General features: G+C 74.2%; 54 protein-coding genes, 1 tRNA gene and 1 pseudogene (1 of these 56 only partly in view). 28 read left to right on the top strand and 28 right to left on the bottom strand.

Annotated features, from left to right (window positions below; all coding sequences use genetic code 11):
• The 6 genes from C8D89_RS25970 to C8D89_RS25945 form a co-directional block, all read left to right on the top strand.
• A protein-coding gene (locus tag C8D89_RS25970; RefSeq protein ID WP_116711034.1) for a hypothetical protein crosses the window boundary here: on the top strand, nt 1-66 show its 3' end. 231 nt of this gene lie to the left of the window's left edge; only the last 66 of its 297 coding nucleotides appear in the window; its start codon lies off the left edge, out of view; the stop codon is at nt 64-66.
• A gap of 4 nt (nt 67-70) precedes the next feature.
• A complete protein-coding gene (locus tag C8D89_RS25965) occupies nt 71-2,263 on the top strand; it encodes a transglycosylase SLT domain-containing protein (protein ID WP_116711033.1) in 2,193 nt (730 codons plus the stop codon).
• 59 nt (nt 2,264-2,322) lie between these two features.
• Nucleotides 2,323-2,628 carry a hypothetical protein gene (locus C8D89_RS25960; protein ID WP_116711032.1) on the top strand — a complete coding sequence of 102 codons (306 nt, stop codon included), beginning with the start codon at nt 2,323-2,325 and terminating at the stop codon, nt 2,626-2,628.
• A 2-nt stretch (nt 2,629-2,630) separates the two neighbouring features.
• Complete coding sequence (locus C8D89_RS25955) at nt 2,631-3,662, top strand: transglycosylase SLT domain-containing protein (RefSeq protein ID WP_116711031.1); 1,032 nt, start codon at nt 2,631-2,633, stop codon at nt 3,660-3,662.
• 80 nt (nt 3,663-3,742) lie between these two features.
• A complete protein-coding gene (locus tag C8D89_RS25950) occupies nt 3,743-4,885 on the top strand; it encodes a pyridoxal phosphate-dependent aminotransferase (RefSeq protein ID WP_116711048.1) in 1,143 nt (380 codons plus the stop codon).
• A gap of 9 nt (nt 4,886-4,894) precedes the next feature.
• The gene (locus C8D89_RS25945; RefSeq protein WP_116711030.1) at nt 4,895-5,737 is read left to right on the top strand and encodes a potassium channel family protein; all 843 of its coding nucleotides are present in this window, start codon (nt 4,895-4,897) and stop codon (nt 5,735-5,737) included.
• Nucleotide 5,738: 1 nt separating this feature from the next.
• Here the strand turns inward: C8D89_RS25945 and C8D89_RS25940 are convergent, their stop codons facing one another.
• The 4 genes from C8D89_RS25940 to C8D89_RS25925 are packed head-to-tail and all read right to left on the bottom strand — an operon-like array spanning nt 5,739 to nt 10,096.
• Nucleotides 5,739-6,758 carry a threonine aldolase family protein gene (locus C8D89_RS25940; protein ID WP_116711047.1) on the bottom strand — a complete coding sequence of 340 codons (1,020 nt, stop codon included), beginning with the start codon at nt 6,756-6,758 and terminating at the stop codon, nt 5,739-5,741.
• Between the two features lie 52 nt (nt 6,759-6,810).
• A complete protein-coding gene (locus C8D89_RS25935) occupies nt 6,811-7,248 on the bottom strand; it encodes a response regulator (protein ID WP_116711029.1) in 438 nt (145 codons plus the stop codon).
• On the bottom strand, nt 7,245-8,912 hold the full coding sequence (locus C8D89_RS25930) for a sensor histidine kinase (protein ID WP_165825949.1): 1,668 nt from the start codon (nt 8,910-8,912) through the stop codon (nt 7,245-7,247). Before C8D89_RS25930 ends, C8D89_RS25935 begins: the two co-directional genes overlap by 4 nt.
• On the bottom strand, nt 8,909-10,096 hold the full coding sequence (locus tag C8D89_RS25925) for a PP2C family protein-serine/threonine phosphatase (RefSeq protein WP_116711027.1): 1,188 nt from the start codon (nt 10,094-10,096) through the stop codon (nt 8,909-8,911). Before C8D89_RS25925 ends, C8D89_RS25930 begins: the two co-directional genes overlap by 4 nt.
• A 119-nt stretch (nt 10,097-10,215) precedes the next feature.
• Between C8D89_RS25925 and purB the strand changes: the two genes are divergently transcribed.
• From purB to C8D89_RS25910, 3 genes are all read left to right on the top strand, one after another.
• Complete coding sequence (purB, locus tag C8D89_RS25920) at nt 10,216-11,634, top strand: adenylosuccinate lyase (protein ID WP_116711026.1); 1,419 nt, start codon at nt 10,216-10,218, stop codon at nt 11,632-11,634.
• Nucleotides 11,635-11,645: 11 nt separating this feature from the next.
• The gene (locus tag C8D89_RS25915; protein ID WP_116711025.1) at nt 11,646-12,545 is read left to right on the top strand and encodes a phosphoribosylaminoimidazolesuccinocarboxamide synthase; all 900 of its coding nucleotides are present in this window, start codon (nt 11,646-11,648) and stop codon (nt 12,543-12,545) included.
• A gap of 103 nt (nt 12,546-12,648) precedes the next feature.
• The gene (locus tag C8D89_RS25910; protein WP_116711024.1) at nt 12,649-13,311 is read left to right on the top strand and encodes a polysaccharide deacetylase family protein; all 663 of its coding nucleotides are present in this window, start codon (nt 12,649-12,651) and stop codon (nt 13,309-13,311) included.
• A gap of 33 nt (nt 13,312-13,344) precedes the next feature.
• On the opposite strand, the gene C8D89_RS25905 is transcribed toward C8D89_RS25910, so the two are convergent.
• Nucleotides 13,345-13,977 carry an MBL fold metallo-hydrolase gene (locus C8D89_RS25905; RefSeq protein ID WP_116711023.1) on the bottom strand — a complete coding sequence of 211 codons (633 nt, stop codon included), beginning with the start codon at nt 13,975-13,977 and terminating at the stop codon, nt 13,345-13,347.
• 42 nt (nt 13,978-14,019) lie between these two features.
• On the opposite strand from C8D89_RS25905, the gene purS reads away from it, so the two are divergent.
• Entirely contained in the window at nt 14,020-14,259 is a 240-nt protein-coding gene (purS, locus tag C8D89_RS25900) for a phosphoribosylformylglycinamidine synthase subunit PurS (protein WP_116711022.1), read from the top strand.
• Complete coding sequence (purQ, locus tag C8D89_RS25895) at nt 14,256-14,936, top strand: phosphoribosylformylglycinamidine synthase subunit PurQ (protein ID WP_243418387.1); 681 nt, start codon at nt 14,256-14,258, stop codon at nt 14,934-14,936. The genes purS and purQ overlap by 4 nt, the downstream gene beginning before the upstream one ends.
• 83 nt (nt 14,937-15,019) lie before the next feature.
• Here purQ and C8D89_RS25890 read toward each other — a convergent pair whose 3' ends face one another.
• The gene (locus tag C8D89_RS25890) at nt 15,020-15,517 is read right to left on the bottom strand and encodes a hypothetical protein (RefSeq protein WP_116711021.1); all 498 of its coding nucleotides are present in this window, start codon (nt 15,515-15,517) and stop codon (nt 15,020-15,022) included.
• Between the two features lie 313 nt (nt 15,518-15,830).
• Between C8D89_RS25890 and purL the strand changes: the two genes are divergently transcribed.
• On the top strand, nt 15,831-18,173 hold the full coding sequence (gene purL / locus C8D89_RS25885) for a phosphoribosylformylglycinamidine synthase subunit PurL (protein ID WP_423717280.1): 2,343 nt from the start codon (nt 15,831-15,833) through the stop codon (nt 18,171-18,173).
• A gap of 39 nt (nt 18,174-18,212) precedes the next feature.
• Here the strand turns inward: purL and C8D89_RS25880 are convergent, their stop codons facing one another.
• Nucleotides 18,213-18,935 carry an SGNH/GDSL hydrolase family protein gene (locus C8D89_RS25880; RefSeq protein WP_116711019.1) on the bottom strand — a complete coding sequence of 241 codons (723 nt, stop codon included), beginning with the start codon at nt 18,933-18,935 and terminating at the stop codon, nt 18,213-18,215.
• A 36-nt stretch (nt 18,936-18,971) separates the two neighbouring features.
• Here C8D89_RS25880 and C8D89_RS25875 point away from each other — a divergent pair, with 36 nt between their 5' ends.
• From C8D89_RS25875 to purM, 5 genes are all read left to right on the top strand, one after another.
• Nucleotides 18,972-19,379 carry a sterol carrier family protein gene (locus C8D89_RS25875; RefSeq protein WP_116711018.1) on the top strand — a complete coding sequence of 136 codons (408 nt, stop codon included), beginning with the start codon at nt 18,972-18,974 and terminating at the stop codon, nt 19,377-19,379.
• Nucleotides 19,380-19,451: 72 nt separating this feature from the next.
• Complete coding sequence (locus C8D89_RS25870) at nt 19,452-20,255, top strand: SAM-dependent methyltransferase (RefSeq protein ID WP_243418386.1); 804 nt, start codon at nt 19,452-19,454, stop codon at nt 20,253-20,255.
• Nucleotides 20,248-22,410 carry a putative bifunctional diguanylate cyclase/phosphodiesterase gene (locus C8D89_RS25865; protein WP_243418385.1) on the top strand — a complete coding sequence of 721 codons (2,163 nt, stop codon included), beginning with the start codon at nt 20,248-20,250 and terminating at the stop codon, nt 22,408-22,410. The genes C8D89_RS25870 and C8D89_RS25865 overlap by 8 nt, the downstream gene beginning before the upstream one ends.
• Nucleotides 22,411-22,519: 109 nt before the next feature.
• On the top strand, nt 22,520-24,148 hold the full coding sequence (gene purF, locus C8D89_RS25860) for an amidophosphoribosyltransferase (protein WP_116711017.1): 1,629 nt from the start codon (nt 22,520-22,522) through the stop codon (nt 24,146-24,148).
• 37 nt (nt 24,149-24,185) lie between these two features.
• Nucleotides 24,186-25,298, top strand: coding sequence for a phosphoribosylformylglycinamidine cyclo-ligase (gene purM, locus C8D89_RS25855; protein ID WP_116711016.1), 1,113 nt, complete (start codon nt 24,186-24,188; stop codon nt 25,296-25,298).
• Between the two features lie 186 nt (nt 25,299-25,484).
• Here purM and C8D89_RS25850 read toward each other — a convergent pair whose 3' ends face one another.
• Both C8D89_RS25850 and C8D89_RS25845 read right to left on the bottom strand, forming a co-directional pair.
• Complete coding sequence (locus tag C8D89_RS25850; protein ID WP_116711015.1) at nt 25,485-25,706, bottom strand: hypervirulence associated TUDOR domain-containing protein; 222 nt, start codon at nt 25,704-25,706, stop codon at nt 25,485-25,487.
• A gap of 129 nt (nt 25,707-25,835) precedes the next feature.
• Nucleotides 25,836-26,024 carry a DUF3073 domain-containing protein gene (locus tag C8D89_RS25845; protein WP_116711014.1) on the bottom strand — a complete coding sequence of 63 codons (189 nt, stop codon included), beginning with the start codon at nt 26,022-26,024 and terminating at the stop codon, nt 25,836-25,838.
• 137 nt (nt 26,025-26,161) lie between these two features.
• On the opposite strand from C8D89_RS25845, the gene C8D89_RS25840 reads away from it, so the two are divergent.
• Nucleotides 26,162-27,064 carry a DUF8083 family protein gene (locus C8D89_RS25840; protein ID WP_116711013.1) on the top strand — a complete coding sequence of 301 codons (903 nt, stop codon included), beginning with the start codon at nt 26,162-26,164 and terminating at the stop codon, nt 27,062-27,064.
• Between the two features lie 6 nt (nt 27,065-27,070).
• Here C8D89_RS25840 and C8D89_RS25835 read toward each other — a convergent pair whose 3' ends face one another.
• The 4 genes from C8D89_RS25835 to C8D89_RS25820 form a co-directional block, all read right to left on the bottom strand.
• Nucleotides 27,071-27,631 (bottom strand): RsiG family protein, encoded by a 561-nt coding sequence (locus C8D89_RS25835; protein WP_116711012.1) that lies wholly within the window; start codon nt 27,629-27,631, stop codon nt 27,071-27,073.
• Between the two features lie 106 nt (nt 27,632-27,737).
• On the bottom strand, nt 27,738-28,706 hold the full coding sequence (locus C8D89_RS25830) for a threonine ammonia-lyase (RefSeq protein WP_116711011.1): 969 nt from the start codon (nt 28,704-28,706) through the stop codon (nt 27,738-27,740).
• Entirely contained in the window at nt 28,703-29,854 is a 1,152-nt protein-coding gene (ygfZ, locus tag C8D89_RS25825; protein ID WP_116711010.1) for a CAF17-like 4Fe-4S cluster assembly/insertion protein YgfZ, read from the bottom strand. Before ygfZ ends, C8D89_RS25830 begins: the two co-directional genes overlap by 4 nt.
• On the bottom strand, nt 29,851-30,303 hold the full coding sequence (locus C8D89_RS25820) for a Fur family transcriptional regulator (protein ID WP_243418384.1): 453 nt from the start codon (nt 30,301-30,303) through the stop codon (nt 29,851-29,853). The genes ygfZ and C8D89_RS25820 overlap by 4 nt, the downstream gene beginning before the upstream one ends.
• Nucleotides 30,304-30,483: 180 nt before the next feature.
• Between C8D89_RS25820 and C8D89_RS25815 the strand changes: the two genes are divergently transcribed.
• On the top strand, nt 30,484-31,353 hold the full coding sequence (locus C8D89_RS25815; protein ID WP_116711009.1) for a hypothetical protein: 870 nt from the start codon (nt 30,484-30,486) through the stop codon (nt 31,351-31,353).
• Nucleotides 31,354-31,383: 30 nt separating this feature from the next.
• Here the strand turns inward: C8D89_RS25815 and C8D89_RS25810 are convergent, their stop codons facing one another.
• The 7 genes from C8D89_RS25810 to C8D89_RS29940 all read right to left on the bottom strand — a co-directional run bounded on the left by C8D89_RS25810 (nt 31,384) and on the right by C8D89_RS29940 (nt 36,037).
• On the bottom strand, nt 31,384-32,289 hold the full coding sequence (locus C8D89_RS25810) for a 5-oxoprolinase subunit C family protein (protein WP_116711008.1): 906 nt from the start codon (nt 32,287-32,289) through the stop codon (nt 31,384-31,386).
• Nucleotides 32,286-32,933, bottom strand: a complete 648-nt coding sequence (locus C8D89_RS25805) for a 5-oxoprolinase subunit B family protein (RefSeq protein ID WP_116711007.1) — start codon at nt 32,931-32,933, stop codon at nt 32,286-32,288. The genes C8D89_RS25810 and C8D89_RS25805 overlap by 4 nt, the downstream gene beginning before the upstream one ends.
• A gap of 13 nt (nt 32,934-32,946) precedes the next feature.
• The gene (locus C8D89_RS25800; protein ID WP_116711006.1) at nt 32,947-33,606 is read right to left on the bottom strand and encodes a heme-binding beta-barrel domain-containing protein; all 660 of its coding nucleotides are present in this window, start codon (nt 33,604-33,606) and stop codon (nt 32,947-32,949) included.
• A complete protein-coding gene (locus C8D89_RS29580) occupies nt 33,603-33,761 on the bottom strand; it encodes a hypothetical protein (RefSeq protein ID WP_165825948.1) in 159 nt (52 codons plus the stop codon). Before C8D89_RS29580 ends, C8D89_RS25800 begins: the two co-directional genes overlap by 4 nt.
• Before the next feature lie 120 nt (nt 33,762-33,881).
• Complete coding sequence (locus C8D89_RS25795) at nt 33,882-34,181, bottom strand: DUF1416 domain-containing protein (protein ID WP_116711005.1); 300 nt, start codon at nt 34,179-34,181, stop codon at nt 33,882-33,884.
• Nucleotides 34,181-35,035 (bottom strand): sulfurtransferase, encoded by an 855-nt coding sequence (locus C8D89_RS25790; protein WP_116711004.1) that lies wholly within the window; start codon nt 35,033-35,035, stop codon nt 34,181-34,183. Before C8D89_RS25790 ends, C8D89_RS25795 begins: the two co-directional genes overlap by 1 nt.
• 303 nt (nt 35,036-35,338) lie before the next feature.
• Entirely contained in the window at nt 35,339-36,037 is a 699-nt protein-coding gene (locus C8D89_RS29940; RefSeq protein WP_207787437.1) for a TlpA family protein disulfide reductase, read from the bottom strand.
• 20 nt (nt 36,038-36,057) lie between these two features.
• Here C8D89_RS29940 and C8D89_RS25780 point away from each other — a divergent pair, with 20 nt between their 5' ends.
• The 6 genes from C8D89_RS25780 (at nt 36,058) to pstB (ending at nt 41,956) form a co-directional block, all read left to right on the top strand.
• The gene (locus tag C8D89_RS25780) at nt 36,058-36,888 is read left to right on the top strand and encodes a winged helix-turn-helix transcriptional regulator (RefSeq protein WP_116711003.1); all 831 of its coding nucleotides are present in this window, start codon (nt 36,058-36,060) and stop codon (nt 36,886-36,888) included.
• A gap of 29 nt (nt 36,889-36,917) precedes the next feature.
• On the top strand, nt 36,918-37,865 hold the full coding sequence (gene mshD / locus C8D89_RS25775) for a mycothiol synthase (protein ID WP_165825947.1): 948 nt from the start codon (nt 36,918-36,920) through the stop codon (nt 37,863-37,865).
• A 192-nt stretch (nt 37,866-38,057) separates the two neighbouring features.
• Entirely contained in the window at nt 38,058-39,146 is a 1,089-nt protein-coding gene (gene pstS / locus C8D89_RS25770; RefSeq protein WP_341477336.1) for a phosphate ABC transporter substrate-binding protein PstS, read from the top strand.
• 200 nt (nt 39,147-39,346) lie between these two features.
• Nucleotides 39,347-40,246 (top strand): phosphate ABC transporter permease subunit PstC, encoded by a 900-nt coding sequence (gene pstC / locus C8D89_RS25765; protein WP_423717281.1) that lies wholly within the window; start codon nt 39,347-39,349, stop codon nt 40,244-40,246.
• A complete protein-coding gene (gene pstA, locus C8D89_RS25760) occupies nt 40,246-41,157 on the top strand; it encodes a phosphate ABC transporter permease PstA (RefSeq protein WP_116711000.1) in 912 nt (303 codons plus the stop codon). The genes pstC and pstA overlap by 1 nt, the downstream gene beginning before the upstream one ends.
• Nucleotides 41,158-41,179: 22 nt before the next feature.
• Nucleotides 41,180-41,956, top strand: a complete 777-nt coding sequence (pstB, locus tag C8D89_RS25755; RefSeq protein WP_116710999.1) for a phosphate ABC transporter ATP-binding protein PstB — start codon at nt 41,180-41,182, stop codon at nt 41,954-41,956.
• Between the two features lie 112 nt (nt 41,957-42,068).
• Here pstB and phoU read toward each other — a convergent pair whose 3' ends face one another.
• From phoU to C8D89_RS25730, 5 genes are all read right to left on the bottom strand, one after another.
• Nucleotides 42,069-42,725, bottom strand: coding sequence for a phosphate signaling complex protein PhoU (phoU, locus tag C8D89_RS25750; RefSeq protein ID WP_116710998.1), 657 nt, complete (start codon nt 42,723-42,725; stop codon nt 42,069-42,071).
• A gap of 67 nt (nt 42,726-42,792) precedes the next feature.
• Entirely contained in the window at nt 42,793-44,574 is a 1,782-nt protein-coding gene (locus C8D89_RS25745) for an LCP family protein (RefSeq protein ID WP_165825946.1), read from the bottom strand.
• 776 nt (nt 44,575-45,350) lie between these two features.
• On the bottom strand, nt 45,351-46,313 hold the full coding sequence (locus tag C8D89_RS25740; protein ID WP_243418383.1) for a GGDEF domain-containing protein: 963 nt from the start codon (nt 46,311-46,313) through the stop codon (nt 45,351-45,353).
• A gap of 225 nt (nt 46,314-46,538) precedes the next feature.
• The gene (dusB, locus tag C8D89_RS25735) at nt 46,539-47,657 is read right to left on the bottom strand and encodes a tRNA dihydrouridine synthase DusB (RefSeq protein ID WP_279323406.1); all 1,119 of its coding nucleotides are present in this window, start codon (nt 47,655-47,657) and stop codon (nt 46,539-46,541) included.
• Between the two features lie 18 nt (nt 47,658-47,675).
• Nucleotides 47,676-49,253, bottom strand: a complete 1,578-nt coding sequence (locus C8D89_RS25730; RefSeq protein WP_243418382.1) for a Rieske 2Fe-2S domain-containing protein — start codon at nt 49,251-49,253, stop codon at nt 47,676-47,678.
• Between the two features lie 94 nt (nt 49,254-49,347).
• On the opposite strand from C8D89_RS25730, the gene C8D89_RS25725 reads away from it, so the two are divergent.
• Nucleotides 49,348-50,385, top strand: a complete 1,038-nt coding sequence (locus tag C8D89_RS25725; protein WP_116710995.1) for a PHP domain-containing protein — start codon at nt 49,348-49,350, stop codon at nt 50,383-50,385.
• On the opposite strand, the gene C8D89_RS25720 is transcribed toward C8D89_RS25725, so the two are convergent.
• Together C8D89_RS25720 and C8D89_RS25715 are read right to left on the bottom strand one after the other, a co-directional pair.
• Nucleotides 50,375-51,163, bottom strand: coding sequence for an ArsR/SmtB family transcription factor (locus C8D89_RS25720; RefSeq protein ID WP_116711038.1), 789 nt, complete (start codon nt 51,161-51,163; stop codon nt 50,375-50,377). The genes C8D89_RS25725 and C8D89_RS25720 overlap by 11 nt on opposite strands.
• 379 nt (nt 51,164-51,542) lie before the next feature.
• Nucleotides 51,543-52,028 (bottom strand): hypothetical protein, encoded by a 486-nt coding sequence (locus tag C8D89_RS25715; RefSeq protein ID WP_116710994.1) that lies wholly within the window; start codon nt 52,026-52,028, stop codon nt 51,543-51,545.
• A 594-nt stretch (nt 52,029-52,622) separates the two neighbouring features.
• Here C8D89_RS25715 and C8D89_RS25705 point away from each other — a divergent pair.
• A tRNA-Lys gene (locus C8D89_RS25705) sits at nt 52,623-52,695 on the top strand.
• A 1,784-nt stretch (nt 52,696-54,479) separates the two neighbouring features.
• Nucleotides 54,480-56,186, top strand: coding sequence for an FAD-binding oxidoreductase (locus C8D89_RS25695; protein WP_207787436.1), 1,707 nt, complete (start codon nt 54,480-54,482; stop codon nt 56,184-56,186).
• A gap of 761 nt (nt 56,187-56,947) precedes the next feature.
• On the opposite strand, the pseudogene C8D89_RS25690 reads toward C8D89_RS25695, so the two are convergent.
• Nucleotides 56,948-57,075, bottom strand: a pseudogene (locus tag C8D89_RS25690) (IS630 family transposase); the annotation flags it as partial.

The following is a 57,075-nucleotide window of genomic DNA, read 5'->3' as shown; positions in this document are numbered from 1 at the left end:
GACGCCGCGCTCACCGCGATCCGCGCCGGCGACCGCGACGCCGCCGCGTCGCTGAGCGCGGCCTGACGCCGTGGTGGCCTTCGACGCCGTCGGCGAGCTCGCCGCGCAGCCCGGCGGGCAGGAGCTCAGCGCGCTCGTCGAGCGGGTGCGGCGGATCGACCCCGAGGCCCTGCGCAGCACGGCGCGCCGGCTCGGGGCCATGGCCGAGGGCGTCGACGGGTCCCTGGCCACGCTGGGCCGCTGCGCCGAGGAGGTGCGCGCGGCCTGGCAGGGGCGAGGAGCGGACGCGCTGGGCGACTACCTCGGTGCGTTCGACCGCGCGGGCCGGACCACGCTCGACGCGGCGGGCCGCGTGCAGGTGCGCGTCGACGGCGCGGGGCAGCTGCTCGACGGGATGCGCCGCGAGGTGGACGGGCACGTGGCCCGCGGGCTCGACGCCGCCCGCCGCGTGCGCGCCGAGGCGCTCGCCGATCCCGCCCGCGCCTCGATGGCCGACCACCTCTCGGCGCAGGCCATGGCCGAGCCCACGGCGTCGGCCCGCGTCGCCGTCGAGCGCGCCGAGATCGCCCTCGGTGACGCAGCCACCGCCCTCGAGGAACTGGCACGCGACCTCACCGCCTTCTCCCGCCTGCCCACGCCCGATGCGCGCCCGATCGCCCCGCCCGCCGGACAGGGGCGGGCGGGTTGGACACCCGTGAGCGCCGCTGACGCGTCGATCGCGACCGTCCCCGCCCTCGCCGACACCAGCGGCTCCGACGGGGGCACCCGGGGCATCGACCTGTCCGGAGGGTTGTCCGAGGGCTCGTCCGGTTCGTCGGAGGATCTGCCGGACTCGGGGGGCTCGTCGAGCGCTGCGTCCTCCCTCGGGTCGTCGGACAGCGGCGGATCGGGGTCGCGCTCCGGCAGTGGATCGGCAGACGCCGGGTCGGAGGTGGGTTGCGCCGACGCCGACGGCGCCGGGGCACGCGATGACGGTGCCGGCCGCTCGTCCTCGGACGGGAACGGCGGGGTCGAGGGATCCGGCGCCGAGAGTGCTTCGGTTTCCGAAGGACCGGCGTCGTCCGACGGCGGCGCCGACAGCGATACGGGACGATCCGAGGAGGACGCGTCGGTCTCCGACGGGTCGGCGTCGGCCGAGAGTGCCGGCGATCCGGACGGTGGCACGGTCATCGACGGCGGAGTCGGCTCCGGGTCCGGGTCAGGTGCCGGGGATGCTTCGGATTCCGAAGGGAAACCGTCGTCCGACGGCGGCCCAGGCAGCGATACGGGACGCTCCGAGGAGGACGCGTCGGTCTCCGAAGCTTCGACGTCCGCCGAGAGTGCCGGCGGTCCGGATGGTGGGACGGTCATCGACGACGGAGTCGGCTCCGGGTCCGGGTCGGGTGCCGGGGATGCTTCGGATGCCGAAGGGAAACCGTCGTCCGACAGCGACACCTACAGCGACACCTACAGCGACTCCGACAGCGACTCCGCGACGGACACGAAGAGCGGGCCGCCCGGCGAGCCGGAGACCAGCACCGACAGCGCGACGGACCGCGCGCCGGACGGTCATGCGAGCAGCAGCGGTCCGGAGAGCGGTGCCGCCGCCGAGGACGACGCCACCGACGCCACCGACGCCACCGACGCCACCGACGCCACCGACGCCACCGACGCCACCGACGCCACCGACGCCACCGACGCCACCGACGACGCGGACGACGCGGACGACGCCGACGGAGGGTCGGCTGGTCGCGCCGACGCGGCGGACGGGAGTGCCGACACCGATGCGGAGACGGACGCCGACGCGGACGGCGGGTCGGGCAGTAGCGGTGCGTCGGACACCGACGCGGAGACCGGCGTGCCGGGGGCCGAGACCAGCGCCTCGGCGGACACCGACGCCGGGGCCGTGCCGACGGGCGGGCCGCAGGGTCAGGTCGGGGACTGGATCCGCGAGGCGTTGGCGGTGCTGCAGGCCGAGGGCGTCTCGCTGGACGAGATGGACCCCGACGACATCGCCACGATCATCGACCACGAGTCGGGCGGCGACCCCGAGGCCGTCAACAACTGGGACTCGAACGCCGAGAAGGGCACGCCCTCGCAGGGGCTCATGCAGACCATCGGGCCGACGTTCGACTCGTACAAGCTCGAGGGCCACGGCGAGATCACCGATCCGGTCGACAACATCATCGCGGGTGTCCGTTACGCCATCGACCGGTACGGCTCGGTGTCGCAGGTGCCGGGTGTCGTGGCCCTCGCGCGCGGCGACGCCTACGTCGGCTACTGACGCGACGGATCGTCCGGAACCGCACCCACCGCGACGGCCCGCGCCCTACCGTCGACCCCATGGGCGACATCGTCTACGACACCGACGCCCTCGAGCAGGCGCGCACCGTGCTCGCGGGCGAGGCGGCGCGGACGCCGGGGCTGGGTGACCTCCTCGCGGCGATGCCGGGCCCCGACCTCGGTCGGCTCGACGCGTCCCGTGCGGTGGGGGACGCGATGGCCACGCTGACCCGGGCGCTCGTCGCCGAGCTCGAGGCCGCCGGGCAGCGGCTCCGGGAGGCCGAGAAGGCCCTCGACGTGGCGACGCACCGCGTGCAGGGGACCGACCGGGCGGGGGCGGCGGCGCTCGCGCCCACCGGGAGCTGAGCGTGCCCGCCGACCCGGAGGCCGAGCTGGCGGCGGAGCCCGCGGCCGCCGAGCTCGCGGCCCTCGCGGCCCGGGTCCGGACGGCCGACCCGGGCGCCGTGCACGCGGCGGCGGCGCAGGTCCGCGCGATCGGGGAGGGCCTCGGCGACACCGTGCACGCCGTCGACCGAGGCGCGGCCGCCGTCGCGGGCCGCTGGCGGGGCGAGGGCGCGACCGCGTTCGGCGACTGGGTCCGGGCGTTCGGGGCCGCCGGCGGGCGCGACCGGGAGGTGATCGCCGCGGCGGGGAGCGCGTTGGACCGCGTCGGCACGGTCCTCGGGGAGCTGCGCCACGAGGTCGACCAGCAGGTGGGCCGCGCCGTCGCCCTCGCCGGCGCCGCGCGCGCCCGGGCCGCCGGCGTGCCCGACGCCGACCGCCTGGCGGCCGACGCCCTGCGCGCGCCCACCGAAGCCGTGCGGGCAACGATCCGGCGTGCCGAGGCCGAGCTGCGCACCGTCGCGACGACGCTCCGCGGGCTCGCCGAGGGCCTCACCGCCTACGCCGACCTCCCGCGCCCCGAGGCCACGACCACGCCCGGCACGACCACCGCGCCGACGAGCCGCCCCGACCCCCCGCGGCGGTCCCGTCCACCGGTCGAGGACGAGTCGAGGGCCGGGTTCGGGAGCGCTGCTCCTGAGGGCCGGGTCGACGACTGGATCCGCCGCGCCCGGGCGATCCTGCAGGCGGCGGGCGTTCCGCCGGAGAGGATGGACCCGGGGGCCGTCGCCACGATCATCGAGCACGAGTCGGGCGGCGACCCCGAGGCCGTCAACACCTGGGACTCGAACGCCGAGAAGGGCACGCCGTCGCAGGGGCTCATGCAGACGATCGCGCCGACGTTCGAGGCCCACAAGCTGCCCGGACACGACGACATCCGCGATCCGGTCGACAACATCATCGCCGGCGTCCGGTACGCGATCGCCCGGTACGGCTCGGTCTCACGGGTGCCCGGGGTGCTGGCAGAGGCCCGCGGCGACCCGTACGTCGGCTACTGACGCAGACCTAGGGTGTCCGGGTGACGACTCTGGCGCGCCTCGGCCCGGCGGTGCGGGCGACGGTCCCCCCGTTCCACGTCATGGACGTGTGGGCCGCGGCGACGGAACGAGCCCGGACGCACGGCGACCTCGTGAACCTGTCCGCGGGACAACCCTCGACGCCCGCCCCGGTCGACGTGCGGAACGCCGCCAAGCGCGCCCTGGACGAGCAGATCCTCGGCTACTCGGGCTCGCTCGGCACCCACGAGCTCCGCGAGGCGATCGCCGGGCACCATCGCACCCGCTACGGCGACGACACCGTGGGGGCCGAGGACGTCGTCGTCACCACCGGCGGCTCGGGCGGCTTCCTGCTGGTCTTCCTCGCCGCGTTCGACGTCGGCGACACCGTGGTGCTCGCCCGTCCCGGCTACCCCTGCTACCGCAACATCCTCGCCGCCCTGGGCTGCGAGGTCGTCGAGCTGCCGTGCGGGGAGGAGACGCGGTTCCAGCCGACGGTGGCGATGCTCGAAGCTCTCGACCGGCCGCCGAAGGGCCTGGTGGTCGCGAGCCCCGCCAACCCGACGGGCAGCGTCATCGAACCCACCGAGCTGGCCGCGCTCGGGCGGTGGTGCTCCGAGCACGGCGTCCAGCTGGTCAGCGACGAGATCTACCACGGCATCGAGTACGGCTCGGGGGAATCGGCCCCGCCGACCGCGAGCGCGTGGAGCACCTCGCACGAGGCCGTCGTCGTCACCTCGTTCTCCAAGTACTGGTCGATGACCGGCTGGCGCCTCGGCTGGCTGCTGGTGCCCGAGCGACTGCGGCGTGCGGTCGACGTCATCGCCGGCAACTTCACCGTCTGCCCGCCCGTCCCCGCCCAGTACGCCGCGCTCGGGGCGTTCACCGACGCCTCGGTGGCCGAGGCCGACGGCCACGTCGAGCGCTACGCCCTCAACCGGCGGCTGCTCCTCGACGGGCTCCCACGCCTCGGTCTGGCCCGGCTCGCGCCCGCCGACGGCGCGTTCTACGTCTACGCCGACGTCGCGCACCTCACCGATGACACGCTGGCCTTCGGGCAGCGGATGCTCGCCGAGACCGGCATCGCCGTGGCGCCGGGCGTCGACTTCGACCCGGTCGACGGCCACACCTGGATCCGGCTGTCGTTCGCGGGCGCGACCGCCGACATCCGCGAGGCACTGGACCGCCTGGAGCGGTGGCTGCCGACGGTCGGCCGAGGGCTCTAGGGTCCCGCCATGGCCGACGATCCCGACACCGAGCCGCGGCTGGAGGCCTGGGAGCGGCGCGCCGACCTCCCGCTGACGGTGCTGTCGGTGTTCTACCTGCTGGTCTTCGCGGTGCAGGTGCTCGCCACCCGCCCGGGCCAGACGTGGTGGGGGCTCCTCGACGCCACGTTGTGGGCACTGTGGGGCGTCTACGTCGTCGACTACGTCGCCCGGATCGGGCTGGCCCGCCGCCGGCTGCGGTTCATCGTCCGCCACCCGCTGGACCTGCTCGTCGTCGCCGCGCCGTTCCTCCGGTTCCTGCGCCTGCTTCGCCTCGTCGCCGCGATCGCCACCCTCAACCGGGTGCTGCGCGACGACTTCCGCGGTCGGGTGGGCAGCTACCTGATCGTCAGCGTGAGCCTGCTGTCGTTCGTGGCGGCGCTCGCGGTCTTCGAGGCGGAGCGCGACGCCCCGGACGCCTCGATCGTGACCTTCGGCGACGCGCTGTGGTGGGTGCTCACGACGATCACCACCGTCGGCTACGGCGACCTGTACCCGGTCACCACCCAGGGACGCCTCGTCGCTGCCGGGCTGATGATCGCGGGGATCGCCGTCCTCGGCACGGTCACCGCGGCCATCGCCACGTGGTTCCTCGAGCAGATCGGGGCGCGGGATCCGGCCGAGGCGCTCCCCGGCCGGGCCGCCGGGGCGGCCGACCCGCCCGATCCCCCGGGGACGGACCTCGGCGCCGGCAACCCCGCGCCCTCCCCCGTCGCCGCCCCGTCCGGCGAGGTCGGCGAGCTTCTCGCCGAGATCCGGTCGCTCCGGTCGCGGCTGGAGCAGCTGGAGGACCGGGAGCAGGCGCCCCGGTAGGTCAGGCGGGGACGTCCACCGATGCCGCGCGCTCGAGCACGGCGTCGATGTCGTCGTCACCGACGTCGCGGTGCGTCACGAACCTCACGCCCGGCCCGAACGGCACGGCCCGCACGCCGGCGGCGGCCAGCGCGGCGACGACCCCCGCGGGGTCGCCGGCGGGAACGAGCACGATGTTGGTGTCGGGCGCGATCACGGGCCAGCCCAGCGCGGTGAGCCCGTCGGCCAGGCGGGCCGCGCGGGCGTGGTCGGCGGCGAGCCCGTCGCGCTGGTCGAGCGCCACGAGGCCGGCGGCCCCGACGACCCCGCCCTGGCGGACGCCCCCGCCCAGCATCTTGCGCAGCCGCCAGGCCTCGTCGACGAAGGCGGCCGAGCCCGCGACCAGCGAGCCCATCGGGGCGCCCAGGCCCTTCGACAGGCAGACACTGACCGTGTCGACGCCCTCCGTCAGCGCCGACGGCGGGACGTCGAGCGCCGCCGCGGCGTGCCAGAGGCGCGCGCCGTCGAGGTGCACGGCCAGCCCCGCGTCGCGGGCCGCGCCCACGAGCGCACGGTGCTCGGCGACCGGGGTCACCGAGCCACCGGCGCCGTTGTGGGTGTTCTCCAGGCACAGCAGCGTGGTGCGCAGCGCGAAGTACGGTCCGGCCGGCGCGGCGGCGGCGGTGACCGCGGCGGGGGTGGGGCGGCCGGCACCGGCGTCGTGCTCGAGCGCGACCGGCAGCCCGCCCGCCAGCCACGCCGACGTGCCCAGTTCGGCCTCGAGGACGTGGGCGCTCGCGGGTGCGAGAAACCTGTCACCGCGTGTCAGGTGGTGCATGAGCGCGATGGTGTTGGCCATGCATCCGGTGGGCGTCCACAGCGCCGCCTCGACGCCCAGCAGGTCCGCGACCCGGTCCTGGAGCGCGGCGAGGGTGGGGTCGCCGTCGAGGACGTCGTCACCGACGTCGGCGGTGGCCATCGCCTCGCGCATGGCGGGCGACGGGCGGGTGACGGTGTCCGAGCGGAGATCGATGCTGCGCATGTGTGCGATCCGGGTCGTCACGGCGACCGGGACCACTCACGTGGCGGAGCCATCATCGGGGCAGCTTCACCACCGTCACGAAGAAGTCGTCGATCTGCCGGATGACGTCGATGAACCGCTCGAAGTCCACCGGCTTGGCGACGTAGGCGTTGGCGTGCAGGTTGTAGCTGCGCAGGATGTCCTCCTCGGCCTGCGAGGTCGTCAGCACCACGATCGGGATGCTGCGCAGGGAGGCGTCGTTCTTGACCTCCTCCAGCACCTCGCGGCCGTCCTTCCGCGGCAGGTTGAGGTCGAGCAGGATCAGCCCGGGCCGGGGCGCGTCGGAGTACTCGCCCTCGCGGCGCAGGAACGCGAGCGCCTCGACGCCGTCGGCGACGACGTGCAGCTGGTTGCGCAGCTTGTGGTGCTCGAACGCCTCCTGGGTCATGAGGACGTCGCCGGGGTCGTCCTCGACGAGCAGGACGTGGATCTCGTCGACGGGATCGGTCACGGGGCGGCCTCCGCGGCGGGGTCGGGTTCGGGGTCGGGTTCGGGGTCGGACAGCACGGGCAGTGCCACGACGAAGGTGGTACCCGACCCGTCGGTCGGCTCGAGCCACATCTGGCCCTCGTGCCGCTCGACGATCTTGCGGCACATCGCCAGCCCGATGCCGGTGCCCGGGTAGGCGTCCTTCGCGTGCAGTCGCTGGAAGATGACGAAGATGCGCTCGGCGTACTCGGGGTCGATCCCGATGCCGTTGTCGCGGAACCGCAGCAGCCAGCGCTCGGTGGTTGCGTCGGGGTCCCGCTCGGCGTCCACCCGCACCTGCGGCGGGTCGTCGCCGCGGAACTTCAGCGAGTTGCCCAGCAGGTTCTGGAAGACGGTCGTGAGCAGGGCAGGGGCGCCGAGCACGCGGGGCAGCTCGCCGCGGGTGACGCTGCCGCCACTCTCGTCCAGCGCCCCGGCGAGGTTCTCGACGGCCCGGTCCACGAGCTCACCGAGGTCCACCGGTTCCATCGCGTCGCCCTGCCGCCCGACGCGGGAGAAGGCGAGCAGGTCGTTGATCAGCACCTGCATGCGCTTGGCGCCGTCGGTGGCGAACTCGATGTACTGGTCGGCGCGCTCGTCGAGCTGTCCCGCGTAGCGGCGCTGCAGCAGCTGGCAGAAGCTCGCGACCTTGCGCAGCGGCTCCTGCAGGTCGTGCGACGCCACGTAGGCGAACTGCTCGAGGTCGGAGTTGGAGCGGGCGAGCTCGCGGCCGCGGGCGTCGAGCTCCTGGCGCGACCGCTCCGTGTCGGCCAGCTCGCGGACGATGAGCACCCGCATCGCCTCGACGTCCTCGGCCAGCTCGGTGATCTCGCGGGGCCCGGCGGTGCCGACGTGGTGCTCGAGATCGCCGTTGACGACGTGGCGGACCTCGCTCGCGAGCCGGTGCGTCGGCACCACGACGACGCGACGCAACCAGGCGAGCAGCACCGCGACGCCGAGCGCGATGACGACGAGGGTGACCGCGCCCAGCACGGTGATCGTGTCGGCGGCGCCGCCGAGGGCGTCGCGGGCGTCGTCGCGCAGGACGAGCAGGCGGTTGCGCTGGGCGTCGAGGGCACCGCGGACCCGGTCGAACGCCGCCTTGCCGACCTCGACCGGTGGAGCGGGCGCACCCTGCGCCGCGGCGGCCAGGGCCGGCTCGGCGTACACCGTGCGCCAGGTGGCCGTGGCGCTCTCGACGGCGTCGAGCTCGGCGAGCGCCTCGGGTCGTCCCGCGAGCAACGTCCGCAGTTCAGCGGTCGTCCGGGCCTCGTCGGCCCGGCCACGCTGGTAGGGCTCGAGGAGGTCGGCCTGCGGCGCCAGGACGAAGCCGCGGACGCCGGTCTCCTGGTCGATGGCGGCCGCCTCGAGCTGCTGTGCGGTGAGCAGCGCGGGGTCGAGGCGGTCGACCAGCTCGACGCGGTGTCGATCGAGGGTCGCGAGGCCGACGATCCCGACGATCGCGGCGGCCACGAGCAGGACCGCCAGGGCGCTGCCGGTGACCACGAGGATGCGCAGCAGCGACCAGCTGCTCAGGCCCTGCCGCACACGGCGCCGGGGGCGGGGCAGCGGTGCCGGGCCGTCGTCGGACCGCGGGGTGTCGGCGGCCGGCGGAGCGCCGGGGGAGACGTCGGTGGGCGCGCTCACCGGTCGCACACCAGCAGCACCGCGGCCACGTCGTCGGTCTGCGCGGTCGACAGCGATCGCACCCGCTCCATCACACCGTCCAGCATCACCCCGGGGTCGTCGCGCCAGGGCTCCGGGCCCGCGGTGACCTCGCGCAGCAGGTCCATGAGCCCGTCGGTCCACAGCACGTCGCCGGCCGGCTGGCGGCCCTCGATGAGCCCGTCGGTGTAGAGCAGGAGGGTCCACTTGGGCGGGAGCTCGACCTCCAGCGGCGCCCAGGCGCTGCCGGCGCCGACGCCCAGCGGCATGCCGAGCCGCGCGTCGGAGAGCATCCGTGTGTCGTCGCCCTCGCCGATGAGCGCGGGCGGCGGGTGGCCGGCGAGCCGCAGCGTCATCCGCGTGCGGTCGGGCTCGACGGTGGCGGTCGCCAGCGTGGTGAACAGGGCGCGGTTGTTGCGCTCGTGCACCAGCAGCTCGTGCATCGTGGGCAGCACCCGGTCGGGGTCGATGCCGCTGAGCACGAGCGTCCGCCAGGCGATGCGCAGGCTCACCCCGAGCGCGGCCTCGTCGGGCCCGTGCCCGCAGACGTCGCCGATGACGGCGTGCAGGGTGCCGTCGGCGCCCTCGACGACGTCGTAGAAGTCGCCGCCCAGGAGCGTCTGCTCGGTGCCGGGCTCGTAGCGGGCGATGATCCGCAGCGCGGGGTCGGCGAGCAGCGGGGTGGGCAGCAGCCCGCGCTCGAGGCGGGCGTTCTCGTCGGCGCGCAGGTGGGCGTCGCGCAGCGCCCGGCGTACGCGGTCGGCACGGCGGCGCTCGACGGCGTAGCGCACGGCCCGGGCGAGCGTCGGGCCGTCGACGGCATCCTTGACCAGGTAGTCCTGCGCGCCGACGCTGACCGCGTCGGCCCCGAGCTGCTCGTCGCGCCGGCCGGTGAGCACCAGCACGGCCGGGCCCTCGGCGCGCAGCAGCCGGCGCAGGCCCTCGAAGTCGTGCGCGTCGGGCAGGGCGAGGTCGAGCAGCACGCAATCGGGCCCGTCGGGGTCGACCAGCGACTCCTCGGCCTCGGCCAGCGAGCGCGCGCGGTGGAGGTCGACGGTGAGGGCGGCGTCGGCGAAGTGCTCGGTGACGAGGAGGGCGTCGGCGTCGTCGTCCTCGACGAGGAGGACGCGCAGCGGCGCGGAGGCGTCCGGCTCCACCGGCTCCATGGGCCCTCCTCCCTGCCTCGCGTCCAGGAGAGACGGTAGTCGCCGGGTCTGCCCGCTCCTCCCGCGGCCGCAACCCCTGCTCCGGGCGGGGCCGTAGGCTCGGCCCGGTGAGTGCCGCGATGGTCCCGAACGTGCTCGCCGGGCGGTACGCCTCGCCGGAGCTGACGGCGCTGTGGTCACCCGATCGCAAGGTGGTGCTCGAGCGCGAGCTGTGGATGGCCGTGCTGTCCGCGCAGCGCGAGCTGGGCGTCGACGTGCCCGACGGGGTCATCGACGACTACCGGGCCGTCGTCGACCGGGTGGACCTCGCGTCCATCGCCGCCCGCGAGCGCATCACGCGCCACGACGTCAAGGCGCGCATCGAGGAGTTCGACGCGCTCGCCGGCCACCAGCACGCCCACAAGGGCATGACCAGCCGCGACCTCACCGAGAACGTCGAGCAGCTGCAGATCCGGGACTCGCTGCGCCTCGTCGCGGACAAGACCGTCGCCGTGCTCGCCCGCCTGGCCCGGCGCGCCGGCGAGCACGCCGAGCTGGTCATGGCCGGGCGCAGCCACAACGTCGCCGCCCAGGCCACGACGCTGGGCAAGCGCTTCGCCACCGCCGCCGACGAGACGCTCGTGGCGCACCGGCGGGTCACCGAGCTGATCGAGCGCTACCCCCTGCGCGGGATCAAGGGCCCCGTGGGCACGGCGCAGGACATGCTGGGGCTGCTCGGGGGCTCCGCGGAGAGGCTCGCGGAGCTGGAGCGCCGGGTCGCCGCGCACCTGGGCTTCACCGAGGTGCTCACCAGCGTCGGGCAGGTCTACCCCCGCTCGCTGGACCACGACGTGCTCTCCGCGCTGGTCCAGCTCGCGGCCGGGCCCTCGTCGCTGGCCACCACCATCCGGCTCATGGCCGGCCAGGAGCTGGTCACCGAGGGCTTCCGCGCGGGCCAGGTCGGCTCGAGCGCCATGCCGCACAAGATGAACACCCGCTCCTGCGAGCGCGTCAACGGGCTCGCGGTGGTGCTGCGGGGCAACGCGGCGATGGTCGCCGAGCTCGCGGGCGCGCAGTGGAACGAGGGCGACGTCTCGGACTCCGTCGTGCGCCGCGTGGCCCTGCCCGACGCGTTCTTCGCGATCGACGGGCTGCTCGAGACGATCCTGACCGTGCTCGACGAGTTCGGCGCCTATCCCGCGGTGATCGCCCGCGAGCTCGACCGCTACCTGCCCTTCCTCGCGACGACGGCCGTGCTCATGGCCGCGGTACGCGCCGGGGTCGGGCGCGAGACGGGACACGAGATCATCTCCGAGCACGCGCGGGCGGTGGCGCTCGACATGCGCGAGAAGGGCACCGAGGGCAACGACCTGCTCGCCCGGCTCGGCACCGACGCCCGCCTGGGTCTCTCGTCCGCCGACCTCGACGCGGCCGTGGGCGACCCGCGGGCCTTCGTGGGGGCCGCCGGCGCGCAGGTCGCGGAGATCACCCGCCGGGTGGAGGCGCTCGTCGCGGCGCGTCCCGACGCGGCCGCCTACACCCCGGCCCCGATCCTCTAGCCTCCGCGCCCGTGGTCGCGCTCAGCACGTACCGGCACCTGGCCTCCGGCAAGGTCCGGGACCTCTACGAGGTCGACGACGAGACGCTGCTGCTCGTCGCGTCCGACCGGATCTCGGCCTACGACCGCGTGCTGTCCACGCCGATCCCGGACAAGGGCCGGGTGCTCACGGCGATGAGCGTGTTCTGGTTCGGGCTGTTGGGCGGGGCGGACGTCGCGACCCCGCCGCTGGCGCACCACCTGATCGCGGCGCGCGACGAGCGCATCCCCGAGGAGGTCCGGGGCCGGGCGCTGCTCGTCCGGCGCCTCGAGATGATCCCCGTCGAGTGCGTGGCCCGGGGCTACCTCGCGGGCTCGGGCACCACCGACTACCAGCGCGACGGCGCGATCTGCGGGGTGCCGCTGCCCGACGGGCTCGTCGAGGCGAGCATGCTGCCGACCCCGATCTTCACGCCGGCCACGAAGGCCGCGCAGGGGGAGCACGACGAGAACGTCAGCTTCGAGCACGTGGCCGCGACGGTCGGCGCCGACCTCGCCGGCGCCCTGCGCGACCAGACCCTCGCGGTCTACGCCCGCGGATCGGCCTACGCCGCCTCGCGGGGGTTGATCCTCGCCGACACGAAGCTCGAGTTCGGCCTCTCGCCCGACGGTGCGCTCGTCCTCGGGGACGAGGTGCTCACGCCCGACTCGTCGCGGTTCTGGCCCGCCGAGGGCTACGCGCCCGGCCGCCCGCAGCCCAGCTTCGACAAGCAGTACGTGCGCGACTGGCTGACCTCGCCGGCCTCGGGCTGGGACCGTCACTCCGGCGAGGCGCCGCCCCCGCTGCCCGACGACGTGGTCGAGGCCACCCGGCAGCGCTACATCGAGGCCTACACCCGTCTGACGGGCCACCACTGGCCGCCGGCGCTGTAGGCGCCGAGCTGCGGCGACGGCCGCGTGAGGGTGTCGTCCCCGCGAGCCGCGGTGTTCACCCCCCGGTCGCGAGAAGGGCACCTCCGACTGGCCTCATGGGGACGTGCACGAGACGACCCCGCGCCTGCTGGTCTCGGTGTCCGGGCTCCTCCCCGGGGCGCCGCTCGACGCCGCCGTCGCCCTCGCCGACGCCCTCGACGCACGCCGCGTGCCCCTGACCCTCCTGGTCGGCCCGCGGCCGCACCCCGAGGTCGTCGCGTGGGCCTCCGCCCGCCGCCGGGTGGGCGACGCCGCGCTCCTGCGCGGCACCCGCGAGGAGGGCGCCGGGTCGCGGCGGCCCTACCGCCGGCTGCCCGCCCACGAGGCCGGCCTGCGGCTCACCGCCGCGCTGCACGCGCGCGACGCCCTCGGCCTCGCCGTCGACGGGTTCGCGGCGCCGGGGTGGTCGACCTCACCGGGCACCCGCCGTGCGCTCGTCGCGGCCGGCCTCGGATGGTGCGTCGACGACACCGGGGTGCACCGCCTCGGCCTCGGCGGCGCCACCGTCCGGTCGTGGCACGGCCCGGTCGTCACCGCCGCGCCACGGCGCACCCTGCGGTGGCGCCCGTCCCGCCCGGAGCCCGTGCTGTGCCACCTCGCGCTGGACGCGCGGACCCCGCTCGCGCGCGCCGGCGCTCTGATCGACGAGGCCCTGGCCGCCGGCGCCACGCCGCTCGCGTCCTCGGAGATCGTCCCGCCCCGGGTGAGGGGCCTGCGGCCCACGTGAGTGATCCCGGTCGCCATCACGACCCCGGATCACTCACGTGGCGAACGCCACCCCTCGCGGCGCGATGCGGACCTCGGTGCCCTCGGGGGCGAGGTTCGAGAACAGGTTGTAGTGCAGGTCGGGGTTCGCGAGCACGGCCTCGTGGATCGGCACCGCGAGGGGCGGCGCCACGGCGCGCAGGTAGTCCACGGCCTCCGAGGCCTTGAGCCACGGCGCGGCGGTGGGCAGGAGCAGCACGTCCGGGGTGCGCTCGGGCACGGTGAACGCGTCGCCGGGGTGCAGCACCGTCCCGTCGAGCAGGTAGCCGTTGTTCGCGATGCGCGGGATGTCGGGGTGGATCACCGCGTGGTCGCCGCCGAGGACCTCGACCGTCGTGCCGCCGACCGAGAAGGTCTCGCCGGGCTCGCGCACGGTGTGGGCGATGTCGCGCTCGCGCAGCTGCTGCGCGGTGCCCGGGTCGACGACCAGCTCGGCGTCCGGGTTCTGGCCCAGCAGCGCCGGGAGCTTGTCCAGGTCGAGGTGGTCGAAGTGCTGGTGGGTGATCAGGATCGCGTCCAGCCCCTGGAGCGTCTCGTAGCCCGAGGAGAAGGCGCCGGGGTCGAACAGGATGTGGGCCGAGCCGGTGTCCGCGACGACGCAGGCATGACCGAGGTGCACGAGTTCCACGCCACCCGAGTTCCCCCCTGCGCGGCCGGTAACCTGGGACGCGTGGCCCGCGTGATCGTCGACGTCCTCCCGAAGGCCGAGATCCTCGACCCGCAGGGCCAGGCCGTGGCCCGCGCGATGGGTCGGCTCGGCGTGTCCGGCGTCGCCGACGTGCGCCAGGGCAAGCACTTCGAGCTCGAGGTCGACGACACCGTCGACGACGCCGAGCTCGAGCGGATCGCCGGCACGCTGCTGGCGAACCCCGTGATCGAGGAGTGGGTCGTGCGGAGGGTCTCGTCGTGACCGCGGGGTTGCGCATCGGGGTCATCACGTTCCCGGGCACGCTCGACGACGTCGACGCCGCCCGGGCGGTGCGTCGCGCCGGCGGCGAGCCGGTGGCGCTGTGGCACGACGACGCCGACCTGCACGGTGTCGACGCCGTGGTCGTGCCCGGCGGGTTCTCCTACGGCGACTACCTGCGCGCCGGCGCGATCGCCGCCCGCTCGCCGGTGATGGGCCCCGTCGTGGAGGCGGGCCGCGCCGGGATGCCGGTGCTCGGTATCTGCAACGGCTTCCAGATCCTCTGCGAGGCCGGGCTGCTGCCCGGCGCGCTGGTGCGCAACCAGGGCCTGCGGTTCGTCTGCCGCGAGGTGGGGCTGCGCGTCGAGGCCGACACGGCGTGGACGTCGTCGTTCACCGTCGGCCAGGAGCTGCGCGTGCCGTTGAAGTCGGGCGAGGGCCGCTACGTCGCCGACGCCGCCACGCTCGACGAGCTCGAGGGCGAGGGCCGCGTGGTGTTCCGCTACAGCGAGCCCGCGCCCAACGGCGCGCTGCGCGACATCGCGGGCGTCAGCTCGGCCGACGGACGCGTCGTGGGGCTCATGCCCCACCCCGAGCACGCCATCGACGACCTGACGGGCCCGAGCACCGACGGGCTGGGGCTGTTCACCTCGGTGCTGGCCCAGCTCGCGACGGCGTAGCCGCCGCCTCCGTCGACGGGCACGCGGAGCGCCACCGATACAGCACGCCGAGGGAGCGCGTGGACGCGGCCGGCTCGGCGGACCTACGGCAGCAGGGTGACGCGGAGCTCCCACAGGTCGGCGTAGACCATGAGCATCTGCCCGCCGAGGTGCAGCACGAGCCCGCGCATCTCGTCGGGACGCTCGAGGTGGGTCAGCAGGCGCGAGACGTCCTCGAGCGCCTCGCCCACGACCTCGGCGAACGGGGCCTCGCGCGAGACGTCGTGGCCCCCCGGCTCGGCCGGCTGGGCCGCGGGCAGCAGCGGCACCACCGTGTCGCCCCGCGCCCCGGGCGCGAGGGCGAGCACGACGACACCGCCGGCGCCGTCGTCGAGCAGGAACTCGAGCATCCCCCGCGTGTCGTCCACGTGGGGGCGCACGCTGTCGGGGACGCGGCCGGCGAGCTCGAGGTCGTGCCGGCGGACCCCGACCAGCTCGCGGTCGAGCACCAGACGGAGGCGGGCGAGGCCGTCGGCCACATCCCGGTCGGGTGCCGTCCCGGACGCGGAGCCGGGCGCCGAGGAGACGGAGGCGGTGGTCATGGCTCCACTATGTATCGAGGGTCCGACACCCCCGGGGATTGGCCGACACGCCCGCGCCGTGTCGCGGTGAAACGACCGCGTTGGACCATGAACGGACAACCGATCGAGCGAACGGTCTAGCGTGTTGCCGCCGAGTGGTGGTGCACACGGTGGGCGTGTGGTCGACGTCGGTCGGTGGACACGGTGATGTCAGCCGGTCGTGGTTTCGTGACCGCCTGTCGTGGGTACGAGCGCGCTCGGCGCGGCCCCGGGCGTCGGGAGACGGCGCTCATGGGCGCGGGACCGGTACCGCTCGGCGTCCTACCCTCGTGGGGTGACGGTTTCCCCGGTCCCGGCCCCCGTGGACCCCGCGCCGCCCACGGCGCCCCCGCTCCCGCCGCTCGACGACGTCGACCACGCCGCCGCGACCCCCGACCAGTCCCAGCCGCACGCCGCGCTCGGCCTGCGCGAGGAGGAGTACGCGCGCATCCGCGAGATCCTCGGCCGGCGCCCCACCGAGGCCGAGCTCGCCATGTACTCGGTGATGTGGTCCGAGCACTGCTCCTACAAGTCCTCCAAGGTCCACCTGCGCCGCTTCGGCGAGACGACCACCGAGGCCATGCGCGCCCGCCTGCTGGCCGGCATCGGCGAGAACGCGGGCGTGGTCGACGTCGGTGACGGGTGGGCGGTCACGTTCAAGATCGAGTCGCACAACCACCCGTCGTACGTCGAGCCCCACCAGGGCGCGGCCACCGGCGTCGGCGGCATCGTGCGCGACATCATGGCGATGGGCGCCCGCCCGGTCGCGGTGATGGACGGGCTGCGCGTGGGCCCGCTCGACGCCCCCGACACCGGCCGCGTGCTGCCTGGCGTGGTGTCCGGTGTCGGCTTCTACGGCAACTGCCTGGGCCTGCCCAACATCGGCGGCGAGGTCGTCTTCGACCCGAGCTACGCCGGCAACCCGCTGGTCAACGCGCTGTGCGTCGGCGTGCTGCGCCACGAGGACCTGCACCTGGCCTTCGCGTCGGGCACCGGCAACAAGATCGTGCTCTTCGGCGCCCGCACCGGGCTCGACGGCATCGGCGGCGTCTCGGTGCTGGCCTCGGAGACCTTCGACCGCGCGGACCCCACGCAGGCCCCGAGCCGCAAGAAGCTCCCCAGCGTCCAGGTGGGCGACCCGTTCGCCGAGAAGGTGCTCATCGAGTGCTGCCTCGAGCTGTTCGGCGCCGGGCTGGTCGTCGGCATCCAGGACCTCGGCGGCGCCGGGCTGTCCTGCGCCACCAGCGAGCTCGCCAGCGCCGGCGACGGCGGCATGCAGATCGACCTCGACGCCGTCCCGCTGCGCGCCGAGAACATGACGGCCGCCGAGATCCTCTCCAGCGAGTCGCAGGAGCGGATGTGCGCGGTGGTCACGCCCGAGAACGTCGACGCGTTCATGGCGGTGTGCCGCCGCTGGGACGTCACCGCGACCGTCATCGGCGAGGTCACCGACGGCGACCGCCTGCGCATCACGCACCAGGGCGCCACGGTGGTCGACGTGCCGCCGCCCACGGTCGCCCACGACGGACCGGTCTACCAGCGGCCGTACGCCCGCCCGGACGACCAGGACGCGCTGCAGGCCGACACGGTCGCCCGCCACCCGCGCCCGTCGGGGCCGGCGGCGATCGCCGAGCAGGTGCGCACCCTCGTCGGCTCGCCGGCGCTCGCCTCGCGGACGTGGGTCACCGAGCAGTACGACCGTTTCGTCCGCGGCAACGTCACCTCCGCGGCGCCCGCCGACGCGGGCGTCGTGCGGGTCGACGAGTCCAGCGGCCGGGGCGTGGCCGTGTCGATCGACGCCAACGCACGGTTCTGCCGGCTCGACCCGCGGGCGGGCGCCCAGCTCGCGCTGGCCGAGGCCGTGCGCAACGTCGCGTCCTCGGGCGCGGTGCCGGTGGCGGTCACCGACTGCCTCAACTTCGGCTCGCCCGAGGACCCCGGCGTCATGTGGCAGTTCGCCGAGGCGATCGCCGGGCTGGCCGACGGCTGCGTCGCGATGGGCCTGCCCGTCACCGGCGGCAACGTCAGCTTCTACAACCAGACCGGGAACACGGCGATCCTGCCGACGCCGGTGGTCGGGGTGCTGGGCATCCTCGAGGACGTGACGCGGGCGGTCCGGTCGGGGTTGGGCCCGGAGGGTCACGCGGTGTGGCTGCTCGGCGAGACCCGCGACGAGCTCGACGGCTCGACGTGGGCGGGCGTGGTGCACGACCACCTGGGCGGGCTCCCGCCGCGCGTCGACCTGGCCGCCGAGGCGCGCCTGGCCGCCGTGATGGCCGACGCCGCCGCCGACGGCCTGCTCTCCGGCGCCCACGACCTCTCCGACGGCGGCCTCGCGCAGGCCCTCGTCGAGGCGGCGGTGGCCACCGGACGGGGCGCGCGGATCGCCCTGGCCTCCGGCCCCGACGGCCTCGACCCCGCCACCGTGCTGTTCTCCGAGTCGGCGGCACGGATGCTGGTCACGGTGGCCCCGGGTGACGAGGCCGAGCTCGCCCGCCGCTGCGCCGAGGCAGGCCAGCCAGCCGCACGCCTGGGCGAGGTCGGCGGGGACGCGCTGCGGATCGAGGGCGTCGACCCGCTGCCGGTGGACGAGCTCCGCGCCCTCGGCGACGCGACCCTCCCCGCGGCCCTGGACTGAGGCGGCCCGAGGACGCAGCGAACGCGCTGTTCGCTGCTTCTACGCGTACGAACGGCGCGTTCGCTGCTCCCGAGAACGCTCCCAGGCCTCGACGAACGCGCGCCCGTAGCGCCGGTAGCCGCGGCCGTTGGGGTGGGCGAGGTCCGGCCCGGCCTCCCAGACGCGGAGCCCGTGCGTGGCGGCCTCCAGCGCCACGGGCACGAGCTCCGGGTGGACGGCGACGACCTCGCGCGCGACCTCGGCGAGCCGCATCCCGCGTGCACGGACCTCGCCGCGCTGCAGGTCCGGGACGTCGGCGACGAGCGCGCCGGCGGGCAGGGCCGCGCAGACGGCGTCGAGGTCGCGCCGGTAGTCCTCGGGCGCCACGTCCTGGGCGGCGTCGTTGGTGCCGACGGCCAGGGCGACGAGCGCGCCGGGCCCCAGGTCGGGCACCTCGGGCAGCTGGCGGGCCCGCACGTCGGCGGCCGTCGCGCCCACGACCCCGAGGTTCACCACGCGCACGCGTACCCCCTCGCGCGTCTCGACCGCGTCGGCGAGCCGCCCCGCCCACGATCGCTCGGGGTGCAGCGCGCCGAGGCCCTGGGCCAGGGAGTCACCGAGCGCCACCAGCAGCACGTCACCGGGGCTGCGGCGTCGGCGCCGCCAGTAGGCCGCGTGGTCGTCCTCCATGGTGGTGGCGCGCCACAGCCGCCGCGCCTGCCAGGCCGCGCCGGCGACGCCGAGGACGAGACCGGCCAGGACGAGGGAGCGGGCGCGCGGCACGGCACGGCACCGTAGCCGCAACTACGCTCGACCCTCGTGCCACGCCGAGCCCCCGACCCCGCGCAGGTGCGCGCGGAGCTGCTCGCGGTGGCCCCGTGGGTGCGCGACCCCGACACCGTCGACCGGCCGGCGCGCCCCGTCCTGGCCGCCGCCGTGCGCTCGTCACTGCGCACGCTCGAGCACGCCGCGCCGGGTCACTCCGTCGAGGTCCGCGTGCCGCCGTTCGGCGCGGTGCAGTGCGTCGAGGGGCCGCGGCACACGCGCGGTACCCCGCCCAACGTCGTCGAGACCGACGCCGCGACCTGGCTCGGCCTCGCCCTCGGCCTCACGACCTGGGCGGAGGCCGCGGACCGGCTCTCGGCGTCCGGCCACCGGGCCCCGGAGATCGCCCGATGGCTCCCGGTGGTGGACCTGCGCCGAACGTCGGATGAGACGTCCGAGTGACCCCCGGAATCGTCGTCAATGACCTACCGTGACCGGTCGGTGATGGTCACGCTCGAAGCGAGGGAGGCGCGGGTGCAGCGGCCGAACTGGGCACCGGCGGAGGTCGATCTGGACCGGCCGAGCGCGGCCCGCGTCTACGACTTCTACCTGGGCGGATTGCACAACTTCGCCGTCGACCGCGAGATGGCGGCCCGCGCCGTGGCGGACTGGCCCGAGCTGCCGGCGATCATGCAGGCCAACCGGGCGTTCCTGCGGCGGGCCGTGCGCCACCTCGCCGCCCAGGGGATCGACCAGTTCCTCGACATCGGTTCCGGCATCCCCACCGTCGGCAACGTGCACGAGGTCGCGCAGGCCGCGCTCGGCGACGCCCGCGTGGTGTACGTGGACATCGACCCGATCGCGGTCGCCCACGCCCGGGCCCTGCTCGAGGACGACGCGAACACCGGCGTCGTCCAGGCCGACTTCGTCGACGTCGGGGCCGTCCTCGAGGACCCGGTGACGCGCTCGCTGCTCGACTTCTCCCGCCCGGTCGGCCTGCTCGTCGTCGCGTTGCTGCACTTCGTGGGCGACGAGCGCCGGCCCGCCGAGGCGCTCGCCCGCTACCGGGAGGCCATGGCGCCCGGCAGCCACCTGGTGCTCAGCCACGCGAGCGCCGACGGGGCGCCCGACCGGGCCGACGAGCACCGGTCGCTCTACCGCCGCACCGCCACGCCCATGACGATGCGCTCGCGCGACGAGGTCGCCGCACTCCTCGACGGGTTCACCCTCGTCGAGCCGGGCATCGTCTTCCTGCCGCAGTGGCGTCCCGACGACCCCGTGCCCCCGGCGAACCCTGAGCGGTTCACCGGCTACGCCGCCGTGGGCCGTCGTGACTGAGCCCGGGCGGGCGTCCGGGGCCGACCCCCTCGACGCCCTCGCCGCGGACTGGGCCGAGGAGGTCGAGGGCACCAGCTACGTGCCCATGGCCGCCGAGGAGCTGCGCGCCCATCTGCGCGACCTCGCCCGCCTGGTCGTGGACGCCGTGCAGGCGGATCCGCCGCGGCCCGAGGTCGGTGCCGAGATCGGCCGGCGGCTCGTCGCGGCGCACTTCACCGGCCCGGCGACGCTGGAGCGCACGGTGGTGCTGCTCTCCGAGCGCCTGCCCGCCCTGTACGGCCCGGGGCTGCGGGAGACGGTGCCGGCTCTGACCGGGGCGCTCGCGGCGGGCTACGCGGAGACCCTGCGCGACCGCACCCTCGGCGAGCAGGAGGCCATCCGTCGGGCCGTGCTCGCCGCGCGGCAGCACACCGAGAACGCGCTGCACGCCAGCGAGGCGCGGTTCCGCGCGATGTTCCGCGAGGCGGCCATCGGGATCGGCCTCGGGGACATGGAGGGCCGCATCCTCGAGGTCAACCCGGCGCTGTGCCGGATGTTCGGCTACACCCCCGAGGAGTTCACCCAGCGCTCGGTCGTCCAGCAGATGCACCCCGACGACGCCCCGTCGGTGTGGGAGCGCTACGAGCGGATGATTCACGGTGACCTGGAGAACTTCCGGGTCGAGAAGCGGTTCTACCGGGCCGACGGCTCGTCGATGGTGGTCCACCTGACGCTGTCGCTGGTGCGCGACGAGCGGGGCGAGCCCGCCTACCAGGTGGCCATGCTCGAGGACGTCAGCGAGCGGCACCGCCTGCAGGAGCATCTCGCGTTCCTGGCCTACCACGACCCGCTGACCACGCTCGCCAACCGCGCGCGGATCACCGAGCGGCTCGGGAAGGTGTTCGCCGAGGCCGGAGGGTCCTCGACGCGCCGGGTCGGCGTCTGCTTCCTCGACCTCGACGGCTTCAAGACCATCAACGACAGCCTCGGCCACCACGTCGGCGACCTCATGCTCCAGGAGGTCGCGCGGCGCCTCGACGCCTGCGCCGGCGAGGGCGAGCTCGTGGCCCGGATGGGCGGCGACGAGTTCGTCGTGCTCGTCGAGGACTCCCACGGCGTCGACCGCCTCGTCGCGCTGGCCGACCGCATCCTCGCGGTGCTGGCGTCGCCGTTCCACCTCGTGGGCCAGGAGCTGGTCGTCACCGCCAGCATCGGCGTCGTCGAGCAGGCGGTCGCGGAGACCACCGCGTCGGAGCTCATGCGCGCCGCGGACATCACGCTCTACACGGCGAAGGCCGAGGGCCGCGGGCGCTGGGCCGTGCACGACCCGGGCCGCGACGAGACCGAGACCACGCGGTTCAGCCTCTCCGCGGCGCTGCCCTCGGCGGTGGCACACGACGAGTTCTTCGTGCTCTACCAGCCGCTGGTGTCGCTGGCCGACCATCGGGTCCGCGGCGTCGAGGCCCTCGTGCGCTGGCGGCACCCGCGTCTCGGCGTGCTCTCCCCGTCGCTGTTCATCGGTCCGGCCGAGGAGACGGGCGTCATCGTGCCGCTCGGGCGCCGGGTGCTCGAGACCGCCTGCCGCGACGCCCGCGGTTGGCACGCCGAGTTCGGGGCGGGCGCCCCGTTCGTCAGCGTCAACGTGGCCCCGCGTCAGCTCCACGAACCCGGGCTGGTCGCCGAGGTGGCCGCGCTGCTCGACACCACGGGCCTGCCGGCGGACCGCCTGCAGGTCGAGCTCACCGAGCGGGCCCTGACCATCGACGAGGGCGCACCGCTCAAGGCCCTCGACGGCCTGCGGGCGATGGGCGTGAAGATCGCCGTCGACGACTTCGGCACCGGCTACTCCAACCTCTCCTACCTGCGCAAACTGCCCGTCGACGTGATCAAGCTCGACGGCTCGTTCGGCGAGGGTCTTCGCGAGGAGGAGCTGTCCGACGAGGTCGACGAGCGCATCGTCGGCACGCTGGTCGCCCTCGGTCACGCGCTGGACCTCACGGTGACGGCCGAGGGCGTCGAGACCGCCGCCCAGGCGTCCCGGCTGCGCGCGCTGGGCTGCGACGAGGGCCAGGGGTGGCTCTTCGCGCCCGCGGTGCCCGCCGGCGAGGTCGCGGCCCTGCTGCGGAGAGGCCGGCCGCTCGGCGGCCCCGCGACCGGGCTCCGCCGCTCGGGCTGAGAGCGGGATCGCCTCGCCCGGGCCGTCGCGGGGCCCTGGGGCGGGTCGGGGGCGCGTAGGCTGGCCTCGGCACGACTCGTGGCAGCCCCGTCGAAGAGGAGCCGTCCCGGTGGACGCAGCCGGACCCGATCCACGGCCCACGTCACCCACCACCCCTCCGGATCCGCCGTCGTTCGACGACGGCCCCAAGGAGGAGTGCGGCGTCTTCGGGGTGTGGGCGCCCGGCGAGGAGGTCGCGAAGCTCACGTACTTCGGGCTCTTCGCGCTGCAGCACCGCGGCCAGGAGGCCGCCGGCATGGCGGTCAGCGACGGCCGCCAGATCGTGGTGTTCAAGGACCTCGGGCTGGTCAGCCAGGTCTTCGACGAGCAGACCCTGTCCTCGCTGCGCGGGCACCTGGCCGTCGGCCACACGCGCTACTCCACCACCGGCTCGCCGACCTGGGAGAACGCCCAGCCGACGTTCCGCACCACGGCGGCGGGCACCGGGCTCGCGCTCGGCCACAACGGCAACCTCGTCAACACCGCCGAGCTCGTCCGGCGCCGCGACGAGGCCGCCCTGGTCAACGGGACGGCGCGGCGCGGCCGCTCGGCCCTCGACGGCGCGACCACCGACTCCGACGTCGTGACCGGCCTGATCGCCGACGCCGCGGCCGACCTCGGCGTCGAGGAGGCGGCGCTGCGCCTGCTGCCCGACCTGCGCGGCGCGTTCAGCCTCGTGTTCACCGACGAGACCACGCTGTACGCGGCCCGCGACCGCCACGGCGTGCGCCCGCTGGTGCTCGGCCGGCTCGACCGCGGCTGGGTCGTCGCCTCGGAGACCGCGGCGCTCGACATCGTCGGCGCCTCGTTCGTGCGGGAGGTCGAGCCCGGCGAGCTCATCGCCATCGACGAGCAGGGCCTGCGCAGCGCCCACTTCGCCGCGCCCGAGCCCAAGGGCTGCATCTTCGAGTACGTCTACCTCGCGCGCCCGGACACCGCGATCGCCGGACGGGGCGTGCACTCCGCCCGCGTCGAGATCGGGCGTCGCCTGGCCACCGAGCACCCGGCCGAGGCGGACCTCGTCATCCCGGTGCCGGAGTCGGGCACGCCGGCGGCCATCGGCTACGCCGAGCGCTCGGGCATCCCCTACGGGCAGGGGCTGGTGAAGAACGCCTACGTCGGGCGCACCTTCATCCAGCCGTCGCAGACGATCCGCCAGCTCGGGATCCGGCTCAAGCTCAACCCGCTGCGCGAGATCATCCGTGGCAAGCGCCTCGTCGTCGTGGACGACTCGATCGTCCGCGGCAACACCCAGCGCTCGCTGGTGCGGATGCTGCGCGAGGCCGGGGCCGTCGAGGTGCACGTGCGGATCGCGAGCCCGCCGGTGCGCTGGCCGTGCTTCTACGGCATCGATTTCGCCTCGCGCGCCGAGCTCATCGCCAACGGGCTCGACGAGGAAGGGGTGCGGCGCTCGGTGGGCGCCGACAGCCTCGGCTACATCTCCCAGGAGGGCCTGGTCGCGGCCACCGACCAGCCGCGCTCGCGGCTGTGCACGGCGTGCTTCTCGGGCGAGTACCCCATCGCCCTGCCGTCGGACGCGATGGTCGGGAAGCACCTCCTCGAGGACGTCACCGGCGCCAGCTGCGGCGACGGCGGCGGCGCCGGCGGCCCCGTGGTGCACACCGGGCGCCCCACCGGCGCCGGGATGACGCTCACGAGTCCGGGTTACGGTGCCGAGGACGCCCTGAGCCGTCCCTGACGTCCGCCCTCTCCCCGTCCTGCGAGGTTGCCCACCGATGCCCCACGCCCCCGACGACCCGGCGCTCGAGGCCGACGGCCCGCACGCCAGTTACGCGGCCGCGGGCGTGGACGTCGAGGCCGGTGACCGCGCGGTCGACCGCCTCAAGCCGCTCGCGGCGTCGACCCACCGGGCCGAGGTGCTCGGCGGCGTCGGGGGCTTCGCGGGGCTGTTCGCGCTGCGGACGGGCAAGTACCGGGACCCGGTGCTGGCGGCGTCCACCGACGGCGTCGGCACCAAGCTCGCCGTCGCCCAGGCCGCCGACCGCCACGACACGGTCGGGCGCGACCTCGTCGCCATGGTGGTCGACGACCTCGTGGTGTGCGGCGCCGAGCCGCTGTTCCTCCAGGACTACCTGGCGATCGGCAAGCTGGTGCCCGAGAAGGTCGAGAAGATCGTCTCGGGCATCGCCGAGGGCTGCCGGCTCGCCGGCTGCGCCCTGCTCGGCGGGGAGACCGCCGAGCATCCCGGTGTCATGGAGCCCCACCACTACGACCTGTCGGCCACCGGGGTGGGGATCGTCGAGGCCGACGCGATGCTCGGGCCGGACCGCGTGCGCCCCGGCGACACGGTGGTCGCGATGGCCTCGTCGGGCCTGCACTCCAACGGCTACTCCCTGGCGCGCCAGGTGCTGCTCGAGATCGGGCGGATGTCGCTCGACGGCCACGTCGAGGAGTTCGGTCGCACGCTGGGCGACGAGCTGCTCGAGCCCACCCGCATCTACGCCCGCGACTGCCTCGCGGTGGCCGCCGAGACCGACGTGCGCACGTTCGCCCACGTCACCGGCGGTGGCCTGTGCGCCAACCTCGCCCGGGTGCTGCCCACCGGCCTCACCGCCGAGCTCGACCGCACCACCTGGACCCCGGACCCGGTGTTCAAGCTCATCGCCTCCCGCGGGCGCGTGACCCGCGAGGAGATGGAGCGGACGTTCAACATGGGCGTCGGGATGGTGGCCGTGCTGCCGCCCGACGACGTCGACCGCGCCATGGCGGTCCTCACCGCCAAGCACGTGCCGTCGTGGGTGATCGGCGAGGTGCGGGCCACCACCGAGGCCGACGGCGCGCCCGACGCGGGTCACGCCGTCCTGCGCGGCGACCACCCCCGCTTCTAGCGCCCTCGAAAACCCCGCCCCTCGCCGCGGAGCGAGGGACGCCCTGGGTGCGTGGGACGCAGCGAGGGACGCCCTCGCTCGGTCACGCGGCGGTGCTGGGGCGCCGGGTTCGCGGAGCGAGGGACACCCTGGGTGCGTGGGACGCAGCGAGGGACGCCCTCGCTCGGTCACGCGGAACCCGGCCGGTCAGTCGTCGGGCATGAGCTCGCTGTGGAGCTTCAGCACCGTCTGACCGTCGGACTGCTCGAGGACGTACGCGGGGTTGTCCTCCGAGCCGTTGCGGGTCTTCGTCTTGCCGTCGATCTGACGCTCGACCCGCTCGGTGTGGACTTCCTTGACCGTGGCCTCGGCCTGGCCGTTACCCCAGTTCCACTTGACGTCGTCGCCCTTGCTGAACGTCTTCGCCACGCTCGCTCCTCGCGCGTCCCGGGTCGCTCGGAGTGAACGACCGATGCGCGCGGTTACCCGCCCCGGGAGCGGCGACTCCTGCCGATCCCGGGACGGGTGCGACCGTGGTGGGCGCGCCTCAGCGGCGCGTCAACGCTCGTCGTAGCTGTACTCGCCCCAGCGCGCGTCGACGGTCTCGTCGTCGTCGGAGCGGGGGGAGAAGCGGTCGTCGCCGCTGGACAGCTCCCGCTGCAGGGCGTCGAAGTCGGTGGTCGGGGAGCTGTACTTGAGCTCTCGGGCCACCTTCGTCTGCTTGGCCTTGGCTCGTCCGCGTCCCATCGCTGGACCCCCTCGCACAGGGCGGGGGCGGCCGGAGCATCTCCGGCGGCCCCCTGAAATCTGAGGTAACTCTCGTACTCACGACAATACCGTGTGTCCGATCGGGGTCGCGACGTGACATGGCACGATCGGCGCCCGTGCCCGCCCCCTTCGTCTGCTACCTGCGCGTCTACGAGCCGCTGGGGGCGCTGCGGGGCCCGTTGGCCGCCCGCGTGAGGGCCGGATTGGCGCGTGGAGCGGTCCCGGTGGCCGATGCGGGGGCCCGCGACCGTGAAGTGTGTCTCCGCGCACAATTGGGAGTCCCGTCGCGGTTGTTGCCCGGGGAGCGCAGTGACGGCACCCCGCTGGACGTCCCCGCCGACGTGCTCCTGGCCGACGCCCCGGGCGGCTCGCCCGACGAGCCGGTGGGCCCGCAGACGCTCGTCTGCCCTCTCGAGACCCGTCCGCGGGCCGCGGCGGCGCTGGTCGGGTTCCTGAGCAGCGAGACCCCGGTGCTGCGCAGCGCGGCGCTCGCGACCGAGGAGTCGGTGGTGCGCTCGCGGGCCGAGGCCGTCGTCGCCGAGCTCGGCGACTCGGCCACCCACATCGTCTCGGCGAACTGGACGGTGCCGCTGCCGTGGTTCGCGCTGGTCGACCCGGCCGAGCGGGTCCTCGTCCTGCCCAGCGACGACGCCGTCACCGCACCGGAGGCCCCGACACGGCGCTGCTACTGGCGGGTCGCGATGGCCGACGCCCTCGCCCGCGCCGACGCGGCCGCCGAGCTCCTGGCGGACACCCTCGGCGACGACGGGCCGGCGGAGGTCCTGCAGGACACCGCCCGCTGGCTGCGCCACTTCGACCCTGGCTCGCTGGTGGAGCTCGATTACGGCGGGCTCGTGGCGCTGATGGACGACCAGACCCTCGCCGCCGACACGTCCGCCGAGGACGTGGCCGAGGCCCTCGAGGCCCTCCGCGCCGGCGACCCGGAGCGCGCGATGGGCAGCTACCGGCGCCTGCGCGACTTCTGGGCGACCCGCGCCGCGTTCCAGCGCGCCAACTAGGGCCGCCTACTGCATCTCGCGGCGCAGCAGGTCGTCCACCGACGCCGACCCCTCGCGGTAGCGCCGCCCGAGCTCGTCGTTGCACGCGTCCATGACCTGCTGGACCCGGCCGCGGTGCTCGGACACCGACCGCTCCTCCTCGGCGTAGGCCGTGGCGGCAGCGGTGAGGTCGTCCTCGGAGAGCGTCGCGACGTCGGACAGCCCGGTGTCGGCGAGCAGCGCCTCGACGTGACGGCGGTGCGACTCGGCGCGCGAAGGCTGCACCGTGTGGTGGCGGCCGCGTCCCGCCGAGGGGCCGAGCGCGTTGTCGGCGAGGATGCGGGGCAGCTCGTCGACCAGCGACGGGGCGTCCTCGTCGTCGGTGGCGCGGCGACGCTGCTCGAAGCGCACGATGTCCATCCGCGCGTGCAGCAGCCGCCGCAGGTAGGACAGGTCGGTCTCCTCCTGCGCGGCGTCGTCGCGCTTGGCGCGCACGTCGTCCATCGAGCAGGTGCCCAGGTCGGCCAGGAAGGCGGGGTCGAGCACGCGGTCGAGGCGTCGGCGACCACCCTGCCGGAACTCGATCATCGCCCCATGGTGCGCGACGCCCGCCGCGCTGTCATCCCGCGGCGGGGGCGACGCGTCGAGAGGTGCGTGCGGCGCGCGCGCCGGTCGGGCGGGTCGGGTGGGCGGATCATCTCACTGTCGGCACACCGGCCGCCAGGACCCCGGCGAGCCAAGCGGGGTCGACGTTCCCGCCGCTGACGACCGCGACGGTCCGGCGGGCACGGTCGGCCTCCGGCAGCGCGAGGTAGCCGGCCGTCGCGACGGCCCCGCTGGCCTCGCAGGGCACCCCGCGCGCGTGGAGGCGGCGGGTGGCGTCGGCGATGGCCTCCTCGTCGACGGTGACGACGTCGGCGACGAGGTCGCGGACGTGCGGCCAGGTCAGCTCCCCGAGCACGGTGGCGCGCAGCCCGTCGGCGACCGTCGCCGCCACCTGCTCGCGCGGGAACCGCACCCGCTCGCCGGCCCGCTTGCTGGCGGCGGCGTCGCCGGCGAGCTCCGGCTCCGCGCCGAGCACCCGGACCCCGGAGCCGCGCAGCGCGGCCGCGATCCCGCTGATCAGCCCGCCGCCGCCGATCGGGACGACGACCTGCTCGACGTCCGGTCGGCCGGCGAGGATCTCGGCGCCCACCGTGCCCTGGCCGGCGATGACGTCGGGGTGGTCGTAGGGCGGGATGTACGCGCCCCCGGTCTCGGCGACCACCCGGGCCGCCGCGGCCTCGCGCTCGTCGGCCGGCACGCGCACGAGCCGCGCCCCGAGCGCGGCCATCGCCTCGACCTTGGCGGCCACGGCGTCGTCGGGCACCACGACCGTGCACGGCACCCCGAGCCGCCGCGCGACCCAGGCCAGCGCCCGCCCGTGGTTGCCCGAGGAGTGCGTGACCAGGCCCGCCGCGCGGCGGTCCGCGTCGAGGCGGCTCGCGGCGTGGAAGGCGCCGCGCAGCTTGAACGCGCCGATCGGCTGGAGGTCCTCACGTTTGACGGCGAAGCCGGCCGCGAGGTCCTCGACGGGCGTGCGCTCGGCGACACCCTCGAGCACGGCGGCGGCCGCGGCGACGTCGTCGGGACCGAGCAGCCCTGCCGGGTCGGGCTCCGTCATCCCTGCAGGCGCCGGACGGCCGCGCGCCCCGGGGGCTCGCCGGTGTCCGGCGGGATCGAGTCGGGGTCGACGGCGGCCGGGCCGGGCACGGCGTCGTCACCCTCGGGCGCGATCCACAGCTCACCCCTGCCGCTCACCGCGGAGCGCTTGAGCAGCGCCAGCGCCACGGTGCCGAGCTCGTGATGGCGCACGGCGGTGCCGACGCGGCCGACCGCGCGCCCGCCCTCGCCGCCCAGCACCGGCGTGCCCGGCGGCGGCAGCGGGTCGTCGCCCGACTGCAGGTGCAGCAGCACCATCTGCCGCGGCGGCCGGCCGAGGTTCGCGACGCGCGAGACCGTCTCCTGACCCCGGTAGCAGCCCTTCTGCAGGTGCACCGCACCGCCGATCCACCCCATCTCGTGGGGGATCGCCCGCTCGTCGGTGTCGAGGCCGAGGCGGGGCCGCAGCGCGCCGACCCGCAACGCCTCGAACGCGTCGTGGCCGGCGGGGCGGGCGTCCGCGCCGCGCAGGCGCGACCACCAGGACGCGAGCTCGCCGCGCGGGACGATCAGGTCGGCGGCCGCCTCGGGGCCCGGCCCGGGCCAGGGCATGCGCCGCACGACGCCGCCGCCGGGCAGCGCCGCCGCCGCGTGGTCGCCGTGCGGGGCCTCCACGCCGGCGGCGGTGAGCACCTCGTCGACCGCCGGGCCGACCACCGAGAGCACCGCCCAGGCGTCGGAGTCGTCGGCGACCGTCACGTCGGACCAGAAGCGCATCCGGTCGAGGTAGTCGGCGAGCGGCCCGGCGCGGCCGGGCTCGACGTCCAACCAGACGGTGTCGTCGACGTGGGCGAGCACGGCGTGGTGCTCGACGCGGCCCTGGGCGTCGAGGACCAGCGCCTCGGTGCCGGCGCCGTCGCGCAGGTCGGCGACCTGCTGGGAGAGCAGCAGGTGCAGCCAGCTCAGCCGCTCGGGACCGGTGACGCGGACCACGCCGCGGTGGGAGCGGTCGACGACACCGGCGCGACGGGTGAGCGCGCGCTGCTCGCCGAACGGGTCGCCGTAGTGGGCGGGGACGGCGGCGTCGCGGACAGCGCCCGACTCGTCGTCGGAGGCCAGCTGCGGGGCGACGGCGCCCGGCTCGGCGAACGTGGGTGAGTGATCGGTCACGGGGTGTCCTCCGTGTCCACGGTGAGCTCGGCGTCGGCCCGCTCGGCGCACGCGCGGCAGGTGCCGGAGAGGGCGACGTGGGTGGCGTCGAGGCGGAACCCTCGCGAGGCGTGCAGCGCCTCGGCGAGCTGGTCCAGCGCGTCGACCTCGATCTCGTCCACGGCGCCGCAGTGGTGGCAGACGAGGTGGACGTGCTCGTGCCCGGCGGTCGCGTACGTGGGCGCCCCGTGCCCGAGGTGGGTGTGACGGACGACGCCGAGCTGCTCGAGCAGGTCGAGCGTCCGGTAGACCGTGGTGATGTTCACGGCCGGCGCGGTCTCCTGCACCCGGGTGCAGACAGCCTCCGGCGTCGCGTGCCCGAGCTCGGTGACCGCGTCGAGCACCAGCTGGCGCTGCGGCGTCATGCGCAGGCCACGACGGTGCAGCGTCTGCCGCAGTTCGGTGTCCACCTCCCCGATCGTAGGCGCCGGGGAGGCCGGGTGGTGGCGGGCGTGGGCGCCGTCCGGCGGGTGCGTCCACCCGAGCGTGTGCGGGTGCCGTTCCGTGCGTCGTGCCGCGCCGGTCCCTACGATCGGGTGTTCCGCGTCCGACGCCGGGCGCACCGAGCCCCGGCCAGCAGGTAGGTGACGATGACGACCGGTGAGCAGGGACGCACACCGCCCGACGCCGAGCACTACCTGGACCTCTCGGGTGTCGAGGAGGACAGTCCCGGACCGCACTTCGACGTCGTGCTGCGCGGGTACGACCGCCGGCAGGTCGACGAGCACGTGGCCGGCCTGCGGCGGATGAACGCACAGCTCCGGGCCCAGCTCGCGGTGCGGGAGCGGCGACGCGCCGGGTCCGCGACGGGGTCCGCGCCGGGGTCCACGCCGGGGTCGTCCACGGGGTCGGCGCTCGAGACCCGCCTCTCCGACACCATCCCCGAGGCCCGCCGCTCGGCCGCCCCGGACGGGGCCGGCGAGGACGCGCCCGGCGGACCCGACATGGTCGGCGCGTTCAACGACCGCCTGCGCGGCATCCTCCAGGCCGCCGAGCAGGAGGCCCAGCTCGTGCGCAGCAAGGCCGCCGAGTCGCTGCTCGCCGAGCACGCCGAGTCCCGCGCGGCCCTCGCCGACCTGCGCGCCCAGCGCGACGCGGTCGTCGACGAGCTCGTGCGGCTGCGCGGTCGCCTCGACGAGATCGTCTCCGGCCCGGCCCGCCCCTCGGCGCCGCCGCCCGGGCCGCCGCGACCCGCCGGACCGTGGCGCGGCCCCGGCCGCCCGCCCGGTCCGCCGCCCTACCCCGGCCCGCGCCCGCCCGGGCCCCACGTCGGGCCGCCGAGCGCACCGCTGCCCGTGGGCCCGCCCGCCGCCCCCGCCGTCGACCGTGGGCACGAGGAGTCCGTCGAGGACACGGTCGCCGTCGATGCGGCCGAGGCCGACGTCACGGAGGGCGCCCGTCCGGAGGACGGTCCGGCGCGGCCCGTGCCCGCCTCGCCGGAGCGCGCGGCGGACGGGTGACGGTGCTCCGTCGGTCGTGACCGCGAACCGTCAGGACGGGGACGGCACCGGCGTCGCCACGGGCGCGAACCGCACCGACGACCCGGGTCGGAGCTGGGCGAACACCGCCAGCTCGGCGGGGTCGACCACGCCGACCACGGGGTAGCCGCCCGTCGTCGGGTGGTCGGCGAGGAACACCACGGGCTGCCCGTCGGGCGGCACCTGCACCGCGCCGGCGACCAGGCCCTCGCTGCGCAGCTCCACGCCGCGGCGCGCGGCCGACCGCTCGAGCTCCGGACCCTCGAGGCGCACCCCGACCCGGTCGCCCGTGGGCGCCACCGTCCACGTCCCGCGACGGAGGCGCCCGGCCGCGTCGTCGACCCAGTCGTCGCGCGGGCCCAGGTGGACGGTGACCACGACGGCCTCCGGCACGGCGGACACCCCGACCGCGCCCGTGCCGAGCGCCGGGACCTCCGTCGGGGCGCCGAGCGGGAGCCGCGTGCCGACCTCCAGCGGCGCCGGCCCGAGCCCGGAGAGCGTGTCGGCGCTGCGGCTGCCGAGCAGCGCATCGACCACGAGGCCCCCGCCGACCGCGAGGTAGCCGCGCAGCCCGGAGCTCGGGGCGGGGACGACGGCCACGTCGCCGGCGGCGAGGTGCACGGGCTGGTGCGAGGCCACGACGCGCTCACCGGCGGAGGGCCGGCGGATCCGCAGCCCGCCCGGCGGCCCGGTGAGGGCGAGCGTGGTCGCCGCCGTGGCGCGGACGGCGAGGCCCCCGAGCAGGATCTCCAGGCCGGCGGCGCCGGGGTCGTTGCCGACCAGCCGCTGGGCCAGCGCGTGCGCGGGCCCGTCGAGGGCTCCGGCCGCCGCCACCCCGATGTGCGCCCAGCCGGGCCGGCCCCGGTCGACGACCAGCGCCTGCGGCCCGACCTCGGTGACCACCAGCTCGCGGCTCATCCCGCGTCCCGGAACCGGACGGTCGTGCCGGGCTGGAGCAGGGCGGGCGGGTCGCGGTGGGGATCGAAGAGCACCGGGGCGTCCTCGGTCAGCCGGCCCAGCAGCCGCCAGCCGCCCGGGGAGGCGCGGGGGTAGACGCCGCCGAACTCCCCGGCCACGCCGACGGCGCCGGCGGGGATGCGGGGGCGCGGGGTGTCCAGGCGCGGCTGCTGCAGGGGCGCGGGCAGCCCCGAGAGGTAGGCGAAGCCGGGCGCGAAGCCGCCGAACGCCACGGTGAGCGTGGCCCCGGTGTGCAGCGTGACGACCTCGTCGACCGAGCAGCCGGCGTCGCGGGCGACGAGCTCGAGGTCCTCGCCGTCGTAGTGCACCGCGAGCTCGACGCTCCCGGCCTCGGCACGGTCCGGCACGGCGGCCGTGTCGACGCTGGCGAGCAGCGCCCGCACCTCCCGCAGCGCCTCGCGGTCGCCCGGTGCGGTGACCAGCACGGTCCGCGCCGCGGGGACGACGTCGACGACGCCGGGCAGCTCGCCGCGTTCCCGGGCGTCACGCAGGGCCGCGCCGACGGCGGCCACCGCCCCCAGGACATCGGGGTGCCCGTCGAGGTCGACGAGCAGCGCCTCGGGTCCGACGGGCAGGACCTGCACGGTCGCCTCCGGCTCAGCCGGCGACGCGGCGCAGCCGGGCCGAGGTGTGCGGCTGCAGCGGCTGGCCCTCCATGGCGCGCTCCTCGACGTAGGCGAGGTCGCCGCCCTCGACGATGCCGTAGAGCCGCGTCGCGCCGTTGACCTCCTTCGCCGTGGAGGTGCGGGCGATGGCGTCGGTCTGCAGCTCCCAGGAGGTCTGGGTGCGGCTCGCGCCGTAGTACAGCTCGATGATCCCGGTGTGGTGGGCGAGCAGGAGCTCGATCGTGCCGTCGGGCTGCGCGCGCCACCAGCCGGTCTCGCGGGCGGCGGGCCGCACGACGGCCCCGCCCGGCCCGTCCAGCAGCCACGAGCGGGCCTCCCAGGACAGGAACGGGCGCCCGTCGTGGGCGACGGTGATCTGCTGGCCGAAGTGGAAGGGGCCGTCGATCGTCGGGTAGACGACCTCGCCCTCGCCGCGCCACACCCCGACCAGCGGCAGCAGGCCCAGCAGCGCGTCGTCCAGCTCCGGGCCCAGTCGCAGGTTCGCGGTGTCGTTGGGCACCGGCAGGTCGGGCCAGCCGGGGACGTTGGCGTCGCGGGTGCGTTCGGCGCGCTCGGCGGCCGCGCGGATGGCCTCGTTGCCGCTGCTGCCCTCGGGCAGGTCGGCGCCCTCCTCGGCGAACGGGGCGTTCATCGCGACTCCTCCCGGGCGACGGGGCGGCGCGGGGTCCGGTCCGTCGCCTCGGTGTCGAGGAGCTCGTCACGGAAGAGCCGGCGCGTCAGCGCGATGCCGGCGCCCAGGATCCCGGCGCTGCACACGGCGAGCAGGACGGTGTAGAACCACGCCACCGCTCCACCCTAACGACACCGCCCGCCCCACCCGGGTGGGCGGGGCGGGCGGCTGTCGCGTGCGAGCGTGTGGCGTTGCGGACGCTCGGTGTCAGCGATGGCCCACGGCTGACACCGAGGTCAGGCGACCTCGACCTCGGTGGTGAAGAGGCCCGGGCCGCCGACGGTCACCTCGGCCTGGCCGTTGCCCGAGCGCGAGAGCGCGCGCACGGTCCACGTGCCGGGGCGGGCGAAGAAGCGGTAGTCACCGGAGGCCGAGGACACGACCTCCGCGGTGAACTCGCCGGTGCTGTCGAGGAGCCGCACGTAGGCGCCACCGACGGGCGAGCTGCCGTCGGTGACCTTGCCGACCAGCACCGACTCCTTGCTCAGGTCGGTGCCGGGGGGCAGCTCCGCGGTCTGTTCGGGTGCGCCGCACATCAGGACCCGCTCCCGCGCTGACCGGGCCCGGTCTCCACCGGCACCCCGACGAGCGAGCCGTACTCGGTCCAGCTGCCGTCGTAGTTCTTGACGTCGGTCTCGCCGAGCAGCTCGTGCAGCGCGAACCAGGTGTGCGAGCTGCGCTCGCCGATGCGGCAGTACGCGATGGTCGGGCGCGAGGAGTCGAGGCCCTCCTGCTCGTAGAGCTTGCGCAGCTCCTCGTCCGACTTGAACGTGCCGTCCTCGTTGGCGGCCTTCGACCACGGCACGTTGAGCGCCGAGGGGATGTGGCCGCCACGCTGCGCCTGCTCCTGCGGGAGGTGCGCCGGGGCGAGGAGCTTGCCGGAGAACTCGTCGGGCGACCGCACGTCGACGAGGTTCTTGGTGCCGATCGCGTTGATGACCTCGTCGCGGAACGCGCGGATCGAGGTGTCCTGTTCCTGCGCGGTGTACTGCGTCTGCGGCCGCTGCGGGACCTCCGTGTCGAGCTTGCGCCCGTCGAGCTCCCACTTCTTGCGGCCACCGTCGAGCAGCTTCACGGCCTGGTGCCCGTAGAGCTTGAAGTACCAGTAGGCGTAGGCGGCGAACCAGTTGTTGTTGCCGCCGTAGAGGACGACGGTGTCGTCGTTGGAGATGCCCTTCGACGACAGCAGCCGCTCGAACCCGGCCTTGTCGACGAAGTCGCGGCGCACCGGGTCCTGCAGCTCGGTCTTCCAGTCCAGCTTCACGGCGCCGGGGATGTGCCCGCCGTCGTAGGCCGTGGTGTCCTCGTCGACCTCGACGAAGACCGTGTTCGGGGCGTCGAGGTTCTGTTCGGCCCAGTCGGCGGTGACCAGGGCGTCCTGGCGACTCATGTGCGGTGCTCCTCGTGCGTTTCTCGGGAACGTCGGTACGGACTGCGGGAGACGGAGGGAGCGCGGTGCTCGACCCGTCGTGCGGGGCCGGCGATGCACGCGACCGGCACGCGTCCCGCGCCCGACGGCGAGGAGGTGGACGGTCCGGGCGCGGGGTCGGCCGGGAGGGTCAGCGACAGAGGCTGGAGTCGACGCGGCACAGGTCGACCGCGCGGCGCTGGGTGAGCCCTCCGTCCACGCGCGCCACGCTACCGAAGAATCGGGCGTCGTCCGAGGGTGATGTCACCCGTACGTCGCCGACGATCAGCCCGTGCGGCGCAGCGGCGCGAGGGTGCCGAGCAGGTCGCTGCGGCGCGGCACCCCCACGGTGCGGGCGAGCTCGACGCCCGCCGGGTCGACGACGAGCGTGGTCGGGGTGCGCCGGATGCCGAGCAGTCGCACGAGCTCGGGCCGGACGGCGACGTCGACCTCGCGCACCGTGACACCGGGGTGCTCGGAGGCGACGTCGGTGAGCACCGAGCGGGAGGCGCGGCACTCCGCGCAGAACTGCGACGACAGCTGCAGCAGCGCCAGCCCGCCGGGCGGCGCGGCGAGGTCGCGCGGGAGCACACCGCTGACGGGTGTGCCGGGGCGCTGGGGCCCGACCGCGCGCAGGTCGCGTCGCGTGCCCTCGGGCCCGGGGTCGTCCACGGGCAGGTCGACGGACGTGTCGGCGGCCTCGGCCCGGCGCCGCCGGAGGCGGACGACGGCGAGGGCCAGACCGACCAGGAGCACCACCGCGAGAGCCGCCACCGCGACCACGAGCACCCAGCCCGCCACCCGTTCCTCCCCGACCCGCCACCCCACGAGCACCGCCCCGACGGGGCATCGACGCAGCGTAACGGGGGTGCCGTGCGGTCGCCGTGACGGGGCGAACCGCTCCGCGGCGCCCGCGGGCGGCGACGTGACGTAGAACGCGCGGGAGGGTGACGGCGCGGTGAACTGGTCTATCGTCCTCCCCACGATCGCGGAGGGAGAAACGCGTGGAGCTGCTGCTGCTCACCGCCGACCCCGAGCCGACGTCAGTGTTGCCGTCGCTGGCCCTGCTACCCCACGGACTCCGGACCGCGGCCCCCGAGGTCGCGGCCCTGCTCGACGCCGGCCCGCACGACGCCGTGCTGGTCGATGCCCGCCACGACCTCGCCGCCGCCCGCAGCCTGTGCCGTCTGCTGGGCTCCACCGGTCTCGACGTGCCGGTGATCGCGATCCTCACCGAGGGCGGGCTCGTCGCCGTCTCCCTCGAGTGGGGCGTCGACGAGGTCCTGCTGCCCGGCGCGGGCCCGGCCGAGGTGGACGCCCGGCTGCGCCTGCTGCGCGCCCGTCGCACGCCCGACGGTGCGGGCGCCGACGGCGCGCTGGTGCTGGGCGAGCTCGTCATCGACGAGGCGACCTACACCGCCCGCCTGCGCGGGCGCCCGCTCGACCTCACCTACAAGGAGTTCGAGCTCCTCAAGTACCTCGCCCAGCACGCCGGGCGGGTCTTCACCCGCGCCCAGCTGCTCCAGGAGGTCTGGGGCTACGACTTCTTCGGGGGCACGCGCACCGTCGACGTCCACGTCCGGCGGCTGCGGGCGAAGCTCGGCCCGGAGCACGAGCAGCTGATCGGCACGGTGCGCAACGTGGGCTACAAGTTCGTCCGTCCGGTGCGCAGCGTGCTCGGCGGCGCGAGCGCGGAGCCGGCCGCCGACGAGCGGGCCGAGCCCGACGAGGAGGACGCCCCGGGCCGGCCCCCGATGCCCCGGTCCCCGCGGTCCGGCGGGTCGTGGGGCGACCCGCGCGTCGTGCGCCCGGCCGCTTGGGCGCGGGGCGTCTGACCCCCGACCCACCGCGCTACGGTCCGCCCGTGCTCACCCCGCAGCTGGTGTCGACGGCGACGCCGGAGGACGCCGACGAGGTCCGCGCGCTCGCGGCCGCGGTCGCCGCCGCCGACGGGGTCGAGGCCTACGCCGAGCCGGCGCGGCGCGACCTGGCCGCGCTCGGCGTCGGCGGCGGCCGCCCGACCACCCGCCACCTGCTGGTCCACGACGGCGCTGGGGGCGGCAGTGGGGACGGCGGTGCCCTCGTCGGGCACGCGCTGCTGGACGCCGAGAACGCCGACGACCCGGTGACCGAGCTGGCCGTGCACCCGGAGCATCGGCGTGCCGGGGTCGGCGCGGTGCTCGTCGACGCGGTCCTCGCGGCGTCACCCGCCACGCGGTTCTGGGCCCACGGCGACCACCCGGGCGCCGCGCGCCTGGCCGCCCGCATCGGGTGGCGGCGCGCCCGCGAGCTGTGGCGGATGCGCCGGCCCGCGCCGGGTGGCGCCGCGGAGCCCCTCCCGGCGCTGACGGTGCCGGACGGCGTCGCGATCCGCCCGCTGCGCGCCGGCCGTGACGAGGACGCCGTGATCGCGGTGAACAACCGTGCCTTCGCCTGGCATCCCGAGCAGAGCGGCTGGACGCGCGCCGACGTCGCCGAGATCGAGGCCGAGGACTGGTTCGACCCCGACGGCGTCCTGCTGGCGTGGGACACCACTACCGGGGAGCTGCTCGGGTTCCACTGGACCAAGGTGCACGCCGTCGCCGCGGGCGTCCCCGAGCCGCTGGGCGAGGTCTACGTCGTCGGCGTCGACCCGGGCGCCCAGGGTCGCGGCCTGGGCAGGGCCCTGACCCTCGCCGGGCTGCACCACCTGGCCGATCGTGGCCTGCACACGACCATCCTCTACGTGGAGGGCGACAACGCCGCGGCGATCGCCACGTACCACCGGCTCGGGTTCGGACGTGACGCGATCGACGTCTCGTACCAGCGCTGACCGGGAGCGACGTGATCGTGCTCTCGTCAACGACCCTGTTCACCTCGCGTTCATATCTTCAGTCCCGGTCGTCCACCCGGTCTCCTTAGGGTCCGCGTCCGGCGTCGCGCTCGGCGCCGCGACCTCCCACGCCAGCGGCGATGGGCACGATCCCCGGACACGGAGGACATTCCTGTGAGGTATCAGCGGCGGGTGGCGGCGGTCGGTCTCGTCGCCGCCGGAGCGCTCCTCTTCAGCGCCTGCGGCAGCGACAACGAGGGTGAGGGCGGCGGCCAGGCCGCGGCGAACGCGCAGGCCTGCGGTGGCAAGCAGAACCTGCGCGCGAGCGGGTCGTCGGCGCAGGCGAACGCGATGACGCGGTTCGTCACGACGTTCGAGCAGACCTGCGAGGGGCAGACGCTGGCCTACACGCCGAGCGGCTCGGGCGCGGGACGCAACGAGTTCATCGGCGGCCAGACCGACTTCGCCGGCTCGGACGCGGCCCTCGACGGTGAGGAGGTGCAGCAGGCCCAGCAGCGCTGTGGCTCCGAGGCCTGGAACCTCCCGCTGGTCTTCGGTCCGATCGCCATCGCCTACAACCTGCCCGGCGTGCAGGACCTCGTGCTCGACGGCCCGACCATCGCGAAGATCTTCAACGGCCAGGTCACCACCTGGAACGACCCGGCCATCGCCGCGCTCAACCCGGGCAAGCAGCTACCGGCCGTCCCGATCGTCGTCAACTTCCGGTCCGACGAGTCGGGCACGACCGAGAACTTCCAGAACTACCTCAACGCGGCGTCGAACAACGCCTACGGCAAGGAGGCCTCCGACAGCTTCAACGGCGGCGTCGGCGCCGGCGCCCGCGGGAGCCAGGGCGTGGCGGACGCGACCCGCAACACGCCCAACTCGATCACCTACGTCGAGTCGTCGTTCGCCACCCGCGCCGGCCTCGGCGTGGCCCAGGTGATCAACGCCGGTGGCGGGCAGCCGGTGCCGCTGACCCCGCAGACGGTGGGCAACGCGATCGAGAACGTGGCCGTGGTGGGCCAGGGCAACAACCTCGTCCTCGACCTGAACAGCCTCTTCACCACGACGGCGCCCGACGCCTACCCGATCGCGCTGGCGACCTACGAGATCGTCTGCTCCGACTACCAGGACGACCCGACCGGCCAGGGCGTCAAGGCGTTCCTGACCACGGCCCTGTCGCCGACGGCCCAGCAGGGCCTGCCCGAGGCGGGCTACGTCCCGCTGCCCGATCGCTTCCGTCAGCGTCTGACCGACGCCGTCAACGCGATCCAGTGACGCGCCGGCCGCGGCCCGCCCGACCCCGGCGGGCCGCGGCCGCCCCGTCTCCCACGACCGAGGAGGATGACCCGAGGGTGAGCGAGCGCATCGACCAACGGGCCCCGTCCGAGACCGACAGCGGGCCGGCGTCGAGCCCCGGCGTCCCCGCTCCACCTCCCGGCACCCGGCGGCGCCCGTCGTCCCGGCGTGGCGAGACGATCTTCCGGTCCCTGACCACCGGCTCCGGCGTCCTCGTCGTCGCCGCCATCGCCGCGATCGGCGTGTTCCTGCTGATCCAGGCCGTCCCGTCGCTCCTGGCCAACCAGGCCGACTTCCTCACGTTCCCGTCGTTCAACACCGGCGACCCGGACAACCTGGCCTTCGGTATCCGGGACATCTTCCTGGTGACGATGTTCTCGTCGGTGTTCGCGCTGGTCCTGGCCATGCCGATCGCGCTGGGCGTCGCGCTGTTCCTCACGAACTACGCGCCGAGGGCGCTCGCGCGCCCGTTCGCCTACATCGTCGACCTGCTGGCCGCCGTGCCGTCGATCATCTACGGCCTGTGGGGCATCCTCGTCCTGGCCCCGGCCATCCTGCCGATCGCCGAGTGGCTGAACGCCAACCTCGGATGGATCTTCCTCTTCGCCGACGGCAACCTGCCGGTCCTCTCCGGCACGATCTTCACCGGCGGCGTGGTCCTGGCCGTGATGATCCTGCCGATCGTCACCGCGGTCACCCGCGAGGTGTTCGCCCAGACCCCCCGCTTCCAGATCGAGGCGGCGAAGGCGCTCGGGGCGACGCGGTGGGAGGTCATCAAGATGGCCACGCTGCCCTATGGGCGCAGCGGGTACATCGCGGGCTCGATGCTGGGGCTGGGACGTGCGCTCGGCGAGACGATCGCGGTCCTCATCGTGATCCGCGCGTCCACCTCGCCGATGGGCTTCAGCCTCTTCGACGGCGGCTACACGTTCGCCTCGCTCATCGCGTCGGCGGCCTCGGAGTTCAGCCAGCCGCTGCCGACGGGGGCCTACATCTCCGCCGGCCTCGTCCTGTTCGTCCTGACCTTCATCGTCAACGCGCTGGCGCGCCTCATCGCCGGTGGGAAGGTGAACGGCTGATGGCCACTGCCACCGACTCCGACCTCGACCGCCCGGCCGCGGAACCGTCGACCAGGACGATCAGCGCATCGCGCAGGTTCAAGGACCGGGCCTCCACCGTCCTGGTCACGCTGGCGTTCCTCATCGCCGTCGTGCCGCTGATCTGGGTGCTGGTCACGGTGGTCGCGCGGGGCGCCCCCGCGATCGTCTCGGCGACCTGGTGGGGCAACTCGCTGTCCGGGATCCTGCCGGAGTCCTTCGGCGGCGGCGTGTACCACGCGATCTACGGCACGCTCATCCAGGCACTGATCGCGACGCTGATCGCCGTCCCGATCGGGATCGGTGCGGCGATCTACCTGGTCGAGTACGGCAGGGGTCCGTTGGCGCGCACCACGAGCTTCATGGTCGACATCCTCGCGGGCGTGCCGTCGATCGTCGCGGCCCTGTTCATCTTCGCCGCGTTCATCTCGATCCTCGGGGCGCCGCAGAGTGCCTTCATGGTGTCGCTGGCGCTCGTGCTGCTCATGCTCCCGGTGGTCATCCGCAACACCGAGGAGATGCTGCGCCTGGTGCCCGACCGCCTCCGGGAGTCGGCCTACGCGCTGGGCATCCCGAAGTGGAAGACGATCCTGCGCATCGTCCTGCCGACGGCCTTCTCCGGCACGGTGACCGGCGTGATGCTCGCGATCGCGCGCATCATGGGGGAGACCGCCCCGGTGCTCGTCCTGGTCGGCTACTCACGGGCCATCAACTACGACCCGTTCGGCGGCAACATGGCCTCGTTGCCCCTGCTGATGTACAGCGAGCTCGCCAACCCCGAGGCGGCCGGGTCGTACCGCATCTGGGGCGCGGCGCTGACCCTCATCATCATCATCATGATCTTCCAGGTGGGTGCGAGCCTGCTCTCGCGCTACTCCGCGATCCCCAAGTAAGGAACGGGCGGTCACTCCTCCGATGGCGAAGCGCATCGACCTCAAGGACGTCGACATCTACTACGGCGCCTTCCACGCCGTGCAGAACGTCAACCTGACCGTGACGCCGCGCAGCGTCACGGCCTTCATCGGCCCGTCCGGCTGCGGCAAGTCCACGGTGCTCCGCACGCTGAACCGCATGCACGAGGAGATCGCCGGCGCGCGGGTCGACGGCGAGATCCTCCTCGACGGCGAGAACATCTACGACCGCAACACCGACGCCGTCGCCGTGCGCCGCACCATCGGCATGGTGTTCCAGATGCCGAACCCGTTCCCGACGATGTCGGTGCGGGACAACGTCGTGGCCGGCCTGAAGCTCCAGGGCGTGCGGGACAGGAAGAAGCTCGACGAGGTCTGCGAGGCGTCCCTGCGGGCTGCCAACCTCTGGAAGGAGGTCAAGGACCGGCTCGACAAGCCCGGCGGCGGTCTCTCCGGCGGTCAGCAGCAGCGTCTGTGCATCGCCCGCGCGATCGCGGTGGAGCCCGACGTCCTGCTGATGGACGAGCCCTGCTCGGCGCTCGACCCCATCTCGACGCTGGCGATCGAGGACCTCATCGCGGACCTCAAGACGGAGTACACGATCGTCATCGTCACCCACAACATGCAGCAGGCGGCACGGGTGAGCGACCAGACCGGCTTCTTCAACCTCGAGGCCACCGGCAAGCCGGGCCACCTCGTGGAGATCGACGACACCGAGAAGATCTTCTCGAACCCGACCCAGCAGGCGACCGAGGACTACATCTCCGGCCGCTTCGGCTGAGCGCGGGAGGCAGCGAACGCGCTGTTCGCTGCCTCTACGCGGCCGAAGTCCCCGTTGATCACACACGAGAGCCCCTCCCGCCGGCGGCGGGAGGGGCTCCGTCGTGCTCGCCTCACGCCTCGGGGGTGTTGGGCATCTTGCCCGTGACCATGAAGACGACGCGGCGGGCGACGGCCACGGCGTGGTCGGCGAAGCGCTCGTAGAAGCGGCCCAGCAGGGTCACGTCGATGGCCGGGGCGACGCCGTTCGGCCACTCCTTGCTCAGCAGCACCGTGAACAGGTGGCGGTGCAGGTCGTCCATGGCGTCGTCGTCGGACTCCATCGTGAACGCGAGCTCGATGTCGCGCGTGAGGATGACCTGCCGGGCGTCCTGCGCGAGGTCGAGGGCGACGCGGCCCATCTCGGCGAAGTACGGGGCGACGTCGTCCGGCAGGACCTTCACCGGGTGGCGGCGCCGCGCCGCCTTGGCGACGTGCAGGGCCAGGTCGCCCATGCGCTCGAGGTCGCCGGCCGAGTGGATGGCGGCGATGACGGAGCGGAGGTCGCCGGCGACGGGCGCCTGCAGGGCGAGCAGTCCGAACGCCTGCTCCTCGGCCTGGCTGCGCAGCGCGTCGATCTTCGTGTCGGAGGAGATGACCTCCTCGGCGAGGTCGAGGTCCCCCTCGAGCAGGGCGGTCGTCGCCTTCTTCATGGCCTCGCCGGCCATCAGGGACATCTCGGCGAGCTCGCCCGACAGGGCGTCGAGCTTCTCGTGATAGGCCGTGCGCATGCCGCGCAACCTACGCGGGTGCCCGGTCGCGGACCCGACCACGGCGTGAACCGCGGATGAACGTGATCTAGGTGCAGGACGCGTCGGCGGCGGTGATGGCCGGGTTGACCGGCGCGTTCGCCCCGGCGCCGCTCGGGGCGGCGCCCGAGCGCACCGTGCCGTCGAAGTCGTCGCCCAGGGTCAGCACGAGCGTGCCCGGGACGGTCGCGGTCGGGTCCAGCGCCGCGTCCGGCACCGCGGACGACAGCGCGGACGCCGCGGCCGCCTGGTCCGGGGAGTAGCGGATCGTCGTGGCGGAGCCCGTACCCGTCGTACGGCCGCGATCGGTCACCACGCCGAACCCGGCGGTACGAAGGCGCTCGGCGACGGCCCCGGTCGACGGGCCGTCCGCGGCCGGCGCGGCGAAGCGCAGCGCCTCACCGTCGTCACCGTCGTCATCGTCGTCGGTCCCGTCGTCGCTGCTCCGGTCGTCGCTGCTCCCGCGGCCACCGTCGTCGGACGACGACCCGTCGGAGGACCCGTCGCCGTCGTCGGCCGACTCCCCGGCGGGCGAGCGGGCGTCGACCAGCCGCACGTCGACGGGGGCCGGCGCGGCAGGCACCGGGCCACCCGCGCCGGGCAGCGGCCGGTCGTCGATGAGCGCCGAGAACAGGGCGCGCTCCTCGCCCCGGCGCAGCACCTCGTTGCCGCGCTCGTTCGGGACGCCGGTCGTGGGCACCGTGACGAAGGTGACCGTGCGCGGGTCGAGGCTGCCGAGCGACTGGGAGAGCGCGAGCAGCTGGTCGGACCCGACGTTCTCCCCGAACGTCGACCGGGAGACCGCCTCGACGAGCCCCTCGAGCCGGCCGGGGTCGAGCAGCGTCCCGGCGGAGAGCACCGAGCGCAGCAGCGCGCCGAGGAATCGCTGCTGGCGCTGGATGCGGCCGTAGTCGCTCGACGGGTCGCCCTCGACGTGCCGCGCCCGGACGAAGTCGAGGGCCTGGCGCCCGGTCAGCACCGTGGGCCCGGCCTGCGGGACGATCGGGCCGAGCACGGAGTCGGTGACGGGCCGCTCGACGCAGATCGGCACCCCGTGCACGGCGTCGACCATGCCCTCGAAGCCGTGGAAGTCCACGCCGAGGAAGCGGTTCACGGCGAGACCGGAGAGCTCCTGGACCGCGCGGGTGACGCAGCGCGGCCCGCCGGCGGCGTAGGCCGTGTTGAGCTTCACCCGCGGCGCGGGCGGCAGCACCTGGGGGGAGTACGCGCCGCTGACCGGGTCCCAGCGCTCGCACGCGGGCCGGGTGATCTCGAGATCGCGCGGGAACGACACCACGGTGACCGCGGACCGGTCCTCGGGGACGTGCACCACCATGATCGTGTCGGTGCGCGCGCCGGGCACGTCCGCCGTGTCACCCGCGTCCTCCGCCGCGGCGCCGGCGCGGCTGTCGGAGCCGACGACGAGGAAGTTCTGGTCGCCGACCTGGGACGCCGCGTCCTGGATGGCCGGCGAGTCGGGGTCGAGCGCGCCGATCTGCCGCACGGCGGCCTCGACCCACGACGCCGCGCCCCACCCCAGGCCGCACACCACGAGGACGAGTACCGCGCACGTCGCCGTGAGCAGGCGCAGCGTCCGGGGCCAGGGCCAGCGCCGCCGCCAGGTCGCGAGCCGCGCGCCGAGCGACGCGAGCACCGCCGACGTCGCCGCCCACTCCGTCTGGTCCACCCGGGCCTCGGTGGCGCGACGGGGTTCGACGCCGGGGAGCTCGCCGGGCTCCGGCGCCCCGGGCGCGTCGGGGCCGGCGGGCTCCTCGGGCGCCGGCTGCTCGGGAGCCTCCTCGACCGGGCGGGCGATCACGGTGGCAGGCACGGGCGGGGCGGGTGGGCGCGTCACCACGGTGGCCGCCACGACCGGCCGGGGTGGGGGCACCGGCTCGGCCGCCGCAACCGGTTCCGGGTCGCGGTGAGGCCCGGTCGGACGGACCGGCTCGGGCGTGTGCGACGGCGCGCGACCACCGGCCGGCATCGGGAGGCGATCCGCGGGCACGGTGACGGCATCGACGGGCGAGCGTTCCGGCCCCGCGACCGTCTCGATCGGCCCGGGCTCGGCCGCGGACTCGGCCGCAGTGGGGGTTGCAGTGGGGCTTGCAGTGGGGGTCGCAGTGGGGGCCGGCGTGGGGGTCGGCGCCGTGACGAGCGCGGCGCCGGGCGGGCGCAGCCCGAGACGCGGACCGCGCCGGCGGGTCAACGGCACCATCGTCGGCGACCGCCCGCTGCGCGCGGGGGATGCGGCGGGACCGGCGACGGGGATGCGGAACGGCACCGACGGCGGGCCCGGACGGGAGCCGGACGCCCGATCGTCGTCGGCCCCGGCGGTCCCGGGGCGTGGGCCCCGGGCCGGGTCACCGGCGCGGTCGTCGGTCACGGATCTCCTCGCGGCTCGTGACGTCGGCCGCGGTGCCGCGGCTCGGGGAGGTCAGCAGGCGGATCGTACGGCGCGTCACGGCCTGGTCACGTCCGGGGCCACTACGCCACGCGGGGCTCCGGACACAACGGACACCACCCGACCGGGCGATCGGGACGAGCCTTTCGGCCACCCTGGTGTTCAGGTTCGGCTCAGGGACCCGCACGATCGGGGGCCGTTGCTCAGGACGCGGGGAAGGCCCGCCGGGCGGCGGCCTCGATGCCGCGGCGCCCGGCGGCGGCTCCCGCGAGCCGGACCGTGCCCTCGGCGTCGCGGAACGCGACGGCGTTCCGCCCGGCGCGCTTGGCGACGTAGAGCAGCGAGTCGGCGGCGTCGAGGCCCGGCGCGCCGGGCCGCGTGCCGTCGTCGAGGCACGCGACCCCGACGCTGACGGTGACGCGCAGGTCGGCGGCGACCTCGTGCCACGGGTGCGCGTCCACCCGGGCACGCGCCTCCTCGCACACCCGCACCGCGTCGGCGGGCGCGAGGCCGGGCAGCACGAGCGCGAACTCCTCGCCGCCGTAGCGCGCGCAGAAGCCGTCCTCCGGGAGGTCCTCGCTCATGACGTCGACCAGTCGGCGCAGCACCTCGTCGCCGAGGGCGTGCCCGTGGGTGTCGTTCACCTGCTTGAAGTGGTCGACGTCCGCGAGCGCCACGCACACCGGCGCGTCGGCCCCGGGATCGCCACGCAGCGTGCCGAGCCGCTCGTCGAGGTAGCGCCGGTTCCACGTCGCCGTGAGGCTGTCGCGGCGGCTCTGCTCGCGCGCCTCGGCCCGCTCGCGGCGGAGACGGTCGACCTCGAGGCGTAACTGGTCGGGCACCCCGCTCGGCAGCGTCCGCTCGTCGCGCACGAGCGAGACGGCGGCCTTGAGGTGCTGGTAGGCGCGGCGCCAGTCGCCGCGGTCGGCGAGCACCTCGGCGGCGGCCTCGTGCGCCCGGGCCTGGTCGGTGCGGCCGTCGGCGGTGGAGACCGGGGACGGCAGCGCGTCGAGCCCCACGATCGGGGCGGTGGGGAAACCGCAGGTGACGGACGTCGCAGGGGTCGAGGGCGCGACGACGGGCGCCTCGGCGTCCATGTCGGGCACCGGCTCGGCGGTCGTCACCGCCGCGTTCCCGCGTGCTGGGCGCAGCCCGGCCAGGCGCACGCACACCACCTCCGTCCTGCCTCCAGTGTCGCCCCCGATCTCGCGCGTGTAACGCTCACCCACCGCGTCGCCAGCAACTTCGCTCGTCCGGCGCAGGTGACGCTGCGTGAACGTGTCGGGCGCCGACCCGTTCGGCCCACCTTGAGTCGCCCGCGACGGTGGTCCTGGGGCGGCCGAAGATCGCCGCCGGTGACGGGATCCGGCGACGAGTACGAAGCGTGGCCGTCAGCCGCCGGAGTGCATGACGTCCGCGGCCGCCGGGACGGTGTCGTCCTCGGGGTCGTCGAGCCAGCCCTCGGGCAGGGTGACGTGGCCCGGCGAACCCTGGCGCCCCCGGGGGCCGTCGGCGTCGACGGGGAACGGCAGGTCGTGGTCGAGCCGGGCGAGCAGCTCGTCGAGGCGCTCGAGGCCGTCGATCATCCCGAGCTCGCGGCGCAGCTCCGAGCCGACCGCGAACCCGTGCAGGTACCAGGACATGTGCTTGCGGGCGTCGCGCACGCCCTTGCGCTCGCCGTGATGGGCGATGAGCAGCTCCACGTGGCGGCGCATCACCCCGGCGACCTCGCCGAGCGAGGGCGGGGTCGGCAGCGGCCGGCCCGCGAGCGTTGCCTCCAGCTCACCGAACAGCCACGGCCGCCCCAGGCACCCGCGCCCGACGACGACCCCGTCGCAGCCGGTCTTCTCCATCATCGCGACGGCGTCCGTCGCCGCGAAGATGTCCCCGTTCCCGAGCACGGGCGTGGAGGCGGGCAGCGCGTCGCGCAGCTCGGCGATGCGGTCCCAGTCGGCGTGGCCGGAGTAGCGCTGCGCCGCGGTGCGCGCGTGCAGGGCCACGGACGCCGCGCCCTCCGCGGCGGCGATGCGCCCGGCGTCGAGGAACGTCACGTGGTCGTCGTCGATGCCCACGCGCATCTTCACCGTCAGCGGCAGCCCGCCCCGTCCGGCGGCGGTCACCGCGGCGCGCACGATCGACGCGAACAGCCGGCGCTTGTACGGCAGCGCCGCGCCCCCGCCGCGGCGCGTCACCTTGGGCACCGGGCAGCCGAAGTTGAGGTCGACGTGGTCGGCGAGGTCCTCGTCGACGATCCGGTCGACCGCGCGACCGATCGTCACCGGGTCGACGCCGTAGAGCTGCATCGAGCGGGGCTTCTCGTCCGCGTCGAAGGCGATCATCTCGGCGGTGCCGGGGTGGCGCTCCACCAGCGCCCGCGCCGTGATCATCTCGCAGACGTAGAGCCCGGCGCCCTGCTCGCGGCACAGGCGGCGGAACGCGACTCCTGTGATGCCCGCCATCGGCGCGAGCACCACCGGCGTCGGGAGCTCGAGGGGTCCGATGCGGAGCACCGTGTCAGTCTCCCAGCTTCAGTCGTCCAGCTTCTCGGCCCGGATCTCGTGGCCTGCGGAGGTCAGGCAGCGTCCGGTGGCGAGGTTGAACTTCCAGTTGTGCAGCGTGCAGGTGAGCACGTCGCCGTCGACGGAGCCGAACTTCGACAGGTCCGCCGACAGGTGCGGGCAGCGGGCCTGGACACGCCAGCCGTCGAGCTCGATGTCGCGCCCGTCGTCGTTCTGGGCGTCGTACCAGTTCTCGACGTAGTCCATCCGCTCCTCGGACAGACACTTGAAGAACGTGTAGAGGTACTCGTTGTACTGGCCGACGCGGGACGCCGAGAAGCGCACCGAGAGGAACAGGGAGTTCGACCAGTCGACCTCGCCGGTGGCGATGTTGGTCGCCACCAGCGTCGCCGGCACGCCCCAGCGGTAGCGGCAGTTCTCGCCGTCCCAGACGCGGATCTCCCGGGCGGTGAAGTCGAAGGCCAGCGACAGCGTGCCGTCCTCGTCGACGCCCGGCGTGCCCTCGGGCATGCCGTGCAGGTCCATCCGCACCGGCCCGCCGATGCCGTCACACATGTGATCGGCGCGCTTCATCAGCGGCTCGATCCACTCCTTGAGCTGGCGCAGGATGTCCGGCTGCGGGGCCGTCCAACGGGCCTTCTGGGCCTCGATCGCCGGGCGCGAGCGCTCCGCGAAGTCGCGCAGGTAGCGCTCCTTGTCGAGGAAGATCGTCTCGATCTCGTCGTCGCCGATCGGGTGGGTGAGGTCGGAGACCGTGCCGTGGCCGAGCTCGGCCGTCGTGCCCGGTAGCAGCAGGTGCCCGCCGGAGTGCCCGAGCTCGCGCATCCGCGCGAGGAACTCCCACTGGTCGGTGAAGATCGACTCACCCTCGACGTCGCCGAAGCCGAGCCCGTTCCAGCGGAACAGCTCGTCGTCGAGGAAGCAGGGCGGGCCGGCGGTCGGGAAGACGTGCGGCGCCCCGACCTCGCGGATGTAGCGCATCGCCCGGTCCTCCTGGCCGACGCGCTTGCGGCGGGCGAACTCGCGCTTCGCGGCCTTGGGCAGGTCGTAGACCATCGGCCACCAGATCGCCCCGGAGAACTGCGTGAAGTGCGCGTCGTACGCCCCGAACTCCAGCAGCTTCGGGATGTCCAGCGGGTGCGCGTCGTTCTGGTTGACGATGCGCGCCGTCCCGTCGTCCAGGGAGAGCGCCGAGTCGCCGATCGGGCCGTCGCCCGGGCCCTTCAGCGACGTGATCATGAAGCGCAGGCCACCGTCGAGGGTCTGCGGCACCCCCGACTCGGTGCGCACGAAGTGCTTGAACCCCAGCGCGCGCAGCTCGTTCTCGAGCTCGTCGGTGGGGTAGTCCGGCAACAGGACGCGCGCGTCCTTGGACACGTGGTCGCGCAGGTTGTCCGCGTCGAAGTGGTCGCGGTGCAGGTGGGAGACGTAGAGGTAGTCGCAGTCGCCGAGGGCGTCCCAGTCCAGGTGCGTGTTGTCCGGGAACGGCACCCACGACGCGAAGAACGTCGGGTTGACCCACGGGTCGCACAGCACCCTGCCGCCCGCGGTCTCGAATCGCATCCCCGCGTGTCCGACTCCGGTCACCCGCACGAGCAAACCACCTCCATCACAGTGCTCACCGCCGATTGTCCGTGGTGGCGTGGCCCACGGCCGCCTCGGGTGGGGTATCCCTGAGCACGTGACCGCCCTCCCCGTCGACGGTGACCCGATCGCCGCCCTGCGCGCCGTCGCCTTCTACCTCGAGCGTGAGCGGGCCGAGACCTACCGGGTGAAGGCCTACCGCTCGGCGGCCGAACGGCTGGCGCAGCTCGATCCTGACGAGGTCGCGTCGCGCGCCCGCAGCGGCACGCTCACCGAGCTCAAGGGTGTCGGGAAGAAGACGGCCGCGGTGGTGACGGAGGTCCTCGATTCCGGGACCTCGACGACCCTGGCCGACCTCGAGGCCCGCCACACCGAGCCGGTGGCCGGGGGCGCCGGGATCCGCGCCGCCCTGCGGGGCGACTGTCACACGCACTCCACCTGGTCCGACGGCGGCAGCGACATCCTCGAGATGGCCCGCACCGCCCGCGATCTCGGCCACGAGTGGATGGTGCTCACCGACCACTCGGAGAACCTCACCGTCGCCAACGGCTTGTCCCCGGAGCGCCGGCGCCGCCAGTTCGACGTCATCGCCGAGGTCAACGAGGAGCTGGCGCCGTTCCGGCTGCTGCGCGGCATCGAGGTCGACATCCTCGAGGACGGCGACATCGACGCCCCGGACGACCTCCTGGAGGAACTGGACCTCGTCGTGGCCAGCGTCCACTCGAAGCTCCGCGCGCCGAGCGAGCTGATGACCGCGCGCATGGTGGCCGGCGTGTCGCACCCCCTGGTGGACGTGCTCGGACACTGCACCGGCCGCCTCGTCACCGGCGGGCGGGGCACCCGGCTGCCGTCGACGTTCGACGCCGAGGCGGTGTTCGACGCGTGCGTGGAGAACGGCGTGGCCGTCGAGATCAACTCGCGGCCCGAGCGCCTCGACCCGCCGCGCCCGCTGCTGCGCCAGGCCCTCGCCGCGGGCTGCGAGTTCGTCGTCGACACCGACGCCCACGCGCCGGGCCAGCTCGACTGGCAGCCGTACGGCTGTGAGCGGGCCGAGGAGTGCGAGGTGCCGGTGGAACGGATCGTCAACACCCGCTCCGCCGACGACCTCACCGCCTGGCGGCACGTCACTCGCTGACGGCGACCTCGCCGGTCTCCAGCACCGACTTCAGGTTCGACAGGATCGCCGGCCAGCCCTGCGAGACGCCTCGGAGCATCTCGCTGTCGGGGACGAAGTCGTCGTGGGTGACGGTGAGCTTCACCGCCGAGCCGACCGGCTCGATGTCGAACGTGACCTTCGAGCGCTTCTCCTGCTGCAGCTCGGCGAGGCGCTCGTCGCTCCAGCCGAACATCTCCTGCATCTCGGGCTGGTAGTTGTGCCACGTGTACGACAGCCGCCGCGGCGGGTCGGCCTCGAGGACGTGCTGGTCCCAGTCGTGGTGCTCCTCGCCCATCATCGACCAGTAGACGGGTGACCCGACCTCCCAGTCGGACCGCGGCCCGCCGCCGTCGAAGTACCGGGTGATGAACGCCGGGTCGGTGAGCGCCTGCCACAGCTTCTCCGGCGTCGTGCGGATGTAGGTCACGTAGACGAACTCGTCGGACATCTCGGTCTCCTCGAGAGCTGTCTTGAGATCGGCGAGGGCCTCCGCCCGCGCCCGGTCGTACCGCCGGATCCACCGGTCGGCGACGTCGTTGATCGGCGCGGCGTTGAGGTGGTGGTGCTTCTCCCGCCCGTGCCTGGAGGTGACGACGAGACCTGCGGCCTCGAGCACGCCCAGGTGCTTGGCGACGGCCTGGCGCGTCATGTCCAGCCCCTCGCCGAGCTCCCGCAGCGACTGGCCCCCGCGGGCGTGCAGCGCGTCGAGCAGGGCCCGCCGGCTGGGGTCCGCGAGGGCCCGGAACACCTCGTCCATCACCACTCCGATCGGCAACCTCAAGGTTGCCCATCCGACCATAGGGAACCAGTTGGTTGCTCGTCAACGGTGGTGACCGAACCCGTTTGCGGGGTGATCGCCGCGCGCCTAACTTGGAGGTACACGGGAAAGGAGGTGGTCCGGCGTTGATGAACGACAGGACTCGTGAGGTGTCCGTCAGCTAGCCGTTCGAAGGCCGTGGAGTGGCCGGACCGCGGGCAGTGATCCCACTGACCCCCGCGGCAGGGCGGCCAGCGAATCCAAGGCAGGACACCAGCCCCCGGAGCCCCCGACCCTCGTCCAGTCGGGGCCCGCCCACCCGGCATCGCCGGGGCGGGCGGGAGATCGCTCCGGGGGCCTTCCTGTCTCTAGGGCTCGATCACCACTGCGCGGCGTGGGGACGGTCTTCCACGCCGAAGGACGCGCCGTAGGGCGCGTCGAACGTCGAGCCGTAGGGACGCTCGCCGGTGACGGTCCCGGGCTCGCCGGGCCAGTGCTGCTCGGCGCGGCCGGTGCCGGACGGGGCCGCCCAGCCGCCGGTGGCGGGGAGCGAGGGGGACGCGGCGAGCGGGTCGGGGTGCCGCGATCGGGCGCCGTGCCGGCCCACCGGCTCGTCGCCGGGCAGCGGCTCCGGGGCGCTCAGGCGCGTCCGGCTCGGTCCGGGGCCGTGCGGACCCGTGCCCGGCAGGCCGCCCTCGGCGACCCACTTCGCCTCCTGCGCGATGCGGTAGGTCTGGCACGGCCAGCTCGCGCGGCCGCCGGCGTGGAAGCACGCGCAGCAGTTCTGCTGGGCGTCGGGCACGTGCTCGGCGAGCACCTTGCGCCAGACGTCGGGCATCTCGGACATGACCACGGCCATCGACACGTCGGTGGCCTCCTCTCCGTGCGGTCGGGCCGCCTGCTCGTCAGGCGCACCCGTCGGGGCCGACGGGGGAACCGTGCGGCGCGCGGTGGAGGGGCCGTGTCACCGGGGAGCGCCCGTCCCACCGCACCGGTCGTGCTGACCGGGAGCGCCGACCCCCGGTGCTGCGTTGTTTGGTACTCGTTTCCTCGCCGCAGCACGATGGTGACCCGACGGTGACCGTCGAGCACTCACCGTCACGGGCTCACCCGGCGCGTCGCCCCGGCGTGTCTCGACGCGGCCGTCCGCGTCCGACGGTTGTGGGTCGTTGACCTGCGACGACGCCTTCGTGGGCCGCCAGGCCGTCACCGTTCTTCACCCGTCCAGGACCACACGTTGCGCCGAGCGGGGCTGGCACGTCTCCACGTCCGGAGTGCTCTGGTTCGAGCTCGGCATCGCCGAGCGGAGCAGTGGTTGCGCCGAACGGACCAGCCTCGCGGGCTCCTGCCACAGGCGGGCGTGCCAGCGCCGCGCCGGGCGTCGACGCGCGACCGGGTCGGACGCCGGCGAGGTCTCGCCGGATCCGTGCACCACCGACCCCTAGGATCGGACGGGCCGGGGCCTCTAGCTCAATCGGCAGAGCTGCGGACTTTTAATCCGTTGGTTGTGGGTTCGAGTCCCACGGGGCCCACCCGTCTTGCTGTCCGGTCGCTTGTCGCGGAGCACGGAAAGCTTCTTTTAGGGCCTGCAAGAGTGGCCCGGGCGAAGTGCGCGCGGTGTGGGTCGCTCAGCCGCCGCGCCTGCCCGCATGGTGCCGTGTCGCCGCGCGGCACGGTGGGTGACGTACGTGTCCTGGCGTTCCCGTGCGGGCTTCTGCTCGCCACGAGCTGCGCGACGACCGGCGCGACCACCGGGGCGGCGGCGTTGTGGCCGGTTGATCCACCTTCGGCTCCGGAGGTCGCGGCGACGTTGTGGGAGCACGGGGCTCAAGGACCCGGATATGGCGTAGTGCCGTCGAACGGCCTAGTGACGCCGTCCAACGGCGCGAGAGGTTCGAGGTCGGTGACCTCGCGTCTTGCGCGCTCCGGACCTGGTCCGTGGCGTGGACGGCGACGGCGCACTCGGCAAGGACGGTTCAACTGGCGCCGTCCCGGGGGCCAACGGGTCCGGCGAAGGGGGCTGCAGCGGCTGATACTCGTGGAGCAGTTCGATCCTGACCCAGTCAGGAGACAATTCGATCAGACGGACTGCTCGCACCCCGAAAGCGGTGGCGATGCGCGGGCTCGCCGCCCCCAGCTGGTCCCACGTCTGGCCAGTACGCAGGTGCACGGTGAAGGCCTCGTCCGCCCCCGCGTCGATGGCGGTGAGATCCGGCGCCGCCCACGTGGTGCCCGATGGCGAGAATATTCGGTGCGCGAGCCCTGTGTCATGGGCGACCTGTCGCCAGATGGTGCGGATCTCCAGGCGCCGGTAGGCCCGATCGAAGGTGTCGCGGCGCAGCCGACTCTGGCGTGTCCAGCCGGTCCACGGCACGCCGCCCCACCACCGGCTGCCCTGTGGTGGTCGATCGTCGTGCACAAGGTCGGAGGCGGAGCGGGCGATGAATTGATCGGCCGGCCCAGGTGAGCTCGGTGCTGGGACAGCGGCCGCGGTAACGGTCTGGTCAGCGTCCATGGAGGTCCCCTGCTCGGTGATCGGCCGCGTCGCTGTGGCTCGTCGCCGAGAAGCCGCGAAACGCGGCGTCGCCGCGGGCGCCGGCCCTCCATCCGGCGCTGGAGCCGAGTCCACCGGGGCCAGGCCCTGCGACCCCCCAGGCGCGGGCGATCTCCCTGCGTTCCGAGTGCTGCATCGGCGTCCGTGATACCGCGACCATCTCGTTCACCGCCCTGCAGGCCAGGTCACTGCACTGCTTACGCAGTGTGCTCACCGCTGAGATAGGGAGGGAAGCCATATCAGCCATCAAGAGCAATCAGCTGCCGTATAGATGCTCTGCAGGTACGCGATCACTTTCCACGAGTAATCGATGGGTGCCCGAAGGCGACAATTCGACAAGTGGGCGCATCGTGGACGGTCGCGGCGTGGGCCTGTCGGCAGCCGGTGCTGAGCACGAACAGGATGCCCTCGATGGCGGCGCGGTTCTCGATCGGTGGCCGTCCACGCCGTACCCGGCGTTCGCGGCGGGATCAGCGGCCCGAGCAGCTCCCCCTCCGACCATCGACCAACCGCTGCTGCTGGGACCGCGCCACTCGGGACCGTCCCGAACGTGAGCGAGCAGAAGCGGGCTCGGTCCCAGGGCGAGCAACCCGGCTCGATCGCGCTCGCGGAAGAGGACTACTTGCAGATCGCTGGTGGTTGGATGCTCGCCGTGCGCCCACTCGAGGAATGGGTCCGAGGGCGCACCGCCGCGCGTAGTTGGACGGCGCCGCCTCCGTGCTCGCCGACAAGCCGCTCGTCTCGGCCTGACACGCTGCGTCATTGCCGCCGCGCTACCGCTGCACCCACCGGCCCGGCGGGTTCTGCGCACCGACGTCCAGCTGGCCGCGTCACGGCTCGGTGCCGTGCGCGCCTGTCACTCTTTGTTATTGCTTCATCCTGTGGCCTGATCGCTCCAAACAGTCAATACCCCTATCGGGGGCGTTGCTGTTCTTGATCCGCGCGTACCGTCACGGCCTCCTCCAGGCTCGATCCTCCATATGGGGAGGGACGAGCGGAAGCGGTGAACCAGAGATCGGGGACGGAACGATGACGGTGACGGCGATTCGACCGGACGGCTCGCAGGAACAGTTGGCGGAGGACATCCTCCAAGAACTCCAGGCGCACTTCCGCGGCGCGGTGCTCGCCCAGGAGGGAGCGCAGGACGCGACGGAGCCCTGCCCGCCGTGGAACGCCATGTTCACCGACCGGCCAGCCCTCGTCACCCGCTGCACCGGCACGGCAGACGTCGCCGACGCGGTGACATTTGCGCGCGACCACGGTCTACTCGTCGGGATCCGTGGTGGCGGACACTCCGTGGCCGGACTGTCGACGGTGAGCGACGGGATGCTCATCGACCTGTCCGCGATGCGAGGCGTCCAGGTCGACCCTGTCCGGCGGCTGGCGCACGTGCAGGGCGGAGCGCTGCTCGGAGACGTCGACCGCGAGACGCAGACGTTCGGTCTGGCGGTGCCCTTGGGCCGGGTCTCCGAGACCGGCGTCGCCGGCCTGACCCTGGGTGGTGGCTACGGCCACCTGAACGCGAAGTACGGCCTGAGTTGCGACAACCTCGTCGAGGCCCAGGTCGTGACGGCGGACGGGCGCGTGCTCACGGCGTCGGCGGAGGAGAACCCGGACCTGTTCTGGGCGCTGCGCGGCGGCGGCGGAAACTTCGGCATCGTCACGTCGTTCACCTTCCGCCTGCACCCCGTCGGCCCGATGGTCGGCTTCGCCGGAACGTTCTACCCGCTCGCCGATCTCGGTGAGGTGGAGCGGCGGTGGCGGGACTACGCCCTCGATGCTCCCCGCGAGGTCACCACCTTCATCGTCACCATGACCTTCCCCGCGGCCCCGGGAATGCCCGAGGTCATCCACGATCGTCCCGTCGCCATCGTCGGCGCGGTGCACTGCGGCAGCGATATCGACGCCGCGATGGCCGAGCTGCAGCCGCTCCGAGAGCTGGGCTCACCGCTGTTCGACATGTCCCAGCCGATGCCGTACACAGCGGTGCAGTCGGCGTTCGACCCCTTCTTCCCTCGCCGCGCGCTGCGGGCGTATTGGAAGTCGCAGTACCTCGAGCATCTCCCCGACGACGCCATCGACGCGATCGCGGCCCGCGCCCTCGACCGGCCGGGCCCGATGAGCCTGGTCAACACCTTCCGGCTCGGTGGCGCGGTGCACGACGTGGGCGCCGAGGAGACGGCGTTCCCGGAGCGCTCGGCGCCGTTCATGGTGTCGTTCGACAGCATGTGGACCGACCCCGCGCAGGACCGGGCAGCTGTCGCTTGGACCCGCTCGGCGTGGGACCAGATGACCACGTACGGCACCGGGGTGCCCTTCCTGAACTTCACCAGCATCGCGGACGAGCCGCTCGACGCCGGCGTCGGCAGCGCCTTCGGCCGCAACCTCGATCGGCTCCGACGGATCAAGACGACCTACGACCCGGACAACTTCTTCCGGCTCAACAACAACGTGCTCCCCCTCGGCTGAGCACGAACCGAACCAGCCCGGCGAGCGCCCAACGCGAGTCAACGGTCATCACCCGATGCTGCAGGAGGTGGTGCGGAACAACCCGGGCTCCTGCTCTCAGCTCAGGCCTCGCGGATCACCCGCTTGGCCTGCTGCCTGGTGTGCCCACCGAATCCTCCTCCGGCGGCTCACGCTCGCGGGGGGCGAAGTGGTGGGTGCGCAGCCACCGCTGGTGGGTCCTGGTCCAGGTCCGAGGGTTCTTCGCGGAAGGGTTTCGGGGACCCCTTGCCGGCGGCGATGCTGAAAGCCCCCGATTGCCCCGGCGATGAGGAGGAACCACACCACGAAGACCGCAGCGAACGCCTGGTGTTCCGCGCTGCCGTAGAGCAGGGCGGCGCCCACGAGCAGCGGGATCGTGAAGGCCAGTTCTACACGCCGTTGACCAGCGCTAACGGCGCTCGCCCGCCCTTGGCTGAGCTCGCCAGGCGGCGAGGAACCGGTACGGCGGAACGCGATCAGGTCAGCGGGCGATGCGAGGTGGCTCGGTGGATCTAGGAGCCGTTCACGTGGCCACACGCGAAGAGGGCTCCGCTATGAGCTCGAGCTCGACGCCGCCTACCTGGATCGCCCCTCACTGGTGGGCAAGGTCGAGGTAGGGCTCGTACTGCTCGGTGCTTGAACCTGATCCCCGGCGTGCTGTGGCGTCTCCTGTGGCTCGTCGTGGCGATCGTCGCCCTCATCATCGGCGCGCAGTTGCTGCTCCGCCCCGGGTATGAGATCTCCTAGTGTCGCGCGTCTGAAGTTCGTTGACGCGCGGCGTGGGGCAGGATCTCTTCGGCGGTCTTGGTCCACGTGAAGGGGTGGCAGCGGTCGTTCCAGCCGTCGATGAAGGTGCGGATCTTCTCGATGA

The sequence above is a fragment of the Actinomycetospora cinnamomea genome, assembly GCF_003096675.1.
In the GTDB taxonomy this organism is placed as follows: Bacteria; Actinomycetota; Actinomycetes; order Mycobacteriales; family Pseudonocardiaceae; genus Actinomycetospora; species Actinomycetospora cinnamomea.
The sequence above is the reverse complement of the archived record's forward strand: the minus strand, read 5'-3'. Positions and strand labels throughout refer to the sequence as shown.

Bases quoted from the DNA above. Each gene is read 5' to 3' on its own strand.
- C8D89_RS25960 (WP_116711032.1), top strand. From the start codon at position 2,323: ATGGGCGACATCGTCTACGACACCGACGCCCTCGAGCAGGCGCGCACC.
- C8D89_RS25950 (WP_116711048.1), top strand. From the start codon at position 3,743: ATGGACGTGTGGGCCGCGGCGACGGAACGAGCCCGGACGCACGGCGAC.
- C8D89_RS25945 (WP_116711030.1), top strand. From the start codon at position 4,895: ATGGCCGACGATCCCGACACCGAGCCGCGGCTGGAGGCCTGGGAGCGG.
- C8D89_RS25940 (WP_116711047.1), bottom strand. From the start codon at position 6,758: ATGCGCAGCATCGATCTCCGCTCGGACACCGTCACCCGCCCGTCGCCC.
- C8D89_RS25925 (WP_116711027.1), bottom strand. From the start codon at position 10,096: ATGGAGCCGGTGGAGCCGGACGCCTCCGCGCCGCTGCGCGTCCTCCTC.
- purB (WP_116711026.1), top strand. From the start codon at position 10,216: ATGGTCCCGAACGTGCTCGCCGGGCGGTACGCCTCGCCGGAGCTGACG.
- C8D89_RS25890 (WP_116711021.1), bottom strand. From the start codon at position 15,517: ATGACCACCGCCTCCGTCTCCTCGGCGCCCGGCTCCGCGTCCGGGACG.
- purM (WP_116711016.1), top strand. From the start codon at position 24,186: ATGCCCCACGCCCCCGACGACCCGGCGCTCGAGGCCGACGGCCCGCAC.
- C8D89_RS25845 (WP_116711014.1), bottom strand. From the start codon at position 26,024: ATGGGACGCGGACGAGCCAAGGCCAAGCAGACGAAGGTGGCCCGAGAG.
- C8D89_RS25835 (WP_116711012.1), bottom strand. From the start codon at position 27,631: ATGATCGAGTTCCGGCAGGGTGGTCGCCGACGCCTCGACCGCGTGCTC.
- C8D89_RS25830 (WP_116711011.1), bottom strand. From the start codon at position 28,706: ATGACGGAGCCCGACCCGGCAGGGCTGCTCGGTCCCGACGACGTCGCC.
- C8D89_RS25815 (WP_116711009.1), top strand. From the start codon at position 30,484: ATGACGACCGGTGAGCAGGGACGCACACCGCCCGACGCCGAGCACTAC.
- C8D89_RS25810 (WP_116711008.1), bottom strand. From the start codon at position 32,289: ATGAGCCGCGAGCTGGTGGTCACCGAGGTCGGGCCGCAGGCGCTGGTC.
- C8D89_RS25800 (WP_116711006.1), bottom strand. From the start codon at position 33,606: ATGAACGCCCCGTTCGCCGAGGAGGGCGCCGACCTGCCCGAGGGCAGC.
- C8D89_RS25795 (WP_116711005.1), bottom strand. From the start codon at position 34,181: ATGTGCGGCGCACCCGAACAGACCGCGGAGCTGCCCCCCGGCACCGAC.
- C8D89_RS25790 (WP_116711004.1), bottom strand. From the start codon at position 35,035: ATGAGTCGCCAGGACGCCCTGGTCACCGCCGACTGGGCCGAACAGAAC.
- pstA (WP_116711000.1), top strand. From the start codon at position 40,246: ATGGCCACTGCCACCGACTCCGACCTCGACCGCCCGGCCGCGGAACCG.
- pstB (WP_116710999.1), top strand. From the start codon at position 41,180: ATGGCGAAGCGCATCGACCTCAAGGACGTCGACATCTACTACGGCGCC.
- phoU (WP_116710998.1), bottom strand. From the start codon at position 42,725: ATGCGCACGGCCTATCACGAGAAGCTCGACGCCCTGTCGGGCGAGCTC.
- C8D89_RS25720 (WP_116711038.1), bottom strand. From the start codon at position 51,163: ATGGACGAGGTGTTCCGGGCCCTCGCGGACCCCAGCCGGCGGGCCCTG.